The 57,671-nt window shown below is 30.8% G+C and carries 46 protein-coding genes and 1 tRNA gene (1 of these 47 cut by a window edge); 14 read left to right on the top strand and 33 right to left on the bottom strand.

The annotated features are described in order from the left end of the window. Positions 1-312 precede the first annotated feature (312 nt). From AC3ITQ_RS01040 to AC3ITQ_RS01030, 3 genes are all read right to left on the bottom strand, one after another. Positions 313-1,617, bottom strand: coding sequence for a PDDEXK-like family protein (locus AC3ITQ_RS01040; RefSeq protein ID WP_489236455.1), 1,305 nt, complete (start codon positions 1,615-1,617; stop codon positions 313-315). 126 nt (positions 1,618-1,743) lie between these two features. Then, positions 1,744-3,060, bottom strand: a complete 1,317-nt coding sequence (locus AC3ITQ_RS01035) for a PDDEXK-like family protein (RefSeq protein WP_489236454.1) — start codon at positions 3,058-3,060, stop codon at positions 1,744-1,746. 53 nt (positions 3,061-3,113) lie between these two features. After that, positions 3,114-4,013 carry a helix-turn-helix transcriptional regulator gene (locus AC3ITQ_RS01030; protein ID WP_489236453.1) on the bottom strand — a complete coding sequence of 300 codons (900 nt, stop codon included), beginning with the start codon at positions 4,011-4,013 and terminating at the stop codon, positions 3,114-3,116. A gap of 376 nt (positions 4,014-4,389) precedes the next feature. Between AC3ITQ_RS01030 and AC3ITQ_RS01025 the strand changes: the two genes are divergently transcribed. Beyond that, positions 4,390-4,812, top strand: a complete 423-nt coding sequence (locus AC3ITQ_RS01025; RefSeq protein WP_489236452.1) for a hypothetical protein — start codon at positions 4,390-4,392, stop codon at positions 4,810-4,812. 226 nt (positions 4,813-5,038) lie between these two features. Here the strand turns inward: AC3ITQ_RS01025 and AC3ITQ_RS01020 are convergent, their stop codons facing one another. The 11 genes from AC3ITQ_RS01020 to AC3ITQ_RS00970 form a co-directional block, all read right to left on the bottom strand. Beyond that, on the bottom strand, positions 5,039-5,890 hold the full coding sequence (locus tag AC3ITQ_RS01020) for a hypothetical protein (protein WP_489236451.1): 852 nt from the start codon (positions 5,888-5,890) through the stop codon (positions 5,039-5,041). Between the two features lie 168 nt (positions 5,891-6,058). Continuing rightward, positions 6,059-6,319, bottom strand: coding sequence for a hypothetical protein (locus AC3ITQ_RS01015; protein ID WP_489236450.1), 261 nt, complete (start codon positions 6,317-6,319; stop codon positions 6,059-6,061). Positions 6,320-7,152: 833 nt separating this feature from the next. Beyond that, complete coding sequence (locus AC3ITQ_RS01010; RefSeq protein ID WP_489236449.1) at positions 7,153-7,875, bottom strand: hypothetical protein; 723 nt, start codon at positions 7,873-7,875, stop codon at positions 7,153-7,155. Between the two features lie 145 nt (positions 7,876-8,020). Further along, the gene (locus AC3ITQ_RS01005; RefSeq protein ID WP_489236448.1) at positions 8,021-8,518 is read right to left on the bottom strand and encodes a tyrosine-type recombinase/integrase; all 498 of its coding nucleotides are present in this window, start codon (positions 8,516-8,518) and stop codon (positions 8,021-8,023) included. Between the two features lie 378 nt (positions 8,519-8,896). Next, a complete protein-coding gene (locus tag AC3ITQ_RS01000) occupies positions 8,897-9,352 on the bottom strand; it encodes a hypothetical protein (protein ID WP_489236447.1) in 456 nt (151 codons plus the stop codon). Positions 9,353-9,532: 180 nt separating this feature from the next. Then, on the bottom strand, positions 9,533-11,269 hold the full coding sequence (locus AC3ITQ_RS00995) for a DUF5131 family protein (RefSeq protein ID WP_489236446.1): 1,737 nt from the start codon (positions 11,267-11,269) through the stop codon (positions 9,533-9,535). Positions 11,270-11,384: 115 nt separating this feature from the next. After that, positions 11,385-11,783, bottom strand: a complete 399-nt coding sequence (locus AC3ITQ_RS00990; RefSeq protein ID WP_489236445.1) for a hypothetical protein — start codon at positions 11,781-11,783, stop codon at positions 11,385-11,387. Positions 11,784-12,395: 612 nt separating this feature from the next. Next, on the bottom strand, positions 12,396-12,839 hold the full coding sequence (locus AC3ITQ_RS00985) for a hypothetical protein (RefSeq protein ID WP_489236444.1): 444 nt from the start codon (positions 12,837-12,839) through the stop codon (positions 12,396-12,398). 1 nt (position 12,840) lies between these two features. Then, positions 12,841-13,518 carry a hypothetical protein gene (locus AC3ITQ_RS00980; protein ID WP_489236443.1) on the bottom strand — a complete coding sequence of 226 codons (678 nt, stop codon included), beginning with the start codon at positions 13,516-13,518 and terminating at the stop codon, positions 12,841-12,843. Then, positions 13,505-13,804 carry a hypothetical protein gene (locus tag AC3ITQ_RS00975; protein ID WP_489236442.1) on the bottom strand — a complete coding sequence of 100 codons (300 nt, stop codon included), beginning with the start codon at positions 13,802-13,804 and terminating at the stop codon, positions 13,505-13,507. Before AC3ITQ_RS00975 ends, AC3ITQ_RS00980 begins: the two co-directional genes overlap by 14 nt. Before the next feature lie 29 nt (positions 13,805-13,833). After that, the gene (locus tag AC3ITQ_RS00970; RefSeq protein WP_489236441.1) at positions 13,834-14,079 is read right to left on the bottom strand and encodes a helix-turn-helix domain-containing protein; all 246 of its coding nucleotides are present in this window, start codon (positions 14,077-14,079) and stop codon (positions 13,834-13,836) included. A gap of 207 nt (positions 14,080-14,286) precedes the next feature. On the opposite strand from AC3ITQ_RS00970, the gene AC3ITQ_RS00965 reads away from it, so the two are divergent. The 7 genes from AC3ITQ_RS00965 (at position 14,287) to AC3ITQ_RS00935 (ending at position 21,022) form a co-directional block, all read left to right on the top strand. Beyond that, the gene (locus tag AC3ITQ_RS00965; RefSeq protein WP_489236440.1) at positions 14,287-14,571 is read left to right on the top strand and encodes a hypothetical protein; all 285 of its coding nucleotides are present in this window, start codon (positions 14,287-14,289) and stop codon (positions 14,569-14,571) included. Positions 14,572-14,595: 24 nt separating this feature from the next. Further along, positions 14,596-15,267, top strand: a complete 672-nt coding sequence (locus AC3ITQ_RS00960; protein ID WP_489236439.1) for a hypothetical protein — start codon at positions 14,596-14,598, stop codon at positions 15,265-15,267. A gap of 674 nt (positions 15,268-15,941) precedes the next feature. Next, a complete protein-coding gene (locus AC3ITQ_RS00955) occupies positions 15,942-17,456 on the top strand; it encodes a hypothetical protein (RefSeq protein ID WP_489236438.1) in 1,515 nt (504 codons plus the stop codon). Between the two features lie 162 nt (positions 17,457-17,618). Further along, positions 17,619-18,431, top strand: coding sequence for a hypothetical protein (locus AC3ITQ_RS00950; RefSeq protein WP_489236437.1), 813 nt, complete (start codon positions 17,619-17,621; stop codon positions 18,429-18,431). Positions 18,432-18,459: 28 nt separating this feature from the next. Then, on the top strand, positions 18,460-19,035 hold the full coding sequence (locus AC3ITQ_RS00945) for a hypothetical protein (RefSeq protein WP_489236436.1): 576 nt from the start codon (positions 18,460-18,462) through the stop codon (positions 19,033-19,035). 329 nt (positions 19,036-19,364) lie between these two features. Then, positions 19,365-19,748, top strand: coding sequence for a hypothetical protein (locus AC3ITQ_RS00940; RefSeq protein WP_489236435.1), 384 nt, complete (start codon positions 19,365-19,367; stop codon positions 19,746-19,748). After that, positions 19,745-21,022 (top strand): tyrosine-type recombinase/integrase, encoded by a 1,278-nt coding sequence (locus tag AC3ITQ_RS00935; RefSeq protein WP_489236433.1) that lies wholly within the window; start codon positions 19,745-19,747, stop codon positions 21,020-21,022. The genes AC3ITQ_RS00940 and AC3ITQ_RS00935 overlap by 4 nt, the downstream gene beginning before the upstream one ends. Before the next feature lie 56 nt (positions 21,023-21,078). Here AC3ITQ_RS00935 and AC3ITQ_RS00930 read toward each other — a convergent pair whose 3' ends face one another. The 12 genes from AC3ITQ_RS00930 to AC3ITQ_RS00875 form a co-directional block, all read right to left on the bottom strand. After that, on the bottom strand, positions 21,079-22,797 hold the full coding sequence (locus AC3ITQ_RS00930) for an AAA domain-containing protein (RefSeq protein WP_489236432.1): 1,719 nt from the start codon (positions 22,795-22,797) through the stop codon (positions 21,079-21,081). Beyond that, positions 22,790-27,532, bottom strand: a complete 4,743-nt coding sequence (locus AC3ITQ_RS00925) for a sacsin N-terminal ATP-binding-like domain-containing protein (RefSeq protein ID WP_489236431.1) — start codon at positions 27,530-27,532, stop codon at positions 22,790-22,792. The genes AC3ITQ_RS00930 and AC3ITQ_RS00925 overlap by 8 nt, the downstream gene beginning before the upstream one ends. Before the next feature lie 259 nt (positions 27,533-27,791). Beyond that, complete coding sequence (locus tag AC3ITQ_RS00920) at positions 27,792-31,100, bottom strand: type I restriction endonuclease subunit R (RefSeq protein ID WP_489236430.1); 3,309 nt, start codon at positions 31,098-31,100, stop codon at positions 27,792-27,794. Between the two features lie 157 nt (positions 31,101-31,257). Then, entirely contained in the window at positions 31,258-31,743 is a 486-nt protein-coding gene (locus tag AC3ITQ_RS00915) for a hypothetical protein (protein ID WP_489236429.1), read from the bottom strand. Next, on the bottom strand, positions 31,740-32,207 hold the full coding sequence (locus AC3ITQ_RS00910) for a hypothetical protein (RefSeq protein ID WP_489236428.1): 468 nt from the start codon (positions 32,205-32,207) through the stop codon (positions 31,740-31,742). Before AC3ITQ_RS00910 ends, AC3ITQ_RS00915 begins: the two co-directional genes overlap by 4 nt. Beyond that, positions 32,207-33,367 (bottom strand): restriction endonuclease subunit S, encoded by a 1,161-nt coding sequence (locus AC3ITQ_RS00905; RefSeq protein WP_489236427.1) that lies wholly within the window; start codon positions 33,365-33,367, stop codon positions 32,207-32,209. The genes AC3ITQ_RS00910 and AC3ITQ_RS00905 overlap by 1 nt, the downstream gene beginning before the upstream one ends. Beyond that, positions 33,364-34,839, bottom strand: coding sequence for a type I restriction-modification system subunit M (locus AC3ITQ_RS00900; protein ID WP_489236426.1), 1,476 nt, complete (start codon positions 34,837-34,839; stop codon positions 33,364-33,366). Before AC3ITQ_RS00900 ends, AC3ITQ_RS00905 begins: the two co-directional genes overlap by 4 nt. After that, positions 34,839-36,101, bottom strand: coding sequence for a DUF2130 domain-containing protein (locus tag AC3ITQ_RS00895; protein WP_489236425.1), 1,263 nt, complete (start codon positions 36,099-36,101; stop codon positions 34,839-34,841). Before AC3ITQ_RS00895 ends, AC3ITQ_RS00900 begins: the two co-directional genes overlap by 1 nt. 65 nt (positions 36,102-36,166) lie before the next feature. Continuing rightward, a complete protein-coding gene (locus AC3ITQ_RS00890; RefSeq protein WP_489236424.1) occupies positions 36,167-42,061 on the bottom strand; it encodes a DEAD/DEAH box helicase in 5,895 nt (1,964 codons plus the stop codon). A gap of 7 nt (positions 42,062-42,068) precedes the next feature. Next, entirely contained in the window at positions 42,069-45,074 is a 3,006-nt protein-coding gene (locus AC3ITQ_RS00885; RefSeq protein WP_489236423.1) for a hypothetical protein, read from the bottom strand. A 59-nt stretch (positions 45,075-45,133) separates the two neighbouring features. Beyond that, a complete protein-coding gene (locus tag AC3ITQ_RS00880) occupies positions 45,134-46,141 on the bottom strand; it encodes a helix-turn-helix transcriptional regulator (protein ID WP_489236422.1) in 1,008 nt (335 codons plus the stop codon). A gap of 463 nt (positions 46,142-46,604) precedes the next feature. Then, a tRNA-Met gene (locus tag AC3ITQ_RS00875) sits at positions 46,605-46,678 on the bottom strand. A gap of 153 nt (positions 46,679-46,831) precedes the next feature. On the opposite strand from AC3ITQ_RS00875, the gene AC3ITQ_RS00870 reads away from it, so the two are divergent. After that, positions 46,832-47,224 carry an START-like domain-containing protein gene (locus AC3ITQ_RS00870; protein ID WP_026984135.1) on the top strand — a complete coding sequence of 131 codons (393 nt, stop codon included), beginning with the start codon at positions 46,832-46,834 and terminating at the stop codon, positions 47,222-47,224. Between the two features lie 55 nt (positions 47,225-47,279). Beyond that, entirely contained in the window at positions 47,280-48,119 is an 840-nt protein-coding gene (locus AC3ITQ_RS00865) for an aminotransferase class IV (protein ID WP_489236421.1), read from the top strand. Here the strand turns inward: AC3ITQ_RS00865 and AC3ITQ_RS00860 are convergent. From AC3ITQ_RS00860 to AC3ITQ_RS00830, 7 genes are all read right to left on the bottom strand, one after another. Beyond that, on the bottom strand, positions 48,116-48,676 hold the full coding sequence (locus AC3ITQ_RS00860) for a YqgE/AlgH family protein (protein ID WP_026984133.1): 561 nt from the start codon (positions 48,674-48,676) through the stop codon (positions 48,116-48,118). The genes AC3ITQ_RS00865 and AC3ITQ_RS00860 overlap by 4 nt on opposite strands. Positions 48,677-48,803: 127 nt before the next feature. Then, a complete protein-coding gene (locus tag AC3ITQ_RS00855) occupies positions 48,804-49,076 on the bottom strand; it encodes an HU family DNA-binding protein (RefSeq protein ID WP_017498096.1) in 273 nt (90 codons plus the stop codon). Positions 49,077-49,256: 180 nt separating this feature from the next. Beyond that, positions 49,257-50,204, bottom strand: coding sequence for a methionyl-tRNA formyltransferase (fmt, locus tag AC3ITQ_RS00850; RefSeq protein WP_489236420.1), 948 nt, complete (start codon positions 50,202-50,204; stop codon positions 49,257-49,259). Further along, positions 50,204-52,099 carry a RecQ family ATP-dependent DNA helicase gene (locus AC3ITQ_RS00845; protein WP_489236419.1) on the bottom strand — a complete coding sequence of 632 codons (1,896 nt, stop codon included), beginning with the start codon at positions 52,097-52,099 and terminating at the stop codon, positions 50,204-50,206. The genes fmt and AC3ITQ_RS00845 overlap by 1 nt, the downstream gene beginning before the upstream one ends. Before the next feature lie 65 nt (positions 52,100-52,164). Then, positions 52,165-52,698 carry an AAA family ATPase gene (locus AC3ITQ_RS00840; protein WP_489236418.1) on the bottom strand — a complete coding sequence of 178 codons (534 nt, stop codon included), beginning with the start codon at positions 52,696-52,698 and terminating at the stop codon, positions 52,165-52,167. A gap of 424 nt (positions 52,699-53,122) precedes the next feature. Beyond that, positions 53,123-53,905, bottom strand: coding sequence for a hypothetical protein (locus AC3ITQ_RS00835; RefSeq protein ID WP_489236417.1), 783 nt, complete (start codon positions 53,903-53,905; stop codon positions 53,123-53,125). 17 nt (positions 53,906-53,922) lie between these two features. After that, a complete protein-coding gene (locus AC3ITQ_RS00830) occupies positions 53,923-54,837 on the bottom strand; it encodes an alpha/beta hydrolase (protein ID WP_489236416.1) in 915 nt (304 codons plus the stop codon). A gap of 224 nt (positions 54,838-55,061) precedes the next feature. On the opposite strand from AC3ITQ_RS00830, the gene AC3ITQ_RS00825 reads away from it, so the two are divergent. From AC3ITQ_RS00825 to AC3ITQ_RS00810, 4 genes are all read left to right on the top strand, one after another. Next, entirely contained in the window at positions 55,062-55,358 is a 297-nt protein-coding gene (locus tag AC3ITQ_RS00825; protein WP_042567278.1) for a DUF493 family protein, read from the top strand. Between the two features lie 3 nt (positions 55,359-55,361). Beyond that, a complete protein-coding gene (locus tag AC3ITQ_RS00820; RefSeq protein WP_074659573.1) occupies positions 55,362-56,084 on the top strand; it encodes a DUF4290 domain-containing protein in 723 nt (240 codons plus the stop codon). A gap of 88 nt (positions 56,085-56,172) precedes the next feature. Then, complete coding sequence (murA, locus tag AC3ITQ_RS00815; protein ID WP_489236415.1) at positions 56,173-57,486, top strand: UDP-N-acetylglucosamine 1-carboxyvinyltransferase; 1,314 nt, start codon at positions 56,173-56,175, stop codon at positions 57,484-57,486. Between the two features lie 85 nt (positions 57,487-57,571). Beyond that, positions 57,572-57,671, top strand: the start of a protein-coding gene (locus AC3ITQ_RS00810; RefSeq protein WP_489236414.1) for a cation diffusion facilitator family transporter. 776 nt of this gene lie beyond the right edge of the window; only the first 100 of its 876 coding nucleotides appear in the window; it begins with the start codon at positions 57,572-57,574; its stop codon lies beyond the right edge, outside the window.

The raw sequence follows: 57,671 nt of genomic DNA, 5'->3' as shown, positions 1-57,671 counted from the left end.
ATGAAGACCCAGAATATCTTACATGCCATGACCTGCCGGAGGTTGTTGAGTATTCAATCTTATTGCTGTTAGTAGGGTTGATCCTAATTAATTCATCGCCCTTGTTAATCATTTGTGACATAATAGTTGCTTTAAATTTTGCCTACTCTAATTTGGTTTTCGGCTTTTCCATGTAGCAAAGAAATATATAGCATATGTCAAAATGTGACAGAGTGAAATTATGTTGTATGAAAAATGACACTTAGTAAGAGTGTCATTTTGTAAGTGTAGAAAATCATTTGTAAAAAACTTCTTTGCCCTGTTTTGGGCGTTCTAAGATTTTTCGATATCAATAATTTCTTCAATGTTAGCTATTATTTCTTTATAAATATTACCATTTTCTCCTTTAGCAATGTCTTCCCAAATTTCGGGATTATTACCCCAATCTCTACTTGATGCATCTCTCCATATATTTGATTGGTTGATCTCGAACTTTGGGATGATTTTGTCAAATTTTTCTTGAATTATTTTTTTTTCAATATCAGAAATATTTTCGTTAAAATTTATGGCCACATACAGACCCGAATAATTAACTCCATGATCAGTATCAAACTTTATGGCAATTTTATATGGTTTTGAATTCCACTCTTTTGGAATTAGATATAATCCAAAATATGTTGTACTTTTTAGATCGCTTGAATCTACAGAAATTCCTTTTTTATTTGCGAATTGAGTTATGTCTTCGAAAAAGTCATAATATAATTTAGACTTTAAAGGTTCGATACTTCGTGATATTTCAAAACTTTGCAAAACGTTATTTTTTAAAATTTCCAGAATTTCCATTGTCTTAATGTTATTGGTTGTTTGGTTGGTTAATTTTTTGATTAGATTTAAATACTGGACTAATGTTTCTCTTATTATTGGCAGAGAATGTGTCTTTTCAAGACATTTTTCAATCCAATTCTTAATGTCTTTTTTAAACGAAATTGGATAATATAAACAGTGATGAATATTGCTTACTCCATTACTTTCTATTTTGTAATTTTCATATTCACTCTTTTTGTCAAATTTGAAATTTGCCCCAATTATTTTAATATTATCTTGAATGTAATATGGCTCTTCATGTTCATTTAGATCTTTACCATCTAATGTTAGGTAAAATAAAAATGAATTTTTAGATTTTTTTGTATCAGCATAGTTTTTATATCTTATTAACTGATATGGCTGGTCAACAGCATATATTTTATTTTCAATGATTAGTATTTGTTTACTGTCTTCAACAATAAGATCAATTCTTCCTCCAGTAACTGTGTCCCAATTGTTTCCTATACTTATAGTTCTTTCACAAATTTTGTCATTTATGAGTTTACCAAAATAATCTAATTCTATTTTATGTTCCTCATTATTAAAACTTTCTCTAAGATGGCTCACAAATAAATCCAGAAAAAGAGCTCCTTGTCCGTGAGAACCGTTAGGATTAAGTAATTCACCTATAATTGCAGAATGCGTATACACCTCGTCATGTTCCATATTCATCACTGAAAAGATGTTAAAATTTTCTCCAGTAATTTTTGCTATTTCATCATATTTTCTTGAAATAATTGAAACCTGCTGCAGTAGGTTATTGATGTTATTCATAAATTTTATTGTGATTTTTTATCTTCATATTCTACAAACTTTATTAGTGCTTAAAATAGCAAGATTATTAATTGGAATTTTTAAATATTAAAATTTCATAAAATGTTTGAGAAATCGAAAGCGAACTTAGTTATTGTTTTTCGAGATTATTTCATTACATACATTTATTAGAGAACTCTCTTTAGAATTTACAAATTCTATCATTCGTTTAGCTATTTTTTCTATTAGTTCATGCTGATTTGAAGGGCTTTTGCCTAAAAAGTTTATAAATTCTGAATCACTAAAATTAATTCGGTTATTTTTAAAATCTTCAAGGTTGTCAAAAAAGTCGACATCTCTCCACCATCTGAAACACTTAAAATTGTGATTTTCAAAAATGCTTTTGTGTCTGTCATTTAAGTTTAAAATTCCAAAAAATAATTCGTTGCGTACATTTCCTTTACCGCTGAATGGTTCTATTCCAAAATAGATTCCTAAATTTTGATAATCTTTTAATTCTAGCCATATTCCAGAATTTGTGTCTCCAATCTTATTACGTGTAGTTACGTTATATTTTGAACCCAGCTCTAAAATTAAAATCTCTGTTATTCGGGCTCTAATGCTTCCTGTAATTTTATATTTTATTTTTTCAAACTCTTTGACGATTTGTTCAGCAGATAAATAATTTTTTAAAATTAAATTTTGTATTTCTTCACCCATTTTTTTATTTAGTGTTTGTCCGGTTAATTTTTTAATTAAATAAATGTATTGTTTTATTACTTCTCGAAGCATTGGTTTGTCAGATGCTTCTTTTATACAAAGTTCTAACCAGTTTATAATATCTTCTTTATAAGAAATATTAAAATAATGCTGTCTTTCAATAAGGCCTATTCCAGAAGTCGGCGAGCTTCCATTCAATGTCAAGTATAAAATAGGCGCTTCCTTTAGAAAATATTCCTTACAATAATTATAATATCTTATCAATTGATTTTCTTGTTCTCTTGCATAAATTTTATTTTCAATAATAAGGGCATTTATTTTATTCTTGTCTTCAATAATAATATCAATACGTCCGCCCTCGGTCTTATCTTCATTTAATTTGTTAATGTTTTTTTCAACTATTGTGACTGCAGTTTCGGTATTAAATTTAAATCTATCTAGATCAAGTAAATTTTCAGACTCATCGACTTCAATTGGAATAAATTTTTCTTCTAGCATTTTTATGAAAAGCTTCAAAGGAATATCTTTTAATCCATGTGAACCTCTTGTGTTTAATAACTCTCCGATAAATGCAGAATGGGTTCGTACCTCATTGCTTGTTAAGTTCAATACTGAAAAAACATTAAATTTTTCTCCTGTAATTTCGGCTATATCATCATACTTGTTTTGAATAACAGAAACATTTTCGAGCAGATTTTTTATTGTTGATATATTTATTTTTTCTTCGGCTGTATTTTCGATCATATTGTTTAATGTAATAATGTTTTTAAAGCACAAGTTAGCTAAGTTGATTTAAATTATATGTACAGATTTGTCATTTTGAAAATTCTATTTTTTATCTCATTTTGAAGTCTAACTGGTGAGACAACTTTTACATCTGCTCCGTATTTTAATATTTCCATTATTATATCATTTGTAGGATGCATAAAAATTTCAAATATTATAGTACTATCCGTTTCTGCTACAATTTGTTGAGATGTGTGTAGCGGAAAAGTTTTTATGTAATTTCCTTGTTGAATAGTAAATTCTAAAACAATTTTTTCAGCAGAAGAATAGGTTTCAACTCCGAACGCATGTTCGAATTCCTTTTCCATATTATATTTGATTGGTTTGAATCTGCTGTCTAAAATATTTAAATTTGAGATCCGATCTAGCCCAAAAGTTTTTATTTTTTCGTCTTTTTTGTCAAAAGCAATCAAATACCATCGTTGGTGAGATTCTTTAATAGCAATTGGATAAACCTCACGTTGTGTAGTAAAATCGTCCCAATGTTTTTGATGAGTAAATCGCAAAACATATAGATTTTGTATAGCGTGAATTAAACCGTGAATATTTTCGGTTCCTGATGATTTTCTCTTTTCTAGAAAAACACTTGGCGATAACTTATCTCCTTCTTGCAAAGCATGATATATTGAAAAGGCATCTATTATTCTCGTTACTGACTGATCTTGTATTTCTTCTTCATCAATAAAATAGCTTTTGCATTTCCGGTTGTAATTAATTACAATTCCAAAGAGTTCTATAATATCTTTTTTGTCGCGTTCAAATGTCCTTATGGAATATTCAAAACTAGTATCAATGTCCTCATTTTCTAGTTTTCGTATGACATGATTTTTTAAATCTTTAAAGCTGCAAGGGTGGCTCCTTAAGCGATCAATGATATAAAGATACCTTTTGAAATATATTAATTTGGACATACTGCGTTGGTTTTTATTTTCAAAGATAATTTATTTGTCTGCCAATTAATGACAGAGTAAATATGCAACTAATAAACCTAGATCAAATTAAATAATGTTTTATTTTTAGACTGTAATACTTTTTTCTTTGTAAAGAGTGCCAATGTAATTTACAATTGTGGTATTTACTTAGAATTTAAATACCACGCAGATTATTAAAATGTAACATGTAATTGATAAATCTACTTATGTGTTATAATACGAATTGATATTAAAAACTATTAGGTGAACAATGTCGTTTTGATATGTTCAAATATTTTGTACCGACGTGCTATGGCAGTAAGTATTGCTTTATTTGCATTATTAGTTTTTATAAAGATCATTAAAGTTATGAGTTATGGCTGATTTAGTTTATGAGATAAAAGAGCATCAGATATTGCATTGGTTACTTAAAAGTGATGAATTTGCTTCTTCCCTGGTTTATTTAGTTTGTGGTAGGGAACATGAAAACTTGAATGTAATAAGCGGCCACAATTCAATAGAAATTTTCAATGACGAGTTAAAGGTTGTTATTCTTTTATCTGTTGGTTATGCAAATAAAAATTACCTTAATATTAAGGATGTACGAAATGTGTATTACATAGTCTTTTCTCGTCTCTTCAATGATCAATCTGTACTCAATGATTTAAATATTATTATGATAAGTATGAAGGACTGGTTTGATTTAATTAGTAGTAGTTCTAAAAACGAAGAAATTGATAGATTACGCCAACTCAGTAATTTAAAAATTAAAGTGATAGGTGAGAACTGGCCTAGCTGAGACCACAAATGTGTAATAAATGTTTGGGTTGAATCTCTGTATCCAAAAACACCAATTGTTTTTTGGCAAAATAATGATGTTGTGGATGATTAATATTGACGTACAAATTTCGTTTTGTAAAATTGCTGGACAGCGTCAAAGTAGACGGACTTCTTTTTTGGAAGATTATGCTTTTTGTTTAAAAAAATACCAATTGTCGAAAACTGGTAATCATATAAACGTGTTCTTAGGGGATGAATTTTTCGTTAATTAATTCTCCATTTACAATCCTTAAATTTGTAATATGTTCATTTCTGCTTTCATCAAAATATTTTATTCTCAATACAAGATTATTAAATTTTTCAGGAATTCTATGCTTCATTATTTCATCTGCTTCAGTACTTATTCCTTCGTAAAATAAAGAATATTTTGCGGTTAAATCAATATTTTGAAAAGGTGGAATGTTATTTACTTTACTTAATTTATCTATATCGGTAAAGTGTTCTTTTCCAACACTTTCGACACTTACATTAAAAGCAGGGAAACTTGAATTGTTGTAAATTGTAAAATTAAATCTCCATTCAATTTCCCAATAAATGATTGGGTGATTACTTACATTGTAAACTACTCTTCCATCTATTTCTTCTTTAGGATTTTTAGTACTATAACCTTGATTATAACGACCACCATTTTTCCAAATTAAATCAGCTTCAAGGAAAGGGGCTTCGACTTTTTTATTTTGAATTTCTCCATTCAGTTTTTTTACACTTTCTTCTTCTGCATTTTTTTTCCAATTTTCTAATATTTCAATTGTATATTTTTTTTCGTCTTTGTCAATTAGCGTTGCGCAATTACTACAAAGCCAAATAGCATTATCTATATGCGTTCTTTGTTCGGTTGATAAATTTTCATCATATCTTGGTCCTCCACTTGAAGCTGCAGTTATATGTGCAGCAATACCAATTGAAGTAGCTTTTTCTGAAACTTGATTTGCCCCAACTGTTAATTTTCTACAATTAGGATTGGAACATAAATATCCAACTCTTTTTGGTAGAACCTCAATAGTTACTTTTTTGAAATCATCTCTGTTATTTGCCATTTTTTCTATAATTTTTTTTGAAGCTTTTCATCAACGTCCCGAGGTTTGAAGAATTTCAGCAAGAATGGGACCGAGTTTTTCTGATAAAGATAAAATTTATTTTGAAAACTGAATTTTCTATTAGTCGGATTAGCTGCAATTTAGCCAAACTCCTTGTAGGCAAGATTTTTACTCCAGTATGTTATGAATTTCATTTATCTTCTTTTGAATATTGCATAAACCTGTAAAGTTAGGCTGGTCATTCCACAACCATGGATCTTCAATTTTTTCGATCTCAGTTTTGATTTTCCCCACCACACTTTTTCCATATTTTGTCAAAAGTTTACTTTTAATGATTTCATCACAAAGATTAAGCGCATTACTTTTTATGTAACGGTTTTGATAATAAGATATGGAGTCAATTTTGTTTTTAATTTCTTGCGAATTCATATAATTTTATTTTTAAATGTTAATTGCGCAAAGTTGAAAAATTGACTTTTCATAAAAAAGGACATGAAAATTTGAATAAAATTTTCTCTCTAAAGCTTTAAGAGGTTTTATATAATGTTTGGAGATCAATCGCACTATGTTGGGTTGTAAAGCTGATTATTCGCAACTACGGCTCAAATATAATTTGTTGCCAACTGCTTCAGTAGGTTGTACTGGATCAGCAACCCTCAAAAAAAGATTTAATTTAAAATGTTAGCATGCAGATTATACTATTCTGAAATTGCCACTCATAAAGGTGGTATTTTCAATCCAAAGCATTTGTGCAATTTTAGACTATAATTATACAGTGCTCAATTTGTGCATATTTTGTTTTAATGAAATGTAGAAAAAAATATGTGCAAAAGCCGCTATTCTATAATAGTAGTTTTCCGTAATTACTTTAGATTGGAAATCAGGTTGTCATTTTAATTGAAAAAAGTGGTCAAGTTTGATCCGAAGGCGATGGTCACTATATTCCGGAAAAGCAGGATCTATTAGACCATTTTTTTAACAGAATGTTTTATATAGTTTTATAATATAAGGTGTTAGAATTTGTAAACATATTAATGGTTTTTAAAAAAATAAAATGATAGAAAAAAATCAACCAGTCCCTGAGAACTGATTGATCCTGCTCAGAAAATTTCGGAGTACTTTTTGATAACACCTTTAAAAGGAGTTCCATCTTGCTTTTGGAAAGTATAAATCTATTACATTCTTAATAATCTAAAATAATTTTAGAGAGAAGTTATCTAAGAATAGTATAATTAGTGATTTAAATAATATTCTAGGTTAGTTTAATTAATGAGAAAGTTAATTCTTGCTATTCGAATTTGATCTTGGGTAAAGTTTAATGATCTATTCCAATCTACATTTTGATTGTATTCTAAGAAAGCAACATCGTTTACTGAAATATTATTGTTATCAAGAATAAAATCACCATTGACTGTGGTTGGTAAGTGTTGTAATGTAGCAATTTTATTACTGCTGCAATTAAAATCACCTCCAATATCAATTGGACAATGTTCTAAAGATGTTAGATTATTAGATGAGCAGTCGAAATCGTAATTAACTTTCTTCGGAGAAAATTCCAACGAGGTTAACATGTTGAAGGAACAGTCAAAATTAAGATAAAAAGTAGGACAAAATTCTAGAGATGTTAAGTTATTTGAAGAGCAATCAAAATTACCACCGATGTAGCAATATTCTAAAGATGTTAAATTATTATATGCACAAGCAAAATCATTATAAACTTCTACAGGACAATATTGTAAGGAAGTTAAGTTATTATGTGAGCAGCAGAAAGAGCCACCAACATCTTTAGGACATCCTTCTAAGCTCGTCAAGTTGTTGTCATTACAATAAAAATCACCTTGGACATTATTAAATTTCAATGGCAGCCTAGTTAATTTCTTATTTGACTTGTCCACATTGTCGTCTACATCAATTGATCCATCATCATTTATCACATAGTTGGTTATGTTTAATTTTTCACACTCTAATTTAATATTTGTTTTCATATATTATTTACGTTAAATTTTTTTATAGAATTTCTATATTAGTTATATTGTAAATAATACCAAAAGTTTGCTTTTTTTGAATATTTATTTTAAATATATAAATTGTAAACAATTGTTTAAAACTTCAGTGCTAAATAAATTTAGTTTATAAATTCATATAAATGTCATCCAACTCTTCTTGTCTAATTCCTAAGTATCTTTTTGTTATGGCAGGTGAGGAATGATTAAAAAGTTCGCTTAGATACAATAATGCTTTATCGCTTTCACCATTATTATTCCATACTTGACGGCCAAAAGTTTTTCTCAATGAGTGACTGCTAATTGCAATATTTTTGGTTTCAAACATTTCTTTTAGTTTTCGGTTCACGTATTGTACAGTTATCACTGTTGATTGATTTGATGTAAAAATATAACCACTTCTGATATCTGTCCTTTTTTTTAGAATTTCATAAGCATTCTTGATGTTGTCATTTAATCTAATGATGCGCTTTTTATTTGTTTTTAACTCTATTAATGAAATTGATTCATTTTCCAAATCTTCAAATTTCAATTTCAAAATATCAGAAATTCGTAATCCGGCATTTATTCCAAAAACTACTAAAAAACCTAATTTATAGTTTTTTTCTATTTTGATTATTTTCATTGCTTTGTTCAATGTTGAATCAAAATTTAGATAGTCGCTAGTCGTGATTGAATTTTTAAGGCTCATGGAGTGATAATTTATTCCAGTAAATATAGTAATAAAAGTTTCAAAAGCAACTATTTTGCATCAAAAGTGAAACTTTTTTAATTGTCAAAATCTACAAAACCATCTTAGCCCTTTATTAACAAGGGTTTAGCTAAAATAAAAAGTTTCACTATTATCAATAGTGAAACTTTTTATTTTTATTTTGGGACTTAAATGTTTCGATATGATCATTTGTCTTTAAAAGCTAAATGTATTTTAGCAAAGTAGGATACCGTCCCAAGTTTTTCCTGAGACGGTATGCCAAGTTTTTTTAAATAATTTTTTAAAGGTTATTTAAAAAATTTCAACTAGGAATATTGGTAAAGTTGTCATTATCAAGGTAGTAACTTGTGTGTAAGGGCAAGGACTAGTATTCCATATCTTGACATTATAGACAGTTTTTTTAAAGGTAATTTGCCAATTTACTGAGGAACCATAACTTTTGGGTAATTTGTTATGAAGTTCAATATGTGTAATCGCATTTTGAAAAATTATTGATAGTATGTTACTCGATAATTTTTTAAACGTAAAATAAAAATGATAATGATAATGAATTCCATTATACAATGGAATTGTTGTTAAAATTGCACCAAATTTAGATTTAAGTTTGTTCATTTCAATTTGGTCATTTGACGAAGCTGTAAATACAACATTTTGATTTAAATTCAAATGTTTTAAAAATTCAATTTTGTTATTTACGCTCGCATGTTCTTCTAATTGATAAAAGCCTTTGTTTGTTACTTTTTGCATAATCTTTTAAAATTTTTGTTAAATATTATTTATGATTCTTAATACTTTTTTGTTTGATTCAACTTTGTTTAGTTACAATAATTCATCATTATCATACATTGAATCATGTTTTATAATTGCTTCAATTTTATTTAACAACCTTTGCCAATTCTGGCAAAGGTTGTTTTCTAACTATTATGATCATAAAAAATAAACTCCAATTCTAATGTTTAGATTTTTCTGCAGAACATCTAATTTGTCAACTTTGTCAAATATCATAATGACATCAATTTCACCCTTCGAAATTTTTTGCTTTCCTTCTTCAATGTTTTCCAAAGAAATAATATTACTTGCTTTATAGGCTTTACCCTTTTGAGGAATTACTGACCTAGGAGTAACCAATTCTATTTTATTTAATGATGCATGAGCTGCACTAATTGAAATTTTCCCTTCATTTAGTTTTTCAATTGTTTGTTGAGATCCTTCATTTATTATTTTGTTATATTTAACAGCGAGAGATCTACCGACACCGGCAAGATTGGCAATTTCCTTATTCGTGTCAATTGCTTTTATTGTTGATGAATTTCGTTCTTTACCGGTTACTTGCTGAGTCATTTTTCCGGCTTTAGACAAATTTTCTTTCGCTAGTTTCTCAATTGTGGGTTTGGATAAAAAAGCAAGTCTCAACCTTTCCTCATTAGTCAGATTTCTCCTTTTCAGTTGGTGTTTTACAATCCAAAATTTGATTTCTTCAAGATTGTTAAAAGTTTCGGTTACTTCTAAGGTAGGTATGACTTTATGCTTAAGTTTAATTAAAGCTGCCAAACGTGTATGTCCATCTATGACAAGTTTTTTGCCATTTCGTAATTGCACATATATAATAGGACTCTGTATACCATTTTTCTCAATATCCTCTTTTAGGTCTTCAAATAAATCTTTTTTTGCTATCGGCAAGTGTGATTTTAGTTCCCATATAGTGACAAGATCTTCTATCTCGTCCATTATAAAATATTCACTATCAAATAGTTTGATGCGTGGGGTATCATCATTTGATACAGTAGGATTTGTCCAATAAATTTCACCATCTAATTCGCATCCTCCTTTTGAATAGTAACGATGCTCCTTATCTATAGTTGGGTCATTTGGGTTTGGGTTGTTCTCTTTTTTACCCCATTGTTTAAAAAAGAAAGGTACATTCTGACGAAGGCAATTAACCTTAATAATATCAACCCATTCTTTTTTCATGGGACGTATCTTTTTTTCAGGTATCTTTTTTCCATTGGCATCTAGCAAATGAGTAAAAACTATTTTGCCGTTTACGGTTTCGTATTTTTCTTCTCCCATCTCATCTTTTTCGATTTTATATGAATTATTTCCACTTTCGCCACCTACAATTACCCAATCAATTCCAGTTAGATTAATTTCTGAAATTTCTTGAATAAACGGCTCGATAGATAAAAATTTGTGTTTTGCTGGAGATTCAACAAGTGGAGGAATTCTCCTTGTTGCATATTGAGTGCCGCAGGATACTCCAAGCCAAATATTTTCTGACCATACAAGATCTTTTGGTAATTTTTCAATTCTATCATGTCTTTTAGTCAATATTTGAAAAGTATGATGTAAATTATCATTCATTACTTTAAAAACTTTTGTGATAAATTCATCAGAGATTTCTTTGTGAAAAAGGTCAGACATAGAATTAACAAATACTGTAGTTGGTTTTTTCCAAGTGTAGGGTTCATTCAGCACATCCTCATGTTCAACAACTACATCGAAACCTTTTTCGTAATTTTTATTGCCCATTAATTTTAATCTCTTTGTTTGGGTCTCAGCATAGCAGTTTAGGCATTCATTTCCACCATTTTTTTTACTACTATAGTGAGTGCAGCCTGTAGTTGGATTCCAGGTATTATTTGTCCATTCGATTTTTGATCCCATATTTTTTATATTAAATTTTATTTAATGATTATATACTTCAATCTTTTAATTTAAAATTAGCTAAGTGTAATGATAGGTTTTAAACAACCTAACTTGTAATTGTACTTTTGGATTTTCAATTATTAAACCAGAGATTAAATAATTGAAAATCCTCTTTTAAGACGGTTTGATAATTCCCTTCATGATCTGGCACTGTGATAAATTGAACTTTTTTGCGCTTTGATAGATGATTTGACTCAAATGTTAACATTTCAAATAATTCGTCAGGTTCAAAACCTTGAAGCTCAAAACAATTACCTTGATTATCATACATATATAAAGTTATGTTTATGATAGTTCCTTTAATATTTGGATTAGCCTGAAAAGCAGCAGGACTTATGAAATTGAAGGTCCCTGAAAGAATAAAGTAATCTACTCGATCTATGTAATGGCGAATTGCTTTTCTTCGGTTTTTAAGCATATCTTTTTTCTTAAAAACATCTTCCCAAGGTTCGTGTACAACCGATTCTTTCAAAGTTGCATTTTCAACGTCTATAAAATGAAATGATACTTTGTATTTAACCTTATAAGGTTTTTGCTTTTTAGTTTTTACTTTTTCATTCTTAAAATTGATTTACGTTTATATTATTTATGGTTTATTTGAAGTCAGTTCTATCTAATTCTTGTCGAATGGCATTTTGTGATAATTCGAGTTTCTTCCTTTAAGACATTTTTGTAAAGAGTTTAATTTTTCATTTTCTTATTGTTTTATAATTGAGGTTATAATTATTAATAGCTTCAAATTTGAAAAATCACCCATTGTTTAATTTTTTTAACACATCAGATCTTTTTGTATTAACTTATCTACTTACTAATAATCTCAATTTTGAAAAATCACCCATACTTTAATTTTTTTAACACATTAGGTTTTTTTGAATTAAAGTATATACTTACTAATAGTCTCAATTTTGAAAAATCACCCATGCTTTAATTTTTTTAACAGTAATAGCATTTTTTAATAGGTCTGGGTTACGAAGTATTTAATGGCGTATGGATTGGTAGGAACAAAAAAAGAGGGTACAGCTTTTTAAAGCTATACCCTCTTTATTAAATTAGGAGTAATTGTCTTAATTAAATTTGAAATAATTTAAATGTCATCGTTTAAATATTTTTTTTGAAGTTTTTCAAACATGCCTGGAAGTTCCGATTTTAAGCTGTTTCTCTCTACAACACTTATCGCTTTCGGCAGTGTTGAAAAAAAGGATACTTCCTCTTTAAATTTAGTGCCTTTTGAGTTTAATACTATGTTGATTGCTTCTGAAGTATTTCCTTTAACATACTCCTCAGCCAATTCTGAAATTAAAATTGAAAATGTTCTAGGCATTTTTGAAATAATTTTCTCTTTAACTGCTGAGCTTATATTTGAGTTAAGAACTAATTGATATAATTGTTTCGGATCAGTTTCAAAATAAAGAAGTGAATTCGTGAAATTTGCCCAAAAAGTTTCATCAAGAGCTTGAATGTCTAGATCGGTGGCTTTTTTTAATTTAGGAACCAAATGGAGCTGAACAATGTCGATTGCTATTTTCATTTTATGCTAATTGAAAATTATTATACATATTTTTTAAACGATCCATGCATTTACTCTTTTGATTTGTAGTGCTATGATTATTTTTGTAATTAAAAAGTTCTCTTAGATCACGTATTCGATAATTGTATTCTGAAGAGAATGATAATAAAATTAAAGAATAACATTTTCCTCCTTTATTCTTCATAATTTCTAAAACTTCATACTGCTTGAGGGTTTGGTTATAAAGCAAGTCTTGTTGTTTTATAAGGTCTTGTTCTTGGACATGGAATTCAATTTGGCCAGAATTAGTATCATAAGAATCGTCAGCATTTTGGTTTTCAACATCTGTTCTTATGAATCTGCTCGTATGTGTCACTTTTTCATTTTTCATTTTATTAATACAAATACCCATAAGATAACCGGCGATAGAGGAATCTTTCCTTTCCAATATTGAAAGTCCACTAGTCAAAATTTTATCATATAAATCACACACCGATTCAGTAAATATATCCTGAATTGTTGGGAAATCAGTTTTGGAGTAATTTTTTCTGATTTTTTTTGGAAAATCATCCTTATATTTTTCAAAAATAACACCTAGATAGAGTCTATCTTCAATGATTTTATTTATCAACTCTACGTCACTAAGAGCAAAAAGTAAATTTCGATTATCTAAGTATTCTCTTTGTTTATCTAAGTCCATTAACTATCTCATTAATTAATATGTAAAAATTCTCTTTAATAATTTCTCCGTCCAAATTATATACGTCATAATAACTTTCGTACCTAAGAAAAATAAGTAACCAGCTGCTTTCGATTTGGTTTAATTTCTCAATAAATACTTCATGGCCATTATCCTGTTTTAAACCTAGCATTTTTAAAATTTCCTTGTTAGGAATAATGGTTAAATCTTGATCTGGCGCAAATTTTATTTCAAATGCTATATGATGTTGCTTTAGGATTTTGATTATTCTTTTATGATTTTTCAAATTGTTACATATTGGAATTTAAACTGATTTTAGAAATCTTTCTTAATTTTTAAATCTTTCATTAAATCACTAACATTAGTGTCAAGTGCATCAGCTATTCTAAAAGCAAGATTTATCGTAATTCCCTGTTCCTTTCGTAAAATTCTTCGAATGGTTGTTTCAGAGCACTGGACTGATTGTGCAAAAGCAGATTTATTACCGGCATACTTTTTCTGAAAAAGCTGATAGACTCTTTCTATAAATTCAGATTCAATTTTATCTAATTCCTTTTGCATTTAACAAAGAAAATGAACAGGAATCATGATTTTTATAATTTAATTCGACTTATAAGTCGAATTTTATTATATTTGGCGGAGAGTGTTTTTCATATGGACATACGTATCAAATGAAGTCTCATGAAGAGTAGAGTCCAGAAACTACTATAAAAAACGGGGAGTATCCATATGATCCTTAACCATGTGGATAAAAAAAATATAAAATTTATGATCAAAAAAACAGCTACGGTTCTATGTACATGTGTATTTATTCTAACAAGCTGCAGTAGCTCGATTGAGAGTGATGCTGAAAAACTAGCTAAAATGCAATGCAAATCTTATGAGTTAATGGAAAAAGTAGGTAAGGGAGAATCAACCGTAGAAGAAAGCACTTCCTTATTGGCAGAAATGGAGCTTTTTAACAAAGAAATGAAAGGGAAATACGCGTCGAATCAAGACAATAAAAAATTTGAAGAAGCTTGTCTAAAAGCTATAGCCGCTGGCTGTAAATAATCACAACCAATTAAAATTTTAAATATGAAAAAAAATAAATTTAAACTTATTTTATCTACTGTCGTAATCATTTCACTTTTAAGCTGTGATAATAAAAAGTCAAAAGGTGATAAAAATGAGAGTGTTAAAGAAATTGATTCAGCAAGTGTTCAAAATATTAGCGGTCCAGAAAGTAAAAAACCTGAGACGAGTTTAAGTTTTGATTCTTATGATTTTGCTGAAAATTTGAAAAATGATAGTTTTTTTGAATCTGATAACTTCGATAAAACAATTGAACTTAAAAATGTTGCAATAACTTCATATATGATCTCCGGTAATGAAGTAAGTTTAAGTGGCGTTTTTTATAGTAAAAATAAAAATCTTGCGATCCCTAGGCCAAATAATAATCCTCCGGGCAGATCTTTTGTTATAGAATATTTTGGTAAAAAAGAAATAGATTACGACGAAAAGTATAAAACAACTTATTCCGCTACACTTTATATCTCATTAAAGAATCCAAAAGATGTGCAAAAGCTAAAAATGTATACTGCAAGCGAACCTACAAAAAACTATGAATATAAAGTTGATGGGACTCTGGATGAATTTAGATCTGGTTTTATTGATGTAGTTGATGTCAGTGGAACTTTTAAAGGCCTAAGTCCGAATGGAATTTACCCAAATAAGATGTACGAAGTTTCCAATGCAGAATTCAATTAAGAAAGTAAATCCCGAACACTTCGGGATTTTTTATGTATTATACTTAACAGACTACAAATCGCCCTTCGGCTTTTGGATTTCTTTTTAATAATATATATAGGAAAATAGGCAGATCATTTTGTATTCCGGCTTATTCTAAGGATCATTGATGTAGTCTTCAAAATCCATCAGTCACATAATTGAATAAATATGTCATTTTTTATAAATGCTATCGCTAAAAAATCATTTAAGAATCCGTGATAGTTATTTATAAGTATGAGTTACATCACTGGATGTAATTCAAGAGTTTTATTTTTTTATTTACTTTTTTTTTTTAAGTAATGATATCATTAAAGATATTTGGCTACTAAATCCATTTATGCTTTATTAAAGAAGTATTTATACACAATTGAATTGAGTAAGAAGGTGGAATCCTAGATGAGAATCTGCTTATTGATCTTCTATTCTTATCGACCACTGGTCCAGAATTTCGTTTGTTTTTAACTATTTCTTTTTAACTTTTTTTTATGATGCTTTTTATATAAAATTATTTGCTTGCTTCTATAAGTATTTTTGCATAAGTAAAAAATGTTCCTTAAATATAAACTTCTAACTGAAAATATTGTATAAGATTGTCGCACGATCTTAACAGTTAAAATATACGTGTTGACTTAATAAAATTAAAGATACACTAAATGTTAAAAGAAATTAAAAGGGTAAAAAGTACTCAAAGAATTAAACAAGTCAAATCCAACCATCCATCAAAATTTAATAAATTAATTAATAATACATCTATATCTATCATTAATGATGTAAAGGAGATCAATGATGTAATGGAGTCCGAATTGATTGAAATGTCAATAGATTCAGGACTTACGGAGAGGAACTCGAATAAGCAAACAGAAGACCTCTATACACAGTTTGCGACAACATTTTTTAAGAATCGCAATGAAATAATGATACCTACAGTTGTACAAACGTTAATAGAAAGGACATTGCCAAAACGTTATTTGGATAAAATACATGGTGGAGCAAAGACAAAAGAAAATAGGGATATAGCTAGTGAGTTGTGTTTGTTATTTTTAAGTCAGTTAAGCTCAACTCATAGAAATATCTTAAATGGAGAAAGCCCGGAAGGATGGAAATCTTTAAGAGCCGAGTATTTAAGACAGTTATTACGCATTAATGGCCAAACTTATCAATATGTAAAAAAAGCATTACTTGAATGGCAGTATGATTTAGGGCCAATATTAGAAGAGAGATTTTACGTAAAAGGGGAACACAGTTATGAATATCGTTTAGGGGAGTCTTTTCGTAGCAAAGGATTTAAACCATATGTGTTAAAGACTGGACATGTTCAGGAATTGCTTAAAAGATCACATGAGCGTAAATTTAAGCTGGCAGAAAATAATATTATTTGCAGGAATTTATTTGAATTTTATCAAGACATTACATTACCTACCGCAGAGGAAATAGAAGAGGAGGCAAGAAGATTGATAAGCGAAGGATACAAGAATAAAAAGGGGAAAATACTAATTTATAGGAATAAAAAGGGAGATGGATATTTTCAAGACATAGGTGCGCTTTGTTTTGTTGAAGATGCATTGAAAATTTTTAATTATTTGACTAAAAACGGCTTAATGATTCCCAGACAAGGAAATGAAAAAAGCGGAGGTAGAGTGGTAGATTCATTTACACTGATGCCATCTTGGATAAGGAAATTAGTCAAAGTAAATGGTGTCCCAATGGCTGAATCAGATTACTCGTGTCTGCATCCGAATATTGCTATGTGTCTTTATGGTGGAGATATCGAATATTTAAAACATGAAGATTTGGCTTTAGAACTTGGAATCAAACCCGAGATTGTCAAAATTGAACATTTATCGTTTTTTAATAAAAAAGTTTATCAAATGGAGCAGTCACCCTTGTTTGCTTATTATCAAAAATTAGGATCTCTTATGATGAATAATATTATATCAGAAAAAATACAGAGTGAATTTAAACACAAAATTACATCCCGACGTTTATTTGCCAAAGAAGTAGAAGTAATGACAGAGGTTATATCAAGACTTAATGAAGAGGATATTTTTGTTGGTTACGTATATGATGCATTATTCTTTAATCCAGTAAATGCAGAAAAAGTAAAGCAAGTAATGGATGAAGTTGCGACTGATTTAGGGGTTTGTACAGTCGCTAAAATAGAAAATTAAGGTTGTTTGCAAGGTAATGGATAAAAGTATCATAAAAGATCTTACTTAGCGTAATGGAGAGTGGAAAGTCGGTGAGTTGTCATAAAAAAATACCTAAAATCTTGAGCGTCATGCTGGTGTATGTGCGTCATGCGGATTATCTTAGCAGATTTTAATGCTAACATGAAACAGAAAAATGTTATTACGCGAAAACAAGTAGGATTCGTTGTTAAAAAATATAGAATCAAACTTTCTTCTATTGTAGTTAGAGAAGATGGTTTGATTGATGTACGAGGAAATGTGCATATAACGGGGAACAAAATTTTTAAACTTCCTCTAAAATTCGGTAATGTTACCGGTGATTTTTACTGTAAAAATAATATGTTAAAGACATTAAAAGGATCGCCGAAATTTGTCGGCGGTTCTTTTGATTGCTCTGATAACGAGTTAATATCTTTGAAGGAGGGGCCAAAATATGTCGGTGGTAACTATTTCTGTCAAGAAAATAAATTAATAAGTTTAAAAGGTTGTCCTCTAGAAGTTATAGGGATATTTAATTGTGCTTTAAATAATTTAGAGTCTTTGATGTTTGGTCCTTTAAGAGTGGGTAAAAGTTATTATGCTCATCATAACCAACTTAAAAAATTAACGGGCGCGCCGGATTTTTTAGGGGGTTCCCTTAATGTCGCAGCTAATTTTCTTAAAAACCTAGAAGATTGTCCTTACTATATAGGCGCAAACCTTCATATCGATTGCTGGATCCCCAGTTTGTATATGGCATCGAAAAACTGTTATGTAGGCGGTGTCAAAATTGAATCGCTTGAAAGAATGGATAGTGGTAGCTCTATATTGTCGGAATTGATTTTGAGTAATCAGAATTGTCTTCCTATTCTGTTTAAGTATGGTAAATACCTTGAATTATGGGACAAGGATGGACTGATTAATCCTGAAAACTTAAGAGATATCTTATTAGATATCGACGAAGGTTTAGTGTAGTATTTAAATTTATAATAGTTTAGTAGTAATGGAATTTGAGAATCTTTTTTATGATCAAGAAACAATTAGAAAAAATGAAATTGAAAAAGTTATTACTGATAATTGGATAATAATTTACCCGGGATCATACTCGATTAACCTTGATGGAAGTATAGATATTGATGGTACTATTAAGTTCGACGAGAATATGAGCTTTTTAAAGCAATTGCCTTTGCGGTTTAATAAAGTAAGTGGTGATTTTGATTGTTCGAAGTTAAGTCTGATATCTCTTAAAGGTGCACCGACGGAAGTTGGCGGAGTGTTCGATTGTTCTTTCAATCAGCTGTCATCATTGGAGTATTTACCTAAAAAGGCAGGTTGCTTTGTTTTTGATAATACTGTAAAATCGCTGTATACAGGTGGTGTGAACTGTAATTTTAAGACAGTAATTCTAAAGTATATTACTGATAGCTCAAATAAAATTCTTTCACACGAAATTGTTCAAAACTCACTTAGTACCATTTTCAAATATCAGAATTACTACGGTGTTTGGAATAATAACAAGACGTTGAATGAAGCTGGATTTACAGAACTAATAAATGATCTAGTCGAGGGCTTACAGTAAGATAGTAAAGTTGTTTCCTACCTAATTGAACAAACTAAAAAAGTATTTATGGCTTTTTTTTTAGGAAAAAAAAGAAGTATCTATTTATTGTTGGAAGCATGGTAAAAATCCTTTAAATATGGGATGTAAGAGCCTATCTAAGTTGAAATAATTAAGTTCATTTCATAGTTATTAATATACAAAAATGTATAATAATGTATTTTGTGTCAGATAGTTATTAAGAATTGGGAATCTTTTTTATAGTTCCTCTGTAAAGTTTTTTAATTTTTTTTCATCTAGGAGAAAACTTTTTATCTAAAAAATGATATAACCTCTATAACATTAGAATTATGGAGGGTTTAAATAAAGAGGAAAAAGCGGTTTTTGGAGAAATCATGAATATAAAAGAGGTCGGTTTGAGAATTGGCAGAAAAGATAAAGAATGTATAATAAAGTGGCTAAAGTATAGTAAAGTAACAATCCACAGAGCAGGCGGATTGACTTATGTCTACAAAGTGGACTTTGAGTGCGCTATTATCTTACCGCATGTATTAGATCGAAAACGAAGAGATCCGGATGGATGGGAAACTTATTATCAAAAAATAATTAAAGATGAAGCGTTGTTTGAATTGATAATGACAGAACTAAAAGTGAATGTTACTTATAAAAAACCAACAACCAGAGTTCAAAAAAGTAAAGCAGATCTAGAATTTTATAAAAAGTTATTATCATGAATAAGTTAACTCTCCCTAAAAATCCATATAAAGGATTGAAGATATTTTGCAAAACATGCAATAAAGATAACAGTAATTGTAAGCATTTTGATAATCAAGTATATAGAGTGAGAGTCCATGTTCCTGGAACTAAAAATTCTGTAAAAACAAAGAAGTTAGAGGCCAATAATTATAGTGATGCTCTATTAGAAGCTATTGCATTTGAGAAAGAATTGAGTGCAGTTGATTTTACTACAATAAGAAGCCCAATAATTGAAAAACAAATACAGGTGGAAAATGGAAATGATTATTCATTGGCGGATGCGGCAGTTAAATACAGGCAATATTTAAATGGTAAGAGCAATTATGCCCATCTTAAGAAAAATATCAGTATTGGGCATAAAAAAGAAATGTTGCGTTACTGTAGATACTTTTCGCAGAATGTGAATAAAAGTAAAGATATTACAAAGTTAAGGGTTAAGGACGTAAGTAGAGAGGAAGTATCTAGTTTTTATATTTGGGCAGAGAAAAAATTTATGGAAAAAACATTAAAAAAGTGCATGAGCACCTTGAAAGGTTTCTTTGAATTTTTAATCGATATTGAGGAAATGGAGATGAGAAATCCTTTTAGGACTTATGTAGTTAAGAGTTCAGGTAGTTCTGTAATTGAAACAATTACGAAACAAGAATTCGAATCGGTTTTAGATGCTGTTGATAAAGCAGATCCAATACTTCAATTAGGCGGGAAAGGTGAAAAGAAAGATATGTATCGTCCATATTTAAAACATGCTTACAAACTGTTTTTGCTAACAGGTTGTAGGCGAGAGGAATTGGTTGTTTTGAAGTGGGGTGATATATACACCTTTGATGAGACTGTCAAATTTTTATACATTGATAATATTAAAGTACAAAGGATTAAGAATAGAAAAAATGTACTTAGACCAATTCCAATTACGGAGCAATTAATGGAGTTGCTTATTGAGATGGGATATAACGAAAAGTATATAGCTGATGATTATATTTTATGCCCGGAACGTGATATGAGCGTGCAATCGATGATGGATTTTTTGTCAAAATCCTTTTCCCATTATTGGAGAAGTACTAAAATTGAAAAAGATTGTAGCTTAAAAAATTTAAGAAAAACGCACTTTACATGGGTTCATAAGGTCATGGGAGATGAAACCAAAATCCTATCGTCTCATTCATCAGATGACGTTTTGAAGAAATTTTATCTTGATCCAAAGCTTTCACCTATTATTGCGAAAGGTGCAGCTGAGATTAAAATATTTGGTTGAAGATAATAACCTTTGACACTTTTGGCAAAGGTTGTTTTTTTAATATTTATACGATACTAAATTGCCTTTATTTTCGAAAAATAATTTTGCACTTCCTCATTTAGATTAATGAAATAATTTATCTCTTTGCTTGCGATTATTAAAGTGTTATATCTTGCTCTTGAAGTTGCTACATTAAAACGGTTAACCTGAAGTGCAAATGGAATGCTTTCTTCTGGGATAAAGAATATACAGTAATCAGTTGTTAATCCTTGAATTCGGTCAATTGTTTCAACTAAAACTAATTCCGTATTTAAACATTTTGAATATACTTCTTTTTGCAAAAATCTTATCGTGTCTCTATTAAAAGCCAGTACTGCAATTTCGCACTTTGGATCATATTTTTGTAAATCTTTAATTATATTAATAATGAAATTTGAGTTTTCATTTGTTGGTAATTTACCATAAGTTTTGTCAACTATTTTTAACGAGGTTCCTCCATATTCTCGAAGATTTTGTTTTAATAATGGGAATTCAGAAAAATCAAATGGTATTTCAGCGTTTGATTTACTTTTTAATTTTCCATTATAAAACGAATTTGTAGCGACAACACTGTTTGGTGTTAATCGATATGAGTTGGTAAGGATGTATTGTTTAGTATTTCTTAAATAATAACTAATACCTTTTAATCCTCTAACCATCCAGTAATAATTATTTTGATTTTCTTGACTAAACTCTTTATGAAAGATGGGTTCTAATTGTTTTATGTCGCCAATAATAATGCATTTTTTCCCCATTTTTTTAGCCAAGGCAATCGTGGCTAAAAAAGCCTGACTCGCCTCTTCAATAATTATATAATCAAAGTGATTATCAATTGTTGCTTTTGAAGCTAATTGAGACATTACATAATAGGTTGATAAAAGCATTTGAGGTTTTTGTTGGCTCATGCTTTTAAATGCCTTTAATCCTTTTGTTTTTTTATTTTTGGACTCATCAGCGGTAAGTGCAGACTTATAAATTTTACCTTCTCCAAGGGCTATTTGAAGGTGTTCTTTCTCAGCTAATTCTACTAGTGCTCGATTTGTTAAAGCGGTAACTAAAATTCTATAATCTGATTTTAGTAATTGGCTACATAAAAGTGCCATTAAATGAGTTTTGCCTGTTCCTGGTGGTCCTTGAATTATAATATTATCTTTAAAAACAAAGTCGGTTTGTAATTTTGTAATAATATTTTCATCAACACATAAATCCTCAGGATTCCAATTTTTTGTTCCAATTTCAATATCTAAAACTGCATTAGATTTTGGATTTGTTTCTTTAATATAGTTAAGCAAATTAATAATATAGTTCAAAGGCGGATCAGCAGGTGCTAAGAATAGTAATGCGTTTTTTTGATACTTTTCAACATCTTCCAATTTTACACCAGACAGACCTACGATTGTATAATCAGCTTCGTGTGAAAAAAAAACGGTTTTGCTCTCAAACTGTAAGGTGACTTTTGATCTTAACGCTTCATATGTTAAGCCTCCCCAGTTTTTTACATTATTATCTGAATATTCTGAAACAAAGCATTGAAGATTTTCATTTTTTCGAGGAGGATTACAAATGTTATGTTCAAATTTAACAATGATGTTACCTCTTACTTTATCAAAACCTTGATACCTACATAAGTATAGCTGGTTGTCAATAAACATTTTTGCTGCATTCTTTTTTAGCAATTTGTTGAATTCATTTACTTGAAATAAATACTCTGACTGAATAAGCTCAATATGTTTATTTTGATCTAATTTAATCATACGATTCATTATTAAGGAATTTAAAAATAGCTAATCCTTCACCTACTTGTTTTTCTCTATCTGCGATTAAAAAATGAAATTTGTCTTTACTGGCACTGTTTTCACAAATGCTTATAATATCCGCTTCGCTTTTACTTCCCTGATATAACATGAGATAGTTTTGATAAAGTGAAATGATTTCTGAGTGTGAGTTGTAAATTCGAATATCTTTTGTTCCGTAATCGATTGCCATTTTATAGCCCTCGTTTTTCATTTTTAATATTTCATTTGGGTGGATATAAGCGAATGAACCACGTGCGCTGTGTATTAGGTATTTATGAATTCCGGATTCAATACTATTATATTCCCAATTTCTATCAAAGTCTAAATGTATCTTTTTACATAATTTTAATTTCGCCAATAAATTAAATGTCATTTGCTTTTCCTTAGGGTGATTTTTAAATTCGGCTAAAATTGACTTTAAATCTTCGATCTTATCAGCATCATAAATGTCCTCAACTTCTCTCATGCTTTCAATGAAATTCTCGACTTCTTTTAAAAAATCTGATTTTGCAATATCAATAACGTCTTTTTGATTGTTGTTCCATTCTAAAGGAGTGTTACCAATATCTTCGTTTAGCTTTTCGATAATTTTACTATCATCCCAACGATTAATAAGATTTTCAAACCATTTTCTTTCCATTCTATCACTAGATATTAACTCGAAAAGAAAATCAATTACAGCATTATTTGTTTTCCAGTTATCTCGGTATATAATGGTATTATTATCATTATAAAATTGATATTCTTCTGAAATGTATATGGGATTGTTTTCTGGGAATACTTTGACCAAAGTAGAAACTTCGCGAAAATTGTATTGTTTGATTTTATCAATTATTTGTTTTTCAATTTCTAAATAATTTGTAGGATTTATTTTGAATGCAATAAATTTAGCTTTTGTCTCAAAACATAAGGCGATGTCATTACTCCTTTCATGTTTTTCCGGTATCGTTTTTAAAATTAGATTTTCACGTGACAATTCGTTAATTCCAAAATTAATAGCAATCGGAATAAATTCATGGTGTAGCTTTTTTGAATTCTCAATAACAAATTCTTCCTCTGAAGAAAAGATCAATTCATCTAAGGGTTTCCATTCAAGATTTTGATTTAATAAACGTATATTTTCTTTTTCTAATTCTGAAGGAATATACTTCTTAAGTATTCTCACTACTTCAAGGTTACAAATTTCCTGAATTGAGATTTCATTTTCTATTCTGCTTAAAAGTCCAATACAGTGTTCTACAGACAAGAATTGCTTAATATCTAGTATTTCTTCAAGTGTTTTGTTTTCATTATTAGTTATGATTTTAGAAAAATCCAAAGCAGGTAGCTTAGATTGATCCGTGATATAATTTGATAGTTTAGAAGAAAACAGTTCGGATGGATAATCCCGAGTATTAGCTTTTGTTAATAAATTAGGCTCGTAACTTATCAAATAATATATATATGTTTTGTTTGCAAATACACGATTGTTCCAAATAGATACAATTGTGTTTCCAAAAAGAAATTCGAAATTTTTTCTTTTAGATATGAAATCAATTAATTTATCATAATAAAAAACGTTGCTAATAAGAAAGTCATAATTTAGAGTATAATGATTAGAAATATAGGTTCTTGATTCTATAGTATATGCATAGTGCCAGTTTTTTAAGAGTTGTGATTTATCTTTGACATACCGTTCATTATATTTTTCTATAGATTCAAGATAATCTATTTCCGCAATATCGCTTAAAGGCATTCTTTCTATCTTAGAAATGTTGAAACCGGATTGTACTCCGAAAGTATTTAACATTTCCTTGTCAAAATCAATAGGAGTATATTTTTCATTTAGAAAAAATATATTACTATTAACTTCATCATCGTTCTGTAAGTCTAATTTTGGTTTATAAATACTTGACAAATGAATATTTGAAGGTAATATCCATTGTCCGCTATCAGTAAATAGTTTTATTTCTGATAAACTATCTGGTAACTTTAGTCCATTTTCATTTGTAGTTTTATGTAGTTCCGATATACTTTTTATAATTTCAAAATGATTTTCTTTGAAAACTTCTTGATTTTTAATAAAAAAGGCAATTTTTGCATCCAATACATTTTGTCTTTCTACTAGGGAAACACATTGAAAAAGGCTGAAAAAAGTTTTCCAATCTGCAATTTGATTTGTTTTTGGACCGTATTCACTTGAGACCTGATTGGAAAGTTCAATTAAGGGAAGTATTGATTTGATTGTATTATTATTGTTGTAATGATCAGAAATTACAACTTGATGTAATCCGTAATAGTTTTTGTCAATAGCTTTTATCTTTAAAGCTTTTTGAATTAAAATTATTTGATTTTCAGAAAGTTCTGATGCTTTGGTTTGATTTCCTTTCCAGTATTTAAAAATTTGTTTTGCAATTTCAAAATGCTTGGATTCTTCAATAGTTGAAAGTTGAGGGAGCAAAATTTCAATTACTTTTTGAAGATCAGTTATAGCATTAGCCTGCTTAAATATTTGATTCCATTTAGATGCAGTTCTATTTTTAGAAATGTACTTTTCAGAAATAAATTTAGCATCTTGTATTCCAATCTCAGTTATGATTGATTCTATTTCATTCTCTAAATTAAAGTCACGAGCAATATAAACAGTCGAAATTAAACTTTTATATAGTGATTCTTCCTCTAAGGATTTACACAAGACTAAAAATAATTTTAAAGAGGCTTTAATTTTATCTTCTTTTTCAAAATCATTCCAATAATCATATATGAGCCTCCAAAAATTCAATAAATCTAGTTCATTAGATAGTTTTTGATTTATAGAATTTTGTTTACCTAAAATGTTTTCACTATAAAAGGCAATAGGATTAAAAGTCTTTAATTTAAGAGTAATATTATTTATTACTAGTAAGTTTAATAGTTCGTCATTTACTTTTTCAAATGTAATAAAGGTTACAACATCTGGCACTGAATTATACACTTCGGAACTAATCTTTAACTCATTATTTGCAGTAAGGATTATTGCTTCTGTTTCAAGTAATTCTTGCAGTTTTTTATTTGTACTAAAATAATGGATTATTTTGAAATTGTTATTTGGTATTTTAAGCCATTCTTTGAAGACATCATTTTTAAGATCTGATTTTAAATCTTCAATTGTGTAAATGTTGTATTCTAAATTATATTCTTTTAAAAGTGCTTTTACTTTTTCAATTCCTTTACCTAATTGATTATTAATTAAATTTCCACTTAATTCGGTAAGAGTGAAAAAAAAATCACTTAATAAGGTTGATAATCCGGTTTCATCAACCAATATATTTGAAAGTGTTTCCAATTTATTGTTTTGATCAGGTATGAAAGGCTGATTTAGGATTACTTTTTCAAAACCAGATTTAAAGTTATCTAAAAATATCTTTTTGTCTTCATCTAGAGTATTTGTTGTGATTGTAGAAAAAATCGGAATTTGTTCTAATACACTTTCAGCATGAAAACCTTCGTTAATAAGAAGGATTATTTCATTTAAAAACAATTCACCAGCTTTAGTAAAGAGAAAACAATTCCATGTTAAATCTGCATAAATTTTTGTTCTGGATGCGTCTGGAATAAAATTTCCATTTATAATAAATGAAAAGCCTAAATTTACTTTAGTTGGTAAATAAGCGTAAATATATCCGTCGTTAATTGATTCAACAATATTATTATTAGTTTTAAAAGCAAAACTAATTTCCGTTGAATTAATGTCATAAAATTTGATAGGAATTCTTTTATCAGGTAAATTTATTCTTCTATTCAATTCATTTGTTTCAACTTCAGGAATAATAACATTGTTTTTGGCAAATATTTTCCACCTTGAAGAAATATTAGAAATTACAAATTTTTCTTCAGGTGAAATGAAAATTAGAGACTTAACATTTCTTAAAAAGAGTAAAATTCTTTCATCATTGAAATGTGAGATAAATGTATTTTTATAATTATTTAATATCGCTTGTTCTTTTGGTTTTACTACAATGTTAACATTTGATTCCTCTAAAAGAATGTTTTCGAATTCCGCAATAGGCGTATTTATAGGGGTAATATGCCAAAATATTTCAATTCCTTGTTTTTTCCAATAGTCCTCATCAAATCTAAACGAAAAATTTCCAGATTTGATGAAAGCATAGTTTGAATCTTTAAAAATTGATTTAAAACCAATTCCCTTAAAACCAATTTTTGTTTTTTCTTCTCTTTTATCACCTTCATTAATACCACATAACGCAACAGTATTGTTCACTTCGAATTTACTTCCATTATGTTTTATTATAAGATTGGTATTGGTAATTTGAAATATAATTTCAACATTATTATCCTTATTTGGATAATCATCAGCATTTTGAATTAATTCAAAAATAAAAGTAGTCGGTTCCGTGTTTATATCAATTGAGATGGTTTCAATTGCTCTCATCAAATTACCAGCTATTCCTTCTGGTGTATTTAACGCGTCATTTTTTATATTTTCAATTAATTCATCTTCTTTCAAATTGACAATATCCTTTACTCGCTTCCAATCCGTTTGCAATAAAAAAGGATTTCTTTTATCTTTTCTTAAAAGATTAGAAGCTGGAACCGCATAAAATTTATACCATTTACCATGTTTTAATTGTTCATAGGCTTTTGTGAAAATTTCGAGAGGTCTTAATTTTTTGTCATCAGTTGATCCATCATCTTTGGGATAAAATTTCTTCACGCCCGAGAGTGACCGAACTTCTTTAAAAAATCCAAAATCTTTTTTTGGAACTTCTTCAAATTTTCCGATAAATTGAAATTCTTCAGTTTTTAATACATTTTTTAATCTTTGAATAATTTCTTCGTCTGACTTATTGAACCAATTCATAATTCTCGTATGCTTTATTAGTCATTAAAATTAATGCGCTTTTAAATCATTTTTATTTACTCTGTAAAAAAATAAAGTAATTCAACGTATTGCTTTATATGTAATTTTTCACTCAAGCAATACCGGCATTCTCATTAATCCTCTCAATAATACTAATCACTTTATGTGCATCACTATCTTCGAAAATACCTAATAAACCGCTGTCGTTAATGTCAGTGAAAGGTGACTCGAAAAGCATACTTGGTTCGATGGTGCCGTTTTTGGTCAAATGCGTGATTATATTTTGAATAAAAATCATTTGGTCGGCTCTAAGATTTCCAGCTTGCAGGAACTCTGAAAATGCGTCCTGCGCTGCTTTAACTTCGAGTCCAATAATACTGCGGATAAATTTACCTAATGGTTCAGTTCCATATTCTTTTGTAAAGTCTAAATAAGTACCTCTCTCAGTTCCATCAAACAAAATTTCCTGTAATAAAGCAAGTTCTTGTGTTGTAATAGGTTGGTTTGAAGACAACTTCGATATGGTAATATTGTGTTTGTTTTCCCTTATGAAACTTTCAACTCTTCTTCTGTAGGCATTACCATAGGTTGAAGCCATCTGTGGCTCATTAACAACAGTAATTATATCTTCATCTTGCAAGTCTGAATAGAATATCTCTTTGTTTGCTTTATCTAAATAGTGAATCAACTCACGAAGTTCTTCTCGTACTTCATTTAATTTTTTTTGTGAAATTGCGTTGAAAAAGTCGGCTCTCTTGATGTCTTCAATTAATCCTTTTGCTCTTAAAACTGCTGGAATAGTATACTTTTGACTTAATCCCTCAGATATTTCAACCAATGCTTCTTGGTATTTTATTTTGTAGTTGTTGGTCATTAAAGTTGCTATTTGTAGCTTTAGCATCATCAAATCAAATCTACGTGCTGATTCATTTATAGTTTCTGGTGCAGGTAAATCAGATAAGAACTCTTCAATAATATGTACATCACTAGAGTCAAGGTTTGACCAACGACTTCTTTCTGAGAATTCTGCAACATGTCTGGATTGCATGTTCACTTGAAACCTGTCTTTGTCTAAGTGACTAATAGCATAATGTAAAATATCTCGTAAGTTATTGGCTAATTCTATATCATCAGGTTCGCCAGTCTCAATCAACAACCTACTTAAATGCAATCGGTCTTCAAATATTTGTTGCGTAATTGGTTTAGCTATTTTGGTTTCATTTCCTTTCTTCTCAATATCAAAAAACTCAAAGTTTTTACAGACATCAAAAATTAAGAAATGATCTTTAGGCATATTTGGTCCATAGACATCTGGACACAAACGAGTGCCTCTGCCAATCATTTGCCAAAATTTAGCATAAGAACGTACTACTTTAAAAAAGACCAAATTCAGTACTCTAGGAGCATCGATACCAGTGTCCATCATGTCTACCGATACAACTATTTGTGGGTTATTTTCGATGTAATGGTCACAAAACAGGTCAATTAAGCTTTGTGCATGCGAGACTTCGTTATGAATCATACAAATAAAACCGGAAGGTTGTTCTGGATATCGCTCTAAAAAGCAATCCACAATAAATTTTGCATGTGTTTGATTTACAGCAAAAATTAAAGTTCTACCTAGTTTATCCGCACCTTCAATTTTCAAACCTTGTTCCATTAAAGTGTCTAAAACTTTGAAAACAGTGTCTTTGTTAAATAGCCTTTTGTTCATTTCATTGGCTCTTATTTCCTCGGGAAAAATGCCTGTGGTTTTGTCTGCAAAAGTCTCTTCGTATTTGGTCTTATCTGTGTCAGAAAGTTCACTATACTTAATTCCCTCTCTAATGAACTTGGTAGAAATATCAATGTTTTTATACGGACTTAAATAAGTAGGTACTGCTTCGTGAAGCTCATACAAGAAAGTAGGATCTTCATTACTACAACCAAAAAGTTCAAAAGTATTGTGGTCAATACCATCTTTTGGGGTTGCTGTCAACCCAATTATTGAGGCATCAAAGTAATCAAAAATAGCTTTATATCTGTTGTAAATAGAACGATGTGCTTCATCTACTATGATTAAATCAAAATGTCCAACACCATAGAAACGTTCTTCTGCGTTTCGGATATTGTCAATCTTATTCATCATAGTAGGGTAGGTACTGAACACTAATCGTGTTGTGTCGTTCTCTTTTTCCTCTGTTAAATCTATAGAAGTTAGATCAGGTAAATGTTCGCCAAAACTTTTCTTTGCTTGTCGTACTAAGGCATTTCTATCTGCTAAGAATAATACACGTTTTACCCAATTGTTTTTAAATAATACATCGACCATTGCAGCAATAGTTCTAGTTTTTCCACTGCCGGTAGCCATAACTAATAAGGCTCTTCTTTTATTGCCACAAATTCCATTTTTGTTTTCTGTAACAAAGTCTTCGGCAACATTTTGAATGGCTAGAAATTGATACGGTCTGTTTACAATATTTGTATTAATAGTAGCCTTACGAATGTCTTTGATGGTGTTTCGTTTCTGAATCAACCATTGCAATTCTTCTTTAGTGTAAAAGCCATAAATACGTCTTGGAGAACTGTAAAAAGTATCTTCCCATATTTTGGTTTCGTAACCATTGGTGTAAAAAATGATAGGTCTTTGCCCATGTATTTTTTCAATACAATTGGCATACAAGAAAGCTTGATGTTTTCCTATTTCAATATCTTTAGTGGTACGTTTGGCTTCTATCACAGCCAAAGGCTTTCCATTATCATCCCACAATACATAATCTACAAAACCATTTCCTTTTGGATTGTCTGCACTTATGGGCATACCAGAAACAGGATATTCTAAATCCCTTCCCATGCCTAAATCAAACCAACCGGCTTCTTTTAGCGAAACATCAATTAGATGCTGCCTAGTTTCGGATTCGCTGTATTCTGAGGTAAGGGGTTGTAATCGAGTTTGTTTTTGTTTTTTTAGTTTTACAACTGCCTGAGCAGTTTGCTCTTTAAAGGCAAGTAATGAGGCTTCACTTTCTTCTGCTTTCGCTAGAATTTCTTCTTTCTCTTTTTCTAGTGTGGCAATTTGCTCTTGAAGTAATAAAAAGGCTTTCTCTTGTTCTTTCTGTACTTCTTTTAACTGTCTTTGTTTTTGGCCTAATTTAGGAACAAAACCGGCATCAAAATGTTGTGGTAACTCAGGAATGGTTTTGCTGTAGTTTAAAGCAAACCATTTGACGAAATCATAAGTATAACGAATACTAATATTGGCTTCTTTACTTGAAATGCGTTGTCCAAAATGTACGGCATTGTTTCCCGTTTTTCGAACAATATGTAATCCCTCAGTTAGATGAAATGGAATGATATTTTTAATTTCTTCGGAAGTCATTAAGTTAACCAGTTCGGTATTAAAAGGTTTTTCGATATGTTCTATGTCATAGATAAGATACATACATTCCTCTAATGCTAAACGGCAATACGTCGCAGTAGAAACAGGTTCTGTACTTGCCCGTTCTTCTGCTGTTTTTAACTTTTGATAAAGTGATAACCACTCTTCTTGAAGAAATTTAAAGTTACTCATAGCTTACTTGTTTTATCATTGGTTTGCTCTATTCTTCTTCACTTTCGCTTGATTCATCGTAAGATGACTCGTCAGTAGGATATGAATCATCAGCATCAACGTCTTCATTATTATTGTGATCCGATTGAACATTGTCGGTATAATTACATTCTGGTCCCGTAATTTTTATTGTATATTCATATCCTTTATCACTAGTAAAAGAACAACTTCCATCTGTATCTAGTTCTTCAGGATAAAAATGACTATCATCTAACCAGCCACCATTTGGCCAATTGATTACTGTTAGTTCATTGTTTTCTACATCTACATTTAAGGTATAGGTATTTCTTGTTCCCGTATTGGGATTATAATATTCTACTTCTGCGCAATAAGTTCCATCAGCGTATTCATCCATATTTTTATATATTGAATAACTTGAAACTTCTTCTTTTGTATCTGAATTATCTATATTTTTTTTACATGATACAAATGTTGTTGCCACAAATAGCAGAAACAATAATTTCAGCTTTTTCATATTAACCCATTTTGAATTCTTTGAATTCTTTCCCGTGTAATTGGTTTATCAAAATCCACAGGAAATTGTTCAATTCCAAAATTTAATGAAGCAATAATATCTTCACCATAACCTTTTCCAATTGCAAAATCATCTGCTACAAACTCACTTTCTCTTCCTGTCAATGTTGGATTTAAAGCATGTCCGATCTCGTGGAGAAAAATCGCAATTCTTTGTCTTTCCTCAAATTTGAATAGAGTATTACTGTCAAGATTGATTAATTGGGAACCTGAAGGTATATTTATTTCTATTGGAGTAACAACTCCCGGACTAAATACTATATTAAAGTATATATTCCTCTGTTGCAACAACTGCAATTCTTCTAATGATAATATGTTTCCTATTTCAGCATAGATTCTTAATCTATTAGCATAATCAACACTTTTAAAATTTAACATTCTGGAATATAATATAGGTCCTTTCATTATAACTCTCCATTAAATGCCTTTTGCAAAAGGCTGTTTAACAATGCTTCTGATTTTTCTAGACTCTTTTGTGCTATCGCTTTCTGTTCTTCGATTAATGCAACTCTTTCTGAGAATTGGGTTTGTAGAGAAAGAGGAGGAAGTAAAATTGGAATTTCTCTGATTGCGTCTTTTCTTATAGTTTTCGTCACAGCTCCTTTAACTCTTTTACTTATTTCACGTTCTCCATATTTTGTTTTCAAGAGAAAGTAAATAAAATTGCTATCCAACGTGTTTTTAAAACGCAACATAAAAGCATTCATACCCAAAGAAACTGGTCTGTTAAGATTGGGCATCATATATACTTTTCCTGCGCTTCCAATTTTATTTATGATCATTTCACCGCCAAAAACTTTTGTTTTTTCTAAATAATTATATGATTCTTTTGAGATTGAAATTACATCTTTTTCAAAGTTGTTTTTCTCTAAGTCTGTTGTTCTTACCATCAAAGCATAATCAGCAGTATTTTTTAACTTCACATTTTTGTTGAGAGTTTCATAACTTCCATTTGCGTGATAATCAGTAAGAACTGTAATGTGTTTACCAAATTCCTCTTTCTCCCACCCCTTAGGATTACTCACAGGATCCCCAAACATATCCAAGAAAAGTGACTGTGTTAGAGCATCATATTTGGCAATAAGTTTCTTGTCGTTTTGTCTTAATTCATCGGCGGCATCAAGTATATTGGCTATTTTTTGTTGTTGGGGTAATGGGGGTAGAGGTATTTGTATTGATTCTAATGATGATTTTGTCAACTTTCCTCTAGTTGCTCCATTTATGTATAAATTCAAATCTGTATGATTTAAATAATACATTAAATATTCTAATACTAAATTTTTCTTTGCTGTTAACACATGTGCATGATTATTTACCCATACTTTTTCATTGTAGAGTACAGCACAGCGTTGATTAAACCCCCAACTTCCTCCATCTTCTGCAACGCATATTATTTTTTCGTCAAATATATATTCATCAATATATCCCATTATATTATTTGCACCAATATAAGGATATAAAGGTTTTGACTCTTTTAATTTCCTTTGGGAACAATTTAAAGGAATTCTCTTATTATCTAAATTATTTACTATTGTCTTTAAAGAGACTTTTTCCCATTTACTCATTTCAACAACTCTTCTAAGATTAATAATTTTGTTTTATTTTCTTCTTGAAGATTCTTGATGTCTTGTATAATAGCAATTGGTTTTTCATAAGTTACTTCTTCATACACCACTTCCTTGTATTTATTTATCGACAAATCCCAATCATTAGCTTGTATGTCAGTAACGGGTACTAAGAAACTTTTGTCGGTACGTTTTCTGTCGGCTTCAGCCTCTAAATTAAGGTATCTTGAAACAATATCAGGAATGTCATTGTCTTTGGTTTCACTACGTTTATCATCTAAAGTATAACCATCAGCTTGCATGTTATAAAACCAAACTTTATCAGTGCCACCAGTTCCTGTTTTGGTAAAAAACAATACTGCAGTACTAACTCCTGCGTAAGGTTTAAAAACACCATTTGGCATAGAAATTACAGCATCCAGCTTGTGGTTTTGTACTATTTCGCTTCGTATTTGTTTGTGTGCATTCGATGAACCAAATAAAACACCATCGGGTACAATTACGGCACATCTTCCGCCAGTTTTCATCATACGTAGCATTAATCCTAAAAACAGCAATTCTGTTTTCTTAGATTTTACGACTTTCAGAATAGAACTTTCTACCCCATCATAATCTAAACTTCCTTTGAAGGGTGGATTAGCTAGTATCAATGAGAATTGGTCTCTTACATCGGCATTGCTTTCGCTTAAGGCATCTTTACCTATCAAGTTCGGGTTTTCTATACCGTGTAATTGTAAGTTCATAGCACCAATACGCAACATAGTATTGTCAAACTCTACACCTGTAAACATTTTACTATTGTAGTGGTCTCTAAATCCTTTTTCGTGAAACCAATCTGGGTGATTTTGGTGTAGGTATTCTCCGGTTGTAACTAAAAATCCTGCCGTTCCTGCTGATGGATCACAAATAGTATCTTCTTTAGTAGGTTGTACCATATCCACCATCATTCGGATAATATGTCTTGGTGTACGGAATTGTCCGTTAGTTCCCGAAGAAGCAATTTTTGACAGCAAATATTCGTAAACATCTCCCTTGGTATCACGGTCTTCCATCTTGATCTTGTCTACCATTTGCACCACTTGGTCTAATACTCTTGGAGTGGGAATCATGAAGGTAGCACCAGACATGTACTTTGCAAAAACACCATTTTCAGTGCCTACTTTTTTCATGTGCTCAAACACAGAAAGGCCATCTACCATTGGTTTGGTAAATAAATCAAACATAGTTTGAGGATCATTATTTTTGAATGAACTCCATCGTAATGCATGTTGTTCTTCTGTATAAATTACATTGGTAACAGACTGTTTTATCATTGCTGCTTTACGTTCTTCCAGCAATTGTGTTTCGTCTAATCTGCGTATAAAAAGTAAGTAGGTAAATTGCTCAATTACTGTTAGTGGGTTTGAAACACCACCAGTCCAAAAGGACTCCCATATTTTATCTACCTGTGATTTAATTTCTCCTGTTATCATTATTCGTTTATTAAAGTCATTTCGTTATCTAATTCAAGTGATTTTATAGTTTGCACTGCATTACCGGCAATTCCGCGAATCGAGCCATACATATTAGTTGCATTGGCAATTACTTTGTCTAATTGTTTTTCTCTTTGACTCCAAATGCGTTGCATACTTCTTTTTTCGGTATTCAAATCGGTTTGCATTTGTGAAAAACCGTCTACAATCCCTTCCATTTGCAAATGAAACTCATTGCTAGTCAAAAAATCATAAAGCATAGCCATTTTGTCTCCTTTATTTTCTTGAGACTGCACTGCCATATTAATTTGTATTAAAGATTGACGCAAGACTGCACTTAATCCCTTAAATTCTTCGTAAGTACAAATCCAGATGCCATCTTTTAGTCCCATACGTTCCATTCCGTTTGGTAATACTTCCGTAACTAAAACGCCTAAATTAGCTTTTTTTTCTCTAATATCATTCTTGAACTTCTCAATCCAAGCTTGTTGAAAGGCCTTGGTTCGTTTACTTTCATAATAGATAGAACCGCAATTGTGTAATTCTCTGGTATTTACTATTTGAAGACAATCGGCACCATTTGCACCTTTTTTTATTTCGGCAACAGTATCTAAAGGAAAATTTGTACCAAGCCAATCTTCAATAGCCAATTCCATTACTTCACCTTGCAATTGCATAGAACCTTGTTCTTGCTTACGCTTCATTTCTTCAGTAAGTTTCTTTTGATCTTCAAGTTGTTTTTGCATCGTTGCAAACTTTAGTTCATTTTTGTCATCCTCTTGCTTACGAATTTTTTCGCGTTCAACCGCTAAAGTTTCATTTAACTGTTTTTGAGCAGCAGCTTCAATTGCATCTTTCATTTCTAATTTTTCACGTTCCAGCTTAGCAATTTCGCCCTGCATTTTACTTAATTCTCGTAACTTTACTGATTTTTCAGAAAGTTCTTTTTCCATTTCCATTACTCTATCCTTACTTTCGTCTTCCAGTTTCTTTTTCAGCTTTTCGGTTATTTCTTTTTCAGATAGTTTTTTGGCCTGTTCTAAACGTTCTGTAAACATTTCATTTTCCTGTTTCTTCTTGGCTTCAAATTCGGCTTTGGCTTTGTTTAACTCTTCATCCTTTGCCGCAAGCTCAATATTTTGTTGAGTTGCCTTTTGTTGGAATTCTTTTCGTATTACATCTTCTAATTGATGTTTTAATACGTCGTTTACATCGATAGTTGTATTACAATTAGGACACTGAATAGAAGTTTGATTTGTCATGATTTTACCTTTTTATAAGTTTATTTGACAAATGTACTTTTGTGCTGTGCATTATAAGTGCATAGCTATTTGTTTTCAATACTGATGGTATATAAAATGGGATGATTATTCATTTTAAGTATCTCAAATGATGTATCTAGATTTAAATCTTCAGTAAAACGTATATTACTGTCTTTTAGCTTCCATCCGTGCTCCACACCGGCATCAGGTCTAATAATAATCTTGTATTTTGGATTGCTAAATTCGAAATAACGATAATGAGGAATTGACTCACATGAAACGTTCGCAGTTTCTAAATTTAACTCATAGCTAAGGGATTTAATATAATTGTCTCTTGATTCATTATCTATAAATTCGTGGAACATTTTGTACGGCGCTCTATCATTATAAAATCTTTGCCCAATAAAATCGAACTCTTCAATTTCAAAACTTAATAAACTTTGTAAACGATCTAAAAATTGAAGCATTAATAGACACGAAAAAGGTGTTTTTAAATAACGATCTGAATATATTACATTGAACTTTTGATTGCTCATTTTTGATTTCAAATCAACTTTGTTTAATTTGTTAAGTAACTCATCTGCTAAGTTAACTGACTGTAAACTAGATGAAGTGTCAATATATGCCTCATAAACATTACTTGAGTTTAATAAATTTGCTGTTCCAAATCTTTCTAGATCAGGAAAAATTTCTGAATTGATTTTATAAACTTCTCCATTTTCTGTATCACCCCAATTGTTACTTAATTTAAGGTTGACTGTATCATTGACAAAGTATGCAGAATTAACACCATCTTCGAGATTGACTATACCGATGATGTTTAATAAATCATCATTGATACTTTTATCAATCCATAAAGTTGACCAAGCAGCAAGCTGAATTAATGTCATCGTATCTTGATTATTAGTAACAATAGGATTGCCAGTAAATATGATATTTATATTGGTCTTGCTTTTTAAACTTTCTAAAAATAAAATATTATCTAAATCCCAATTTTGAATTGCAGGATCCATAAACAGCCAAACATCTTTAATTTTAGAAGCGTAATTTAATTTGATTAATTCTTGTTTTATGCCTCCCAGCATTCTCTTGGCAGTTGGATGTTTACTTATAATTTCGTGGGGTACTTTAATGTCATCGATTGTTTTTAACCAATCTAATGCTACGTTTCGATCTAATAAATTGATATGCCACTGTGTCTTTCTATCAATTAAACATTTAGTACAGGCATTTTGACATTCACAAACTAGCTTATTTTTTGATTCTTTAAATATTTCCTCAGCATATAAAAAGAATTGATTCGAATATCCAGCGCCACCTTTAGTTGTATCAAAGATGAAAATTGTATAATAATTTTCATATCGCTTGATGCCAAATTCCAGTTCATTTGATTCTATTGCTAAATAACTTGCCAATTCTTTTACGAAAATTGAGCCTAGAGAATATAATAAAGTTTCATTTTTTGAATAGGATTTATTTTCTCTGATTCTAATTTCGCAAAAATCAGTTTTAAAGCGACCTCCTAAAATTACATTCGATTTTATTGCTGAGGATGATGAATTTCCTGAACATGAGCTTTTTCCATTATCATCTTTTCCACCCCTTAATCTTCTGTGATCATTCAATTCTTCTAATGATAATCCTGTTCTCCCACAATGTAAACATACGTGAAACCCATTTCCATTACCAACATTATAATATAAAATTTCGCCTGTATCTTCACTTTCCCTAATGTCGTAAACATTATTGCTGTCTTGTTCCCAGGGTTTAACATTAATTAATAAGGGATCAACATATTGTATTCTCGATGATTCCGATATTTTTCGATTTGGAGTTTGATATATATCCACAGCAAAACCAGCTGGTTGAATCATTTCCGTAAAATTGCTACGTAAACTCGTGTCATTAAAGTTAATTCCTCTAAAATTATGACTATTGCAATGCGGACACTCTGTATCAATATTTTGCCCAGCAGCTACTTCAACAATTCTCTGGTAACCACAAGAATTACACAATTGAATAATTTCTTTAGAAGCTTGTGTTCCTCTATTATCATCTAAAATAATTCCAGAAGAATGATAATTCATTCCATCAATAACAATATTATTTCCTGGCGCAAATTCAGAAAGTGCTCTGGTGATAAAATGAGATGGATTTTCTTTGTTTCTATTGTTACTTTTTAAAGTGTCAATATTGGTTATATCGAATTCAACTATTCCAGTAGGTAACCCAGCAGTAGGTAAAAATCCTTCTTGCGCCAAATAGGTTAAAGCATTTTTATTCAGAAACTGAATATATTGAATGTTAATGGATTTGAAAGCCGGAGTGTTTTTTCCAAATTCTGCCTCAACTTCATTTAATTTAATTTCGAAACCTTCTTTTTTATTTTTAGCTTTATTTAAAACATGATTGAAATTAGAAAATACTTTATTTAAAATATAATTAAAGCTTTTATGTTCAAAACTGGTTTCTTTGGTTATATCATTCACCTGATTTGAAAATCTAAATACATCCGTACTCATAAGCCAGCTGATAAATTTTACAGCTAATGGTTCCATTTCTGCAAAAAAGAAATTTTCAATTTTGTCCGTAACCTTCATTCCCTTGACATTATCTGTTTGAACAAATTTTCCTAAAAAGAAGGCATTGATATGCCTTTCAATAACTTGCGAACTATTAAAAGAAATAAATGGAGGCGCAATTTTATGAGTTAACGCCCAGGTTGGTGCATTAAAAGCATTAAGACCAACTGGATTTGGTGCGCAAACTGTAAAGGCAAGTGATTTGCTTTCTTTTCTACGTCCCGCACGCCCGGCTCTTTGCAGGTAATTAGCTGGACCAGGAGGTACATTATTCATAACCACAGTAGAAATACCTCCAATATCCACACCCATTTCCATAGTTGTGGAACAATTCAGAATATTTATTTCTGCTTTCTCAAATTTATCTTCCAATTGTTTTAGTCTTTTTTCATTTTGTTGAGCAGAGTGTTCTCCAGACAAATACAAAGGCCTATTTAAAATTATTTTTTCATGGATATCATTCCATAGCCCATTTTCCTTCCAAATAATAGAATTTTCAATGATCCAATTTTTAGTAGTTAGAATGTCTAAAATATTTTCCTCATTTCTGTTAAAAGGAAATTCAAAATTAGGGAATGTGTATGGCTGTGATTGTTTTATCTCGAAATGTCTAATATTATCTTCAGAAAAAGAACCTGAAATCCATGGAGAAAAACCTTTGAATTGTGCATCAATAAGACGTTTTTTGACAGGACATAACCATAATTTGTCTGATAATTGAAATTTTGTTCTGTTTTCTAGATTTAATTTATAACCGTTATCGTCAGAATCTAGAACTCGGCTTCTGATTGTCTTCCAAATTTCATTTAATAAATCATTAATGTCTTCCTCTATTTCATTAGTTATTTCTGATCTATCGTGAAATCCAAGACCAGCGCATAACAGTAATGCTAATCTGTTAGGTCTTGCTTCGTTTTTTTTAAAAGTTAGCCATCTTTTTACATCTGGCAGGTTTGAATCTGGCTCATGGATATGCTTACTTCTTAAAAAAGAAGTTGAATATGGATAAATTGCAGTATCTACAAAAAAGATAAATTCATATCTAATAACATAATCTAAACCTATTTTTAAAAGGCTTTTCCATTCATCAAGACTTATTTTGTATTGTTCTGCTATTTTAGGTACTTGCACATTATCTAAATCAGGATAAATTATACTGATCATTCCCAAGTTTTCTAATGAACGTTCTCTAGGGATTCTTCTTGCAAAATTATCAAACAAAAGGGCTCTAGAATATTTTTCAATATTGACATCATTATCTTCTCTGGGATTATTGTTTTTGAATAAAATTTTAAGGTCTTTTTTGGGATTTAGGAATTCATATAATTGTTTCCAAGACAAACGAACTTTTTCTTTGTTGTTTGTAGTACTAGCTTTTATTTTTTCAATGTTATCTTCAATTATTTTTTTGAGTAGATCATTTTTTTGAATAGCTAACTGCTCTTCAAGTTCTTGTAAATCACTAGGATTAAAGGTATTGTTTTGGGAAGTGTTTAATTGTTCTTTCCATAGTAAATGAAATACTTGAGAGCGTATCCAATTGTTTTCATTGTCTATATTTATTAATGCAGAAATTTTCGCCGTACCTTGCCTGCTATCAGTAAACGATATGTATTTGTGACCTTCCCAAAGCATTTCTGAACGAATTTCGTTCGCACCAGGCGTATTTTCAAGAAATACATCAGACAAAATTCTATTCATAAATGAAGAGGAGATTCTGAAGTGTAAGGGATTTTCAAGATTGCTTGAGCAATGTGGGCAAACACATTCACCGTCACGATCTGCTTCTATAAACTCATTTCTACTTCTATTTAGTTTTCCATCGCTTTCAATTCCAAACTCAGTTGTATTTGTTACATATCTTTTACTATTATTCCTTTTGGTAAAAAAGAATGATTGTGAGAGGGAACATGTATTTTCATTTTCATCATTATCTATGTCATCAACAATAAAATTGTCTTGGTTAATTGATGTTGGTAATTTTAAAAACTCATCATTTTTTTCTCTTTGTTTTTCGGCTTTTAGTAATTCGTTCCCGCACGAACGGCATGCAACTAATTCGAACATTGGAAAATTACACTTTGAACAATTTTTTTCTGCATAAGTTGTCATTGTACCCATTGTACTCTTTGCATCAAAATTTTTATGTTTATCACAGTCAGGATTTGAGCAAACATAAACACCACCAATGCCACGGGAGAATAAATGTGCTCTTAATGGTAAAATAGAAACATCATTAGTTTTATTTTCAACTATTTTATCTACTACAATTAACTTTTCATTTTGCGAGGCATTTTTTGTAATAAAACTATTAGTTAGTTCAGATAAAGTGATTGCATCTGACTTGTAAACCTGATGTCTCAGTTCTTTAATTTCTGCTTTGTTTTCTATTTGATAATTATCTGGTAATTCTTTAAATTCTCTTTTGCCAGTAATTATTTCAATTTGATTTTTTTCAATTCCACAGAGATTTGCCATGAAATCTTTTAGGCTATTTTCACTTTCTTTACCACTACCAACAGTTGCAGAAGTTATTGCAAAACGTAAATCTTTTACATCTACTTGAAAAGCATCTACAACTCTTCTTATCAATAAAGCCATTTCAGAAGCTGCTGAACCTATTAAAGTATGTGCTTCATCTAATAAAATCCAACGCAATTTACCTTTCGAATTCTCTAGTAGTGAAACATCTTTGTCTCTAACCAAAATATATTCTAACATCGACGGGTTAGTAAAAAGAATTTGTGGGGGAGTTTCTCTAATATCTGTTCTATCGATCAATTCAGGATAGGCTTCTTTTCTTTTTTTTATTGTCGTCGTACCATCTTCAGTATTACCATTATATACTGCATAGTTTAAACCGTCAAGCGCTTTAACCCATGCATTCATTCTCTTTTTCTGGCTACCAATTAATGCATTTAAGGGATATAGGAAAATCGCTCTTATGCCAGGTTCATTTTGACAGTTTTCATATAAATCTTGCAAAACTGGTAACATAAAACATTCTGTTTTACCTGAACCAGTTCCTGTAGTTACTGCAATGGATTTTTTTTCTTTTAAAAGGGTGTTCCAGCTTATAATTTGATGTTTGTATGGGTTTCTGTTTTTAGGAAATTCATACTCACCTTTAATTTTATCTAATTTGTTGATAAAATCATAATCAAATAGATGAGTTAAGTCTCCAAACGTTTCCTTAGCAGGCGTCCATGGGAATGTATTTTGAAAAACAGGTTCGGCTAATAATTTTTCATCCTCAAATAAAAGTGATAAGTAGTCTTGAAATTGTGCGTCTCCCGTAGCCCAAAGCGATAGGATGGATTCTTTTAGTCTATCTTGTATTTCGTTATATATTTTACTGAATTTAATATCTTGGCTCATAATTAGTTTAGTTTAAATAATAAATTAATGATTCTTCATACCACTTTTTATCGAGATTTTCTACATACTTGATTCTTCTTCTAAAATTATCTCCGTTGACATGCCAAAGACCTGTATTTATGCCTCTTATTGAAGATGCTACTGTTAATGATGCAATTACAAGAATATTAACTTGATCATTCCAGCGCTTTTGTGGTATAGGTTTGATATATTTATTTCTATCTTGTTCTATTTCATAAGAAGGTAATTGTTTTAAAACTCGTTCACCCAGACGCTCCCTAACATTATTTAGTTCTGAATGAAAAACAAAATTGTTGTTTCTACCATCTTGAAGTAGGCAGACCTTAAGCATATTCGAGTTAAAACTTAGCATAACTGCAATAGCATGGTAAGTTTCAGGATAAATTTCACAAATATTTTCCCAATCAGATAGTCTGACCCAGTGGAAAGAGAATCCTAAGTCATTTTCTAATTCAATAAAATCATTACCGGAGAATTTGTATTCACCAGAATCAAATTTTAATGATAAAAAAGTAAATGCTTTTGCAGCTAATTCGGAAGATGTTGTAATTGCTTTTATAATATCAAATGTTGCAAAAGGCAGATCGTTTTCTTTACATAAATAATAATAAACCCAAAACTTGTTCCATATATCACTACTAAAATCTTCTGATAAAAGTAGTTTTGAATAATTGATTATTCGAATGTTCCTATCCTCAATTGTAGTTAATTCATTTTCCGGATTGACGGAGATAAACTCAGGTTTAATTTTTAATTTCGAATTTTTATCAGAGAAGAGAATAAACTTATTTACGTTTTCTGTGTTGATTGAATAAAAACCAGAATCTTCTTTAATTTCAACTTTATGAATGTATTCTAAGTTACAATCTAATGGTAAAGCGTACACACAGCTTGAGATGTCAATACTTTCGATTTTATCAAATTTTATAACATTTTCAGAATTTACTTTCCATTTTATAATTTCAGAAAACTGTTTGATAATAACTCGTTTTTTCCTACTAGAATTTCCATTTTGGATTATTTCAAATATTTCCATTTTCAAGTAATTATCTGAATCGATAATATTAAAAAGCTGAAAGAGTGATTTGAAAGTTTCATAAAAATCAAATAAAGGTTTTACTTTTCTTTCAATCCTTTTTGATATGATAATTTCATGATTTTTATTATTCGAAATTCTCACCTCATACTCTTTATTGTGGGAATTTGCAATTAAACGCCAACCTTTTAGTTTATCCAAATAGATTTCATCATCTTCAATGATGTTATCATTTTGATCTACCAAAAGAATGTCTTGAAAAGGTGTAATTATATCGGCAATTAATCCATAGGTTTGATTATTTGCTCTTATTCTAGTTTTAATTGAAGCAGGAAATTTAGCTGGATTCGTTATAGTAAAATTAATTTTATTTTGGCTAATGTTAAAATCATAAAAATCAGATTTATATACTTCCAAAATAAAAGAATTATTATTAACCGTTATTTGTGGATTATTAGGATCTACAGAATTAGACAAGCATAAATTACCAATATTAAAAACTCTTTCAAATTCATCAATTCCCTCATGAGATATTTTAATATCTAAAACCCCTAATTCTAATGGAGTATGTTTTGAATTCCAATAATTTTTGTTAACGGACTTCCATTCAATATTTGGATTATTTATCCTTTGTCCGTACTTGTCGTAAACAAGTATTCTTAATCCATCTTTTACAATATTCAAATTTCCCTTTACCAACCATTTAGGTTTTTCATTTAGAATTGTCCATTCGAATATGTTCTCGGTATTTGTTTTGAATTTTATCGTATTTCCATCAATTTTATTAAGCTTAATTTCATTTTGGAATTTGACGAAAGAGAAATATTTCTCATTGATTTCAATATTAGATTTTTCTTCAATAAATCCATCACATGAATAACTATCGTTTAGTAATAAATATCCAAAGTTGTTATGAGTATGTCTAGATTTTTCTAAAACAAAACTTCCTTTGCTGCTTTCAGCCCATAACGTTGGAAGATCTAAGTTTAATTTCGAGTGAAGTAAATGATTTGCGTCATAAATTTTTTCAAATTCATCAACTACAAAAATTTCGGGATCAAAATCATTTTTAAAATTAACAAAGTCTTTAAAGTGTATGACTTTATAGGTGTCATTATTTCTCTTTACAATTTTAGCTATTAAATCATTTCCTAAAAACAGTTTATATTCATTGCAATAATTAACTACTTTCTCATCTAAAATATAATCAACTTCTTCTAATTCAATTTTTGAATTAATAATAGTGTTGAGATAAAAAGAGTTGCTGCTACAATTAAAATTCCATTTAAATTTAATGTTATTACTCTTCTTTCTTACCTTATCTCTTTCAATAATTAACTCTTCAGTAATTTGTTTTAAATCTGAATTCGCTCTTAAAGTTACCAGTTCATTTTCATCATTATCTAATACAGCGCGAACAATTTCTAGACAACTACTATAAATAATTTCATTTTGGCTAGATTTTGGTAATAAATTGGTTAATTCAGTATTAGTAGAAAAGTCCTCAATTGAACTTGGGCTTAGATGAATAATTTTTAAAAGAAAATCTCTATACTTGCCTCTATTATTCTGTATATGCTTTAAAGGAAGCCCTCCTTGTAGCAATAAAGTTTTTAGATAATGAGTATTTTGAAATTTAATCCAATTATAATTTAAAAGATTTCCTCCTTTTTTTGCTAATTCATAGAACTCGTTGGTATCAAAGCATAATTGATGATAACCGATAGAATTATAAACTTCATCTTTGGAAGGATATCCTCCATTAAAAATTCTTTTCCACCATTCAGCATAATACACAGCACATGTACGAGGATCGAGTTCTGAAATTCTTTGCACAATTTTAAATCGTTCTTTTAATTGTGCAAATTCAAAATCACTTAAATTGTATTTCCAAATAGGTTGTCCAGTGTGAAAATCTAGATTTCTAGCCTTTAATATTTTGTAAAACTCACTCATACTTATTTATTTTTGGATAAAAGTAAAATAGGTGTGTGCATTATAAGTACACAGCGCTCTTAATAATTTTCGAATTGCTTCTTTATCCGTTCCCTTATTTTGCAAACTAATGAATCTGGACTTATGACAGTTACTTTTTCACCGAAAGAAAGTATTTTCATTTCTAATTCATAATTAATGATTATTTTAATCCTTACTTCCAAAGTTTCATTCTCTAAAATTTTTGATTTTTGAGTATTATGAAGTGGTTTTGTTATAATATACGGAGATTGAGCTTTACTGAAAATTAATTTTACTTCTTCCGGTTTGTCATCTTCTCCTCGAGATACTCCAATTAGATCATCAAAGTAATCTTCCCAGTTTGTATTGTCATTTTTGTATGTACTATTGCTTGTTTCTATATTGTGCTTAATTCTATCTAAAGCCAAATTATATTTGGAATGGTTGTTGAATTCGTTAAATCCTCGAACAAACCATCTATTGTTATATTGTTTTAAATGATATGGATGAAAAATTATTTCATATTCTTTTTGATTAAAAGGCTCATAGATGATTTTTAGCACTGTCTTGTTAATGATGGCGTTAAAAATAGGTGTGATATACTCATACCCTGCATAATCAATATTGGATTCCAGCGAGATAACTTTTTGTTCGTTTTTGAGACTGAATTTATCATTTAGGAGTGGTGCTATTTCATTTATCCATTCAAATTCCGGACTGCCTTCGAATCTTTGTAAGATTGAGATTGCCTGTTTTAATTGTTCTGCTTCAGTGTAGTTAAGTGGACTCTTGCTTATGGAAAATGTTTTGTCTTCGTACCGATAGTAATTTGTTCCATTCGATCCTTTTTGTACCTCAATAGGAGCGTTATAGCCAGAAGTACTCTTCATGAAACTAATGTCTTTTCTCAGGGTTCTAATTTGAATTCCAGAGCTTTCGGGATCATACTCGAGAATTGCTTTATTTACTTCCTCTAATAAATGATCTATTGTGTATTCTTTTCCATAATTTTGGAAGCACTCATTAAGTTTGTTATATCTTACCAATTGATGTTTTGTGGTAGCCATAATTAATTGAAAAAGGTTGATAGTGTCTTAAAATACGAAGCTAACTTTTTGAGGAAAATAATTTTTACGGTTTACCGTATTTGATCTTATTTTCTACTTCTTAATTAAAATGATATTGAATTTTAAATAAAAATAGTAGATGATTCCTTAAGGCTTTATATAGTTTATTGTCATAGTAGCAAATCTCGATATTTATCTTTAATAATATACAAGTAAAAACACTTGAATTTATTAAAGAAGAGAGTAGCAAGTACTGTCTTTATCTGATGTTTAAGTAAAACGATTATTGAAATTTCTTTATGGATGGTACAGAAAAGAAAACTTTTGTTTTTGCTTAGCTATTTCTGGATTTTTTTAGTTCCTCACTGAAGCACCTCACTTGAGATATATGAGGACGCAATTTTGTGGAAGTAGATCAAAATAAAAAACCCCTAAACGGCTGTCGTTTAAGGGTTTGTTTTTGTAGCGAGGACGGGAGTTGAACCCGTGACCTCAGGGTTATGAATCCTGCGCTCTAACCAACTGAGCTACCTCGCCAAGATTGCAAGTGAACCGTGTTCCTCATTGCGGGTGCAAAGATATAAATATTATTAAAGCTTCCAAGAATAAAACGAAGAAAAAAAAATATTTTTAAAAATGCATTGTTTTTGGACATATATTCTTATATTTCGAAAAAATTAAAAGTAGCACATGGATCCAAAAATACGTTACGAAATCGAGTTTCCTATAAATTCTTCGCCGCAATTATTATATCAATACATATCAACGCCTTCAGGTTTGTCAGAATGGTTTGCTGACAACGTAAATTCGAGAGGTGAATTTTTTACTTTCATCTGGAATGATTCGCAGGAAAAAGCGCGTTTAGCGTCTAAAAAGACTGGCGAGAAAGTGAAGTTTAAATGGGTCGATGAAAGCAGCAAGGATACGGAATACTTTTTTGAATTACATATTTTAGTTGATGAATTAACTAAAGATGTATCATTAATGGTGGTCGATTTTGCCGAAAAAGAAGAAGTAGGAGAGGCTAAACAATTGTGGGAGAATCAGATCTCAGACCTGAAACATCTTATAGGATCTGTTTAGTAAAAGTCTATTTTATACCTTATATTTGCCCTGAACAAAATTCAGGGCTTTTTTTATGATCAATTTTAACGGAAACATAGTAGCGCAAGACGAGAATATATTAACTCAAAATCGCGCTTTTTTGTATAGTGATGGTGTATTTGAAACACTAAAAATAGTAAATAACAGAATTTTGTTTCTTGAAGATCATTACTTTAGATTAATGGCTTCCATGCGTGTGGTTAGAATGGAAATTCCGATGAATTTTACGATGGAATTTTTTGAAGAAGAGGTTTTAAAACTGGTTCAGGAAAATGAAATTTCTGCTTCTGCACGAGCAAGAATAACCGTTTTTAGAAACGATGGCGGATTGTATTTGCCAAAAACGAATGAAGTCTCCTATTTAATTCATGCAACGCCACTTGAAAATACTTCATATAGCTTAAATACAGCTGAATACGAAGTTGATTTGTACAAAGATTTCTATGTGACCAAACAATTGTTATCGTCGATTAAAACGACGAATAAAATGATAAACGTGACCGGAAGTATTTTTGCGCATGAAAATGGTCTGGCAAATTGCCTTTTAGTAAACGATACCAAAAACGTGGTCGAAGGCTTACAGGGTAATTTATTTATGCTGACAGGTAAAAAACTAATTACGCCTCCAATTTCTGAAGGATGTTTGAACGGGATAATGCGTAAACAAATTTTAGCCTTATCTAAGAAACTGGATGGCATAGAAGTACTGGAGGAAATAATTTCGCCATTTGATCTTCAAAAAGCTGACGAATTATTCCTTACAAATGTAATCACAGGAATACAACCGATAACCAAATATCGAAAAAAGGAGTTTAAAAGTGATCTGGCGCATTTATTAGTGCAAAAGCTTAATGAATCTATATCTGAAAATTAATTCAGATACGGATTCTCAGGTGCATTAGACCAAATAAGATAATCACCGCCAAGCTCAATGATTTGCTCTTTCCAGAAATGCGTGGTAGACTTACCGATAATTTTGTTTTTATAACTATTATCAGTAATGATCCAGGAGTTTCCCTGCATTTCACTCTCGAGCTGATTTTCATCCCAACCGGTATATCCTAAGAAAAAACGAATATTATTTTTACTAATAGATCCGTCGTTTATTAAGTCTTTGGTCGATTCAAAATCACCTCCCCAATAAATCCCATTAGAAATCTCGACACTATTCGGGATTAACTCTGGAATATTGTGAATGAAATAAAGGTTGTCCTGCTCTACAGGACCTCCGTTATATATCTTGAAAGTGGCGTCAATTTCAGGTATCAGATCATTAATAGTATATTTTAATGGTTTATTAATGATAAAACCTATTGATCCTTCTTTGTTATGGTCTGCTAATAAAATTACCGATCTATTAAAAGATAAATCTCCAATTATAGAAGGTTCGGCAATAAGCAGGTGTCCTTTTTTTAATTTTTCTGAAATCATACGGCTACAATTTTTATTAAATTTAATCATAAAATTTCTAAAAACCCAAATAAAATCGTTAAACCGCACAAAAAAACCCTCCATGAGAGGGTTTTGATTATATTATAAGTTTAGAGAACTTTCTTACTTAGTTCACTGCACCTTCTAATTCAGCTCCAGCTTTGAATTTTACAACATTCTTAGCAGCGATTTGAATAGTTTTTCCAGTTTGAGGGTTTCTACCGTCTCTAGCAGCTCTAGCAGATACTGACCAAGATCCAAAACCTACTAATGAAACTCTACCACCTTTTTTCAAAGTAGCTCCTACGTTTCCTAAAAATGATTCTAAAGCCAATTTTGCCGCAGCTTTTGTGATTCCTGCATCAGCAGCGATAGCATCGATTAATTCTGATTTGTTCATAATAATTAGTTATTAATTGTTGGTTAAAAAAAATTGTTAATACACAAATTTAGTAGGAAATCCGTTCCTTGCAAGTGTTTTCTTTAATTTTAGCAAAAATTGTTAATAACTTAGTTTTTTTGTTCATAAAGCCAGCTGTTTGTCGATCAAAAACAGGTAGAAACCCCTGTTTTACTGACGTTAATACAACTTTGCAGTATCAGAAAAAGTTATCCCATTTAGCAATTCTGCTACCTGCATTCTCTTTTTTCCAGGTAATTGCAAACTTAATAGCTGTAAAAAGCCATTTTGAACTGCAACTTTGATTTCTTTTTTGCTGCAAATTAAACTTCCAGCTTCGTAAGAATGTGCTTCTGAAACTAATTTTGCCTCGTATATTTTAATGGTTTGCTCTTCTTCTTTATCTTTTAGAAAACACCAGGCTGCAGGATAGGGGCTTAAACCGCGAATCAGATTATTGATTTCGTCTCCGGATTTTGTCCAGTCAATTTTACAGTTTTCTTTATTTAATTTATACGCCGTTTTAATTTCTGCAGTGTCTTCCTGAATTGTAGTGGTTACATTTCCGTTTTCAATCACTTTCAAAGTATCAATAACAGTCTTGCTTCCTAATAACATCAATCGGTCGTGCAATTGTCCCGCGCTTTCTTCCGGTTCGATCGCGATTTCCGAATTTAAAATCATTGCTCCGGTATCAATTTTATCATCAATAAAGAAAGTAGTGACTCCAGTTTTAATTTCTCCATTAATAATAGCCCAGTTAATTGGTGCTGCACCGCGATAATTCGGTAATAAAGAAGCATGAAGATTAAAGGTTCCTAAACTTGGCATTTCCCAAACTACTTTTGGTAACATTCTAAAAGCAACTACTATTTGTAAATTGGCATTCAAGGCTTTTAGTTCGTCTAAAAAAGCTTCATCTTTTAAATTGGCTGGCTGTAATAAAGTAAGGTTGTTCGCCAGCGCGTATTCTTTAACTGCCGAATATTTTATTTTTTGTCCGCGCCCCGCTGGTTTATCTGCAGCTGTAATAACGCCAACAACATCGTAATTGTTTTTAATAATGGTGTCCAAAATGCCGACGGCAAATTCTGGAGTTCCCATGAATATAATTCTCAATTTTTCCATTATGATTTTAAGGTGTATTTATTATTCGCTAATATGGTAATATGATTGTTTTCTAATAGCTCCTGAAGTACGGAAACAATATCGTTGGCATCTAGTTTTATTTGGGTTTGAATTTCTCTGGAAGTTAGAGCCGCTGATTTTAATAAATGCAGAATTTTATCGGCAATCGAATCGGCTTCTGTGATTTTTCCCTTTTGAGTAATACAATAGGAGCAGACTCCACAATTCTCTGTTGTTTCTTCTCCAAAATAATCCAAAACCAATCTGTTTTTGCAGGTTTTGTTTTCCTTTATATAATATAGAACAGACGAAAGCTGTTCGTGTTTAAGCTGATTTTGTTTTTCGAGATATTTTGAAACTCGGTTTATAGTCAAATCATCTTCGCGAACTTCATTAAATAAAATAGTCGCGTCGTTGTTTTTAGATTTGTATTCAATGATTTCTTTTTCCCTCAGTTTTTCTAAAACAGCTGTGACCTGCTCTTCTGTGTGATGTGATTTTTTGGCAATCAACGAAAGGTTAAATGGTGTCTTCATTTCGTAAACGCCAGGATACGTTCTCAAAATCGCCAGAATGATTTCTTCGTCATTCGGATTTAAGCTCATATACCGAATCACTTCTTTCGATTCGATTAAAAATTGCATTGTAATCTTCTCTGAGAATTCCTGTGACATGGTAATAATTCCCTGTTGATTCAGAAACTGCAAAGCATTATACGTTTTTAAAGTAGGGAAGTCATATTTATTACAAAAATGATTCAGTTTAAAAGAGAAAGAATCATCTAAACCTTCGCCGTAAGCAATCTGAAAATAATTGCAAAGTTTTACATACATGGTTTTTAAAAACTTCTTATCGGGCAGAACACTTAAAAATTGCTGTTCTGTCTGATTGGCATCAGCATTATTAAAAAGCAATACCGAAAAAGCTTTTTCGCCATTTCGTCCCGCTCTTCCGGATTCCTGATAGTAATTTTCAAGATTTTCCGGTAACTGTGTATGAATAACTGTTTTTACGTTGTCTTTATCAATCCCCATTCCAAACGCATTGGTCGCCACAATAACCTGCGCTTGTTCCGACATCCACAATTGCATGTTCTTGTCTTTTTCTTTAGCCGAAAGTCCGCCGTGATAATACGTCGCTTTAAATCCTAAAGATTGTAATTGCGTCGACATATTCAGGCACGATTTTCTATTTCGTACATATATAATAGAAGGCTGTGGGTTTTTCTTTAAAATTTGTTCGGTGCGATACAATTTGTCTTCGATTTCAAAAACCATGTATGCGATATTTTTTCTTTCAAAAGATTGTTGGAAAAAATTAGGGTCTTTCAAGCCTAATTCCGTTTTAATATCCTCAATAACTCTTGGAGTTGCCGTTGCGGTTAAAGCCAAAAAAGGAATTTTCGGGAAATATTTTTTAAGTTCTGAAATCTTCAAATAAGCCGGACGAAAATCGTGTCCCCATTGCGAAACACAATGCGCTTCATCAATAGCAATTAGATTTATGGGAAGATCTTTGATGCGCTCCAAAATCCAGTCAGACTGTAAACGCTCTGGTGAAAGGTATAAAAACTTGTAATTTCCGTGTTGGCAATTGTCGAGAAGGTCAATTATTTCTTCAGTATGAATTCCGCCTGTAAGTGCAATCGCTTTAATATCTCGTTTTTGCAAATTTGCTACCTGATCTTTCATCAAGGCAATCAAAGGCGAAACGACCAAACAAATGCCTTCCTGCATTATTGCAGGAACCTGAAAACAAATCGATTTTCCTCCGCCGGTTGGTAAAAGGGCAAAAGTATCCTGACCATCCAAAACAGAGTCAATAATCTCCTTTTGCAACGGTCTAAAACTGTCGTGTTTCCAGTATTTTAAAAGAATTTCTTGCGCTTCTGGCATTGGTCTTGTTTTAAAGTTAAAAAATTTAGAAATCAGTTTCTAGTTTTGCAACTTTAACCACATGCCTAAATTTTATCTAAGATATAAAGAATTCTGTTCTCCACCGTATCTTTAGGCACTTCAATTAAGTCGTAACCATATTTCTTGTACGTTTCAACAAGGTGTTTTTGGATCGTTAAAGCCTGTTCGAAATTCTCGTAACGCTCGGTGTCGCTTTCGTAAATTTCTTCCCAAGGCGGTAAAATAAAAGTTTTTGAATATTTAAAGTCCTCACAGGCTTTTGTAAAATGCGTCGGATATTCATCGCCAATATAATCCATATAAGCTACAACATCCGGAATTCCGCGATCTATAAAAACTACATTGTCCGGTTCTTCAAGGGCATTTTCGAATTGTTTAATTCTGCCTTCCAACAACATTTCGCTAAACAATAAAGGTTGTTCAAGGAACAATTGTTCGATTCCGCGTTGTTGCGCTTCTAGCGTAACTTGTCTTGAAATTTCAGGATAACAGCAGTAGCCACGAGCTACCAATTCGTTGATCAGAGTAGATTTTCCCGTTCCCGGGCCACCAATTAGAACTATGATTTCTTTTTGCACTTTCTTAAAATAAAGCGCAAATTTACCTAAACTTATTGGTATTTAAAAAGATTATTTTGCCTGAAGCGAATGATTTCGCAATTTTGGAGACATGGGTTCCTGCTTTCGGCTATATCTTTTATGGCGAACCCCGCCATAAAAGGATATCGCCTCAATCAGGGCTAGCTAGGAAATATGATTTTATTTTTGGGAAGATTTACAATATTGCGCGCTCCTGCAAGGTTTTCAAAACCTTGTAGGTATTTAAAAGACTGCAATAGAAAAAACAAATCTCTAAAATATTATTAGACTGGACTGAAGTCCAGCTCTACAAAATAAATTGTTCCTCTGGAACTAACAAAAAAGAGCCGAAGGTTCTAAAAATATTGTAGGGCTGGACTTTAGTCCAGTTTAAAGCAATCGAAGAATAATATAATTAAATGTTTTATGCACGACCCGCAATATTCAGATCTGAATAATTGTGCTTTGTTAAATTTATTTTCAAACTTATATTACAATTTCCGCCGTCATCCATTTGAATTAAGGAATATTTAAAATCTTTTTCATTGTATGAATCCTTGCAGTAACTATTTATCAAAACTTCCTTTTCTTGTTTTTCGTTTATTATAACAATACATTGATTTACATATTTGTCGAATTTTCTCAGTTCTGAGGCGTTATCAGAAAAACACTTTTTTAAAATTTGATCAATTTCAAGTAATTCCTTTTGATTTAAATCTGATGGTTTTATAGTGTTTGGTTTGAAACTAAAATATCTTTCATGGAATTTTTCTTCAAAAGAAAAAAACGCATAATCATTATATTTTTCAAGATTTAATTTGTTTTTGGTTTGAAGCAGGTTTTTTTTAATTTCAATTTTTAGCGGAAAATCGCCGTCAATAAATTCAATAAAGTTATTTTTAATTACTGCCTTTTCACTGCCATTATAACGGAATCTTGTTCGACTAAAATAAATTGTATCATTTTTTGAATAACAAAAATCATTGAATTTTTCCAATTTTTCGTGATTTTGACCTTTTTCTCTAATTGTAAAAACGTAAGAGCTATCAGAGAAAAATTGGAATTTTAAACTTTTATTTCCAAAAAAATTGTAGTTGTTTACAGCTGATATTTTTTCTGTTTTCGGTGTGTTTTTTTCGGATTTACCTCCTTTGCATTGAATGCACAATGCTAAAATAACTATTGATAATAAGATTTTTACTTTCATAAACCTATTCTATTAATTTACTCACAAAACAAATACTTCCCAGAATCAGCACCTTTCTTCTTAGAAGGAACAATCAAATGCGATTCAAACTTCTTACCTTTTAAAACATCATTCACAAAATCCAAAACATATTGTTTTCCATCATGAAAAAGATAACCGGAGAATTCATGTCCGCCACCACAAAAGGTAATCAGTTCAATATCTTTATGTAGATCAATCATATGATTGTAAACGGCATATGACCCAAATAGAATCAACCAACCCGAAGCATTGGTCGGGCAGGAGCGATGTGAGCCTGCGGCATACGGAACAGTTTGGTCATTATTTCCATGAGCCAATAACATCGGCATTGCTTTTTCTTTTGTAATCAAATTGATATCCTGAATTGCTCCAGAACCTCCTATGAATCCGGTATATTTAAAGTTTTCCGGTAAATTACTTTTATAGAGATTCATCAGTTTGTAATCCCAAAACGATGCATGAAAACCAATTTCAGCACCTGCACTAATTCCGGAAATAAAAATTTTTGAAGCGTCAAGATTGTACTTATTAGCATTTTCAATCAAAAACGAAGTCGCCTGCCACATATCGCTCACACCAATTTGGATTGCTTTTATTTTTTCGGTCAAAGTTCCTTTGCATCCAAAATCTTTTTCTTTCATATATAAACTGTATGAAATACTGGCAACCGCATAACCGTTTTTCGCCATAAACATTCCAAATTCTTTCTCGCTCGTACGTTCACCACCAGAAAATCCACCACCAAAAGCAAAAATCACTAACGGAATTTTTTCATTTGATTTTTTCTCTGGCAAATACAAATCTAAATCCAGTTTGATAGTATCGTTTTGGAAATAAGTCATTGTTTTGATTTCCTGTGCTTTCATCGAGTTGATTGTGAGTGCGATAAAAAGTAAAAGGATTTTTTTCATGGTATTGTGGTTTAGAATCTCGCAATCCCGATAGCCATCGGGATTACGAGAGATTTTCGTAGCAAAGTTTTTCAAATATAAGAGGAAATTTCACAATGAAATAATGTCGCAAAGCTTTTTTCTCTGCACCTTTACATCTTTGTATCTTTGAGCCTTTTTTCAAAGAAAAAAATCTAAAAAATCTGAAATCAAAACCGTATATTTGCGTTTATTTTTAATTACGAATGGAGAACGATAAAGAAAAAAACACCGCCGAATTTTACGAAAGATTAAAGGTAGAACTGGATAACGCAAACACCTGGCCTGCTGAATATTTGTACAAATTCATTGTGCCTTCAGTAGCCGATAATGTTGAGCGAGTTGAAAAAGCTTTTGACAGTATGGGCGCGGTTATCAAAACAACAAAATCTAAAACCGGTAAATTTACCAGTGTTTCTGTAGATGTTACGATGAACAGCTCTGACGATGTGATTGGCAAATACAAAGAAGTATCTACAATAGAAGGTATAGTTTCATTATAACTTATGGTCGAAAAATATAAAAAAGAAGTCGCGAATGACGTTGTTTTTAATTTAGAATACAATTCTGAAAGACAGCGTTTACTTATTCCTGAATACGGTCGTCATTTGCAAAAACTGATCGATCAGGCTACTATTATTGAAGATGCTGAAACGCGCAATAAAGCCGCGAAATACATCATTCAGGTAATGGGAAGTTTGAATCCGCATTTGCGTGATGTGCCCGATTTTCAACATAAATTGTGGGATCAGCTTTTTATTATGTCTGATTTTAAATTAGATGTAGAATCGCCATACCCAATTCCGTCTCGCGATGTATTGCAGTTAAAACCAGATGTTTTACAATACCCGCAAAACTTTCCGAAATACAGATTTTATGGTAACAATATCAAATATATGATTGATGTTGCCAATAAATGGGAGGAAGGCGAAATGAAAAATGCATTGGTATTAGTGATCGCTAATCATATGAAAAAATCTTATTTAAGCTGGAACAAAGACACAGTAAAAGATGATGTGATTTTTGAGCATTTGTTTGAATTGTCAGGAGGAAAAATCAATTTGTTGCAAAGTACAGAAGAACTTTTAAACACAACTGATTTATTGCGTACGAACAAACGTATGTCAAACAAAATTACGCCTCCTGGTCAGCCAAAAATCCAAAGCAACAAAAATAATAAAGGACCTGGGAAACCAAAACCTTTTCAGAAAAACAATAATCAGAAATAAAAAAAGGTGCTAAGATGCTAAGGAGCTAAGAAGCTAAGACTAGTTTAGAACCTCAGAATCTCAGAACCTTAGAACCTAAACAAGATCTATGGGAATTTTTAAAATCGAAGGAGGAATTCCTTTAAAAGGAGAAATCACTCCGCAAGGAGCAAAAAATGAGGCATTACAAATTTTATGTGCCGTGCTTCTAACGGGGGATAAAGTAAGAATTAATAATATTCCCGATATTATTGACATCAATAAATTAATCACTTTGTTGGGTAATTTAGGAGTGAAAATTCAACGCAATGAACCGGGTTCGATTACGTTTCAGGCGGATGAGGTTAATGTTGGATATTTAGAAACAGAAGCTTTCAAAAAAGAAGGTGGAGCGCTTCGTGGTTCTATTATGATTGTTGGACCGCTTTTGGCTCGTTTCGGAAAAGGATATATTCCAAAACCGGGTGGAGATAAAATTGGTCGTCGTAGATTAGATACACACTTTGAAGGTTTTATTAACCTTGGAGCAAAATTCAGATATAACAGAGAAGATCACTTTTATGGTGTAGAGTCTCCGGCAGAAGGGTTGAAAGGAACAGATATGTTGCTTGATGAAGCTTCTGTAACAGGAACTGCAAACATCGTGATGGCTGCTGTTTTAGCAAAAGGACAAACTACAGTTTACAATGCTGCGTGTGAGCCTTACCTACAACAATTGTGTAAAATGCTGAATTCGATGGGAGCTAAAATCACAGGAGTTGGTTCAAACTTATTGACTATCGAAGGTGTTGAAAGCCTTGGAGGATGTGAGCACAGAATCTTACCTGATATGATCGAGATCGGTTCATGGATTGGTCTTGCGGCTATGACAAAAAGTGAAATCACGATCAAAAATGTAAGCTGGGAAAACTTAGGTTTGATTCCAAATACATTCAGAAAATTAGGAATTACAATTGAAAAACGTAATGATGATATTTACATTCCTGCTCACACAGATGGGTACGAAGTAAAAACAGATATCGACGGTTCTATTTTAACTATTGCTGATGCACCATGGCCAGGGTTTACTCCTGACTTATTAAGTATCGTTTTGGTTGTTGCTACACAAGCTAAAGGAGATGTTTTAATTCATCAAAAAATGTTTGAAAGTCGTTTGTTTTTCGTGGATAAATTAATCGATATGGGAGCAAAAATTATGTTATGCGATCCGCACAGAGCGGTGGTTATGGGACATAATTTCGAATCTCAATTAAAAGCAACAACAATGTCATCTCCTGATATTCGTGCGGGAATCTCATTATTAATTGCGGCTCTTTCAGCAAAAGGAACAAGTACAATTCAAAATATCGAACAAATTGACCGTGGATACGAGCGTATCGACGAGCGTTTAAGAGCAATTGGAGCAAAAATCGTGAGAGCGTAAAAAAATATTTGCCCGAAATCACGAATTAAAGGAAGATTGAGATTTGCTATAATTCGTGACTTCGTGGCGAAAAAAAATAGTCTAAATGACAGATGAACAAAAAGCTGTAAAAGCTACTATATTTAGTATAGTTGGAAACACCTGCTTGGCCTTGATAAAAGGTTTGGCAGGTTTTTTTGGCAATT

It is taken from the genome of Flavobacterium sp. KH_001 (assembly GCF_057840745.1).
The sequence above is the reverse complement of the archived record's forward strand: the minus strand, read 5'-3'. Positions and strand labels throughout refer to the sequence as shown.

Coding starts and splice junctions, on each gene's coding strand:
- AC3ITQ_RS01040 (WP_489236455.1), bottom strand. CDS start 1,617: ATGAATAACATCAATAACCTACTGCAGCAGGTTTCAATTATTTCAAGA.
- AC3ITQ_RS01035 (WP_489236454.1), bottom strand. CDS start 3,060: ATGATCGAAAATACAGCCGAAGAAAAAATAAATATATCAACAATAAAA.
- AC3ITQ_RS01030 (WP_489236453.1), bottom strand. CDS start 4,013: ATGTCCAAATTAATATATTTCAAAAGGTATCTTTATATCATTGATCGC.
- AC3ITQ_RS01025 (WP_489236452.1), top strand. CDS start 4,390: ATGGCTGATTTAGTTTATGAGATAAAAGAGCATCAGATATTGCATTGG.
- AC3ITQ_RS01020 (WP_489236451.1), bottom strand. CDS start 5,890: ATGGCAAATAACAGAGATGATTTCAAAAAAGTAACTATTGAGGTTCTA.
- AC3ITQ_RS01015 (WP_489236450.1), bottom strand. CDS start 6,319: ATGAATTCGCAAGAAATTAAAAACAAAATTGACTCCATATCTTATTAT.
- AC3ITQ_RS01010 (WP_489236449.1), bottom strand. CDS start 7,875: ATGAAAACAAATATTAAATTAGAGTGTGAAAAATTAAACATAACCAAC.
- AC3ITQ_RS01005 (WP_489236448.1), bottom strand. CDS start 8,518: ATGAAAATAATCAAAATAGAAAAAAACTATAAATTAGGTTTTTTAGTA.
- AC3ITQ_RS01000 (WP_489236447.1), bottom strand. CDS start 9,352: ATGCAAAAAGTAACAAACAAAGGCTTTTATCAATTAGAAGAACATGCG.
- AC3ITQ_RS00995 (WP_489236446.1), bottom strand. CDS start 11,269: ATGGGATCAAAAATCGAATGGACAAATAATACCTGGAATCCAACTACA.
- AC3ITQ_RS00985 (WP_489236444.1), bottom strand. CDS start 12,839: ATGAAAATAGCAATCGACATTGTTCAGCTCCATTTGGTTCCTAAATTA.
- AC3ITQ_RS00980 (WP_489236443.1), bottom strand. CDS start 13,518: ATGGACTTAGATAAACAAAGAGAATACTTAGATAATCGAAATTTACTT.
- AC3ITQ_RS00970 (WP_489236441.1), bottom strand. CDS start 14,079: ATGCAAAAGGAATTAGATAAAATTGAATCTGAATTTATAGAAAGAGTC.
- AC3ITQ_RS00965 (WP_489236440.1), top strand. CDS start 14,287: ATGATCAAAAAAACAGCTACGGTTCTATGTACATGTGTATTTATTCTA.
- AC3ITQ_RS00960 (WP_489236439.1), top strand. CDS start 14,596: ATGAAAAAAAATAAATTTAAACTTATTTTATCTACTGTCGTAATCATT.
- AC3ITQ_RS00955 (WP_489236438.1), top strand. CDS start 15,942: ATGTTAAAAGAAATTAAAAGGGTAAAAAGTACTCAAAGAATTAAACAA.
- AC3ITQ_RS00950 (WP_489236437.1), top strand. CDS start 17,619: ATGAAACAGAAAAATGTTATTACGCGAAAACAAGTAGGATTCGTTGTT.
- AC3ITQ_RS00945 (WP_489236436.1), top strand. CDS start 18,460: ATGGAATTTGAGAATCTTTTTTATGATCAAGAAACAATTAGAAAAAAT.
- AC3ITQ_RS00940 (WP_489236435.1), top strand. CDS start 19,365: ATGGAGGGTTTAAATAAAGAGGAAAAAGCGGTTTTTGGAGAAATCATG.
- AC3ITQ_RS00935 (WP_489236433.1), top strand. CDS start 19,745: ATGAATAAGTTAACTCTCCCTAAAAATCCATATAAAGGATTGAAGATA.
- AC3ITQ_RS00930 (WP_489236432.1), bottom strand. CDS start 22,797: ATGATTAAATTAGATCAAAATAAACATATTGAGCTTATTCAGTCAGAG.
- AC3ITQ_RS00920 (WP_489236430.1), bottom strand. CDS start 31,100: ATGTATCTTATCTATGACATAGAACATATCGAAAAACCTTTTAATACC.
- AC3ITQ_RS00915 (WP_489236429.1), bottom strand. CDS start 31,743: ATGAAAAAGCTGAAATTATTGTTTCTGCTATTTGTGGCAACAACATTT.
- AC3ITQ_RS00910 (WP_489236428.1), bottom strand. CDS start 32,207: ATGAAAGGACCTATATTATATTCCAGAATGTTAAATTTTAAAAGTGTT.
- AC3ITQ_RS00905 (WP_489236427.1), bottom strand. CDS start 33,367: ATGAGTAAATGGGAAAAAGTCTCTTTAAAGACAATAGTAAATAATTTA.
- AC3ITQ_RS00900 (WP_489236426.1), bottom strand. CDS start 34,839: ATGATAACAGGAGAAATTAAATCACAGGTAGATAAAATATGGGAGTCC.
- AC3ITQ_RS00895 (WP_489236425.1), bottom strand. CDS start 36,101: ATGACAAATCAAACTTCTATTCAGTGTCCTAATTGTAATACAACTATC.
- AC3ITQ_RS00890 (WP_489236424.1), bottom strand. CDS start 42,061: ATGAGCCAAGATATTAAATTCAGTAAAATATATAACGAAATACAAGAT.
- AC3ITQ_RS00885 (WP_489236423.1), bottom strand. CDS start 45,074: ATGAGTGAGTTTTACAAAATATTAAAGGCTAGAAATCTAGATTTTCAC.
- AC3ITQ_RS00880 (WP_489236422.1), bottom strand. CDS start 46,141: ATGGCTACCACAAAACATCAATTGGTAAGATATAACAAACTTAATGAG.
- AC3ITQ_RS00870 (WP_026984135.1), top strand. CDS start 46,832: ATGGATCCAAAAATACGTTACGAAATCGAGTTTCCTATAAATTCTTCG.
- AC3ITQ_RS00865 (WP_489236421.1), top strand. CDS start 47,280: ATGATCAATTTTAACGGAAACATAGTAGCGCAAGACGAGAATATATTA.
- AC3ITQ_RS00860 (WP_026984133.1), bottom strand. CDS start 48,676: ATGATTTCAGAAAAATTAAAAAAAGGACACCTGCTTATTGCCGAACCT.
- AC3ITQ_RS00855 (WP_017498096.1), bottom strand. CDS start 49,076: ATGAACAAATCAGAATTAATCGATGCTATCGCTGCTGATGCAGGAATC.
- fmt (WP_489236420.1), bottom strand. CDS start 50,204: ATGGAAAAATTGAGAATTATATTCATGGGAACTCCAGAATTTGCCGTC.
- AC3ITQ_RS00845 (WP_489236419.1), bottom strand. CDS start 52,099: ATGCCAGAAGCGCAAGAAATTCTTTTAAAATACTGGAAACACGACAGT.
- AC3ITQ_RS00835 (WP_489236417.1), bottom strand. CDS start 53,905: ATGAAAGTAAAAATCTTATTATCAATAGTTATTTTAGCATTGTGCATT.
- AC3ITQ_RS00830 (WP_489236416.1), bottom strand. CDS start 54,837: ATGAAAAAAATCCTTTTACTTTTTATCGCACTCACAATCAACTCGATG.
- AC3ITQ_RS00825 (WP_042567278.1), top strand. CDS start 55,062: ATGGAGAACGATAAAGAAAAAAACACCGCCGAATTTTACGAAAGATTA.
- AC3ITQ_RS00820 (WP_074659573.1), top strand. CDS start 55,362: ATGGTCGAAAAATATAAAAAAGAAGTCGCGAATGACGTTGTTTTTAAT.
- murA (WP_489236415.1), top strand. CDS start 56,173: ATGGGAATTTTTAAAATCGAAGGAGGAATTCCTTTAAAAGGAGAAATC.